This window comes from Saccharothrix mutabilis subsp. mutabilis, assembly GCF_039521145.1.
GTDB lineage: Bacteria > Actinomycetota > Actinomycetes > Mycobacteriales > Pseudonocardiaceae > Actinosynnema > Actinosynnema mutabilis.
On record NZ_BAAABU010000015.1, the window covers coordinates 115,343 to 173,013 of the forward strand.

44 protein-coding genes (1 of these 44 cut by a window edge) are annotated in these 57,671 nt (G+C 73.7%); 34 read left to right on the top strand and 10 right to left on the bottom strand.

Going from position 1 to position 57,671, the window contains the following annotated elements:
• A protein-coding gene (locus ABD126_RS26885; protein WP_343936725.1) for an amino acid adenylation domain-containing protein crosses the window boundary here: on the top strand, positions 1 to 6,837 show its 3' portion. The gene continues 3,876 nt to the left of window position 1, outside the view; only the last 6,837 of its 10,713 coding nucleotides appear in the window; the start codon falls outside the window, past its left edge; the stop codon is at positions 6,835 to 6,837.
• A 30-nt stretch (positions 6,838 to 6,867) separates the two neighbouring features.
• On the opposite strand, the gene ABD126_RS26890 is transcribed toward ABD126_RS26885, so the two are convergent.
• Both ABD126_RS26890 and ABD126_RS26895 read right to left on the bottom strand, forming a co-directional pair.
• Positions 6,868 to 7,260 carry a hypothetical protein gene (locus ABD126_RS26890; protein ID WP_343936726.1) on the bottom strand — a complete coding sequence of 131 codons (393 nt, stop codon included), beginning with the start codon at positions 7,258 to 7,260 and terminating at the stop codon, positions 6,868 to 6,870.
• A complete protein-coding gene (locus ABD126_RS26895) occupies positions 7,257 to 9,572 on the bottom strand; it encodes an ATP-binding cassette domain-containing protein (protein WP_343936727.1) in 2,316 nt (771 codons plus the stop codon). The genes ABD126_RS26890 and ABD126_RS26895 overlap by 4 nt, the downstream gene beginning before the upstream one ends.
• Positions 9,573 to 9,876: 304 nt before the next feature.
• On the opposite strand from ABD126_RS26895, the gene ABD126_RS26900 reads away from it, so the two are divergent.
• From ABD126_RS26900 to ABD126_RS26930, 7 genes are all read left to right on the top strand, one after another.
• Positions 9,877 to 10,098 (top strand): MbtH family protein, encoded by a 222-nt coding sequence (locus tag ABD126_RS26900; RefSeq protein ID WP_343936728.1) that lies wholly within the window; start codon positions 9,877 to 9,879, stop codon positions 10,096 to 10,098.
• A 102-nt stretch (positions 10,099 to 10,200) separates the two neighbouring features.
• Complete coding sequence (locus tag ABD126_RS26905) at positions 10,201 to 19,449, top strand: amino acid adenylation domain-containing protein (protein WP_343936729.1); 9,249 nt, start codon at positions 10,201 to 10,203, stop codon at positions 19,447 to 19,449.
• A 37-nt stretch (positions 19,450 to 19,486) separates the two neighbouring features.
• Positions 19,487 to 20,527 carry a class I SAM-dependent methyltransferase gene (locus ABD126_RS26910; RefSeq protein ID WP_343936730.1) on the top strand — a complete coding sequence of 347 codons (1,041 nt, stop codon included), beginning with the start codon at positions 19,487 to 19,489 and terminating at the stop codon, positions 20,525 to 20,527.
• Positions 20,528 to 20,546: 19 nt separating this feature from the next.
• Positions 20,547 to 21,740 carry a cytochrome P450 gene (locus ABD126_RS26915; protein WP_343936731.1) on the top strand — a complete coding sequence of 398 codons (1,194 nt, stop codon included), beginning with the start codon at positions 20,547 to 20,549 and terminating at the stop codon, positions 21,738 to 21,740.
• Entirely contained in the window at positions 21,737 to 22,816 is a 1,080-nt protein-coding gene (locus ABD126_RS26920) for a branched-chain amino acid aminotransferase (RefSeq protein WP_343936732.1), read from the top strand. The genes ABD126_RS26915 and ABD126_RS26920 overlap by 4 nt, the downstream gene beginning before the upstream one ends.
• Positions 22,817 to 22,923: 107 nt before the next feature.
• A complete protein-coding gene (locus ABD126_RS26925) occupies positions 22,924 to 24,108 on the top strand; it encodes a cytochrome P450 (protein WP_343936733.1) in 1,185 nt (394 codons plus the stop codon).
• Positions 24,109 to 24,119: 11 nt separating this feature from the next.
• Complete coding sequence (locus ABD126_RS26930) at positions 24,120 to 25,244, top strand: acyltransferase family protein (RefSeq protein ID WP_343936734.1); 1,125 nt, start codon at positions 24,120 to 24,122, stop codon at positions 25,242 to 25,244.
• Between the two features lie 64 nt (positions 25,245 to 25,308).
• Here ABD126_RS26930 and ABD126_RS26935 read toward each other — a convergent pair whose 3' ends face one another.
• Positions 25,309 to 25,623 (bottom strand): ArsR/SmtB family transcription factor, encoded by a 315-nt coding sequence (locus ABD126_RS26935; RefSeq protein WP_343936735.1) that lies wholly within the window; start codon positions 25,621 to 25,623, stop codon positions 25,309 to 25,311.
• A gap of 60 nt (positions 25,624 to 25,683) precedes the next feature.
• Here ABD126_RS26935 and ABD126_RS26940 point away from each other — a divergent pair, with 60 nt between their 5' ends.
• Positions 25,684 to 26,721, top strand: a complete 1,038-nt coding sequence (locus tag ABD126_RS26940) for a flavin-containing monooxygenase (protein ID WP_343936782.1) — start codon at positions 25,684 to 25,686, stop codon at positions 26,719 to 26,721.
• A gap of 60 nt (positions 26,722 to 26,781) precedes the next feature.
• Here the strand turns inward: ABD126_RS26940 and ABD126_RS26945 are convergent, their stop codons facing one another.
• Genes ABD126_RS26945 through ABD126_RS26955 form a run of 3 tightly spaced genes read right to left on the bottom strand, consistent with a single transcriptional unit; the run spans position 26,782 to position 28,594 of the window.
• Positions 26,782 to 27,192 (bottom strand): arsenate-mycothiol transferase ArsC, encoded by a 411-nt coding sequence (locus ABD126_RS26945; protein ID WP_343936736.1) that lies wholly within the window; start codon positions 27,190 to 27,192, stop codon positions 26,782 to 26,784.
• A complete protein-coding gene (locus tag ABD126_RS26950) occupies positions 27,189 to 27,905 on the bottom strand; it encodes an MIP/aquaporin family protein (RefSeq protein WP_343936737.1) in 717 nt (238 codons plus the stop codon). Before ABD126_RS26950 ends, ABD126_RS26945 begins: the two co-directional genes overlap by 4 nt.
• A complete protein-coding gene (locus tag ABD126_RS26955) occupies positions 27,905 to 28,594 on the bottom strand; it encodes an arsenate reductase/protein-tyrosine-phosphatase family protein (protein WP_343936738.1) in 690 nt (229 codons plus the stop codon). The genes ABD126_RS26950 and ABD126_RS26955 overlap by 1 nt, the downstream gene beginning before the upstream one ends.
• 86 nt (positions 28,595 to 28,680) lie before the next feature.
• Between ABD126_RS26955 and ABD126_RS26960 the strand changes: the two genes are divergently transcribed.
• The 15 genes from ABD126_RS26960 to ABD126_RS27030 all read left to right on the top strand — a co-directional run bounded on the left by ABD126_RS26960 (position 28,681) and on the right by ABD126_RS27030 (position 44,614).
• A complete protein-coding gene (locus tag ABD126_RS26960) occupies positions 28,681 to 28,857 on the top strand; it encodes a hypothetical protein (protein ID WP_343936739.1) in 177 nt (58 codons plus the stop codon).
• Between the two features lie 23 nt (positions 28,858 to 28,880).
• Complete coding sequence (locus tag ABD126_RS26965) at positions 28,881 to 29,552, top strand: enoyl-CoA hydratase-related protein (protein WP_343936740.1); 672 nt, start codon at positions 28,881 to 28,883, stop codon at positions 29,550 to 29,552.
• A gap of 107 nt (positions 29,553 to 29,659) precedes the next feature.
• Positions 29,660 to 30,076, top strand: coding sequence for a DUF6188 family protein (locus ABD126_RS26970; protein WP_343936741.1), 417 nt, complete (start codon positions 29,660 to 29,662; stop codon positions 30,074 to 30,076).
• Positions 30,077 to 30,425: 349 nt separating this feature from the next.
• The gene (locus tag ABD126_RS26975; protein ID WP_343936742.1) at positions 30,426 to 30,764 is read left to right on the top strand and encodes a hypothetical protein; all 339 of its coding nucleotides are present in this window, start codon (positions 30,426 to 30,428) and stop codon (positions 30,762 to 30,764) included.
• A 154-nt stretch (positions 30,765 to 30,918) separates the two neighbouring features.
• On the top strand, positions 30,919 to 31,929 hold the full coding sequence (pstC, locus tag ABD126_RS26980) for a phosphate ABC transporter permease subunit PstC (RefSeq protein WP_343936743.1): 1,011 nt from the start codon (positions 30,919 to 30,921) through the stop codon (positions 31,927 to 31,929).
• Between the two features lie 2 nt (positions 31,930 to 31,931).
• The gene (gene pstA / locus ABD126_RS26985; protein ID WP_343936744.1) at positions 31,932 to 33,056 is read left to right on the top strand and encodes a phosphate ABC transporter permease PstA; all 1,125 of its coding nucleotides are present in this window, start codon (positions 31,932 to 31,934) and stop codon (positions 33,054 to 33,056) included.
• On the top strand, positions 33,053 to 34,585 hold the full coding sequence (gene pstS / locus ABD126_RS26990) for a phosphate ABC transporter substrate-binding protein PstS (RefSeq protein ID WP_343936745.1): 1,533 nt from the start codon (positions 33,053 to 33,055) through the stop codon (positions 34,583 to 34,585). The genes pstA and pstS overlap by 4 nt, the downstream gene beginning before the upstream one ends.
• Positions 34,582 to 36,939 carry a hypothetical protein gene (locus ABD126_RS26995; protein WP_343936746.1) on the top strand — a complete coding sequence of 786 codons (2,358 nt, stop codon included), beginning with the start codon at positions 34,582 to 34,584 and terminating at the stop codon, positions 36,937 to 36,939. The genes pstS and ABD126_RS26995 overlap by 4 nt, the downstream gene beginning before the upstream one ends.
• Before the next feature lie 197 nt (positions 36,940 to 37,136).
• Entirely contained in the window at positions 37,137 to 38,123 is a 987-nt protein-coding gene (locus ABD126_RS27000; protein WP_343936747.1) for a substrate-binding domain-containing protein, read from the top strand.
• A gap of 71 nt (positions 38,124 to 38,194) precedes the next feature.
• Entirely contained in the window at positions 38,195 to 39,718 is a 1,524-nt protein-coding gene (locus ABD126_RS27005; RefSeq protein ID WP_343936748.1) for an Ig-like domain repeat protein, read from the top strand.
• Positions 39,719 to 39,778: 60 nt separating this feature from the next.
• Positions 39,779 to 40,927, top strand: coding sequence for a WxL protein peptidoglycan domain-containing protein (locus ABD126_RS27010; protein ID WP_343936749.1), 1,149 nt, complete (start codon positions 39,779 to 39,781; stop codon positions 40,925 to 40,927).
• On the top strand, positions 40,914 to 41,576 hold the full coding sequence (locus tag ABD126_RS27015; RefSeq protein ID WP_343936750.1) for a hypothetical protein: 663 nt from the start codon (positions 40,914 to 40,916) through the stop codon (positions 41,574 to 41,576). The genes ABD126_RS27010 and ABD126_RS27015 overlap by 14 nt, the downstream gene beginning before the upstream one ends.
• A gap of 26 nt (positions 41,577 to 41,602) precedes the next feature.
• Entirely contained in the window at positions 41,603 to 42,934 is a 1,332-nt protein-coding gene (locus tag ABD126_RS27020) for a hypothetical protein (protein ID WP_343936751.1), read from the top strand.
• Positions 42,935 to 42,937: 3 nt separating this feature from the next.
• Entirely contained in the window at positions 42,938 to 43,810 is an 873-nt protein-coding gene (locus tag ABD126_RS27025; protein ID WP_343936752.1) for a sortase, read from the top strand.
• A gap of 9 nt (positions 43,811 to 43,819) precedes the next feature.
• Complete coding sequence (locus ABD126_RS27030) at positions 43,820 to 44,614, top strand: phosphate ABC transporter ATP-binding protein (protein WP_343936753.1); 795 nt, start codon at positions 43,820 to 43,822, stop codon at positions 44,612 to 44,614.
• A gap of 4 nt (positions 44,615 to 44,618) precedes the next feature.
• Here ABD126_RS27030 and ABD126_RS27035 read toward each other — a convergent pair whose 3' ends face one another.
• Positions 44,619 to 46,622 (bottom strand): NACHT domain-containing protein, encoded by a 2,004-nt coding sequence (locus tag ABD126_RS27035; RefSeq protein WP_343936754.1) that lies wholly within the window; start codon positions 46,620 to 46,622, stop codon positions 44,619 to 44,621.
• 206 nt (positions 46,623 to 46,828) lie between these two features.
• Here ABD126_RS27035 and ABD126_RS27040 point away from each other — a divergent pair, with 206 nt between their 5' ends.
• From ABD126_RS27040 to ABD126_RS27065, 6 genes are all read left to right on the top strand, one after another.
• Positions 46,829 to 47,665 (top strand): alpha/beta fold hydrolase, encoded by an 837-nt coding sequence (locus ABD126_RS27040; RefSeq protein WP_343936755.1) that lies wholly within the window; start codon positions 46,829 to 46,831, stop codon positions 47,663 to 47,665.
• A gap of 96 nt (positions 47,666 to 47,761) precedes the next feature.
• Positions 47,762 to 47,896, top strand: a complete 135-nt coding sequence (locus tag ABD126_RS27045) for a hypothetical protein (protein WP_343936756.1) — start codon at positions 47,762 to 47,764, stop codon at positions 47,894 to 47,896.
• A gap of 160 nt (positions 47,897 to 48,056) precedes the next feature.
• Positions 48,057 to 48,530, top strand: coding sequence for a GyrI-like domain-containing protein (locus ABD126_RS27050; RefSeq protein WP_343936757.1), 474 nt, complete (start codon positions 48,057 to 48,059; stop codon positions 48,528 to 48,530).
• A 2-nt stretch (positions 48,531 to 48,532) separates the two neighbouring features.
• The gene (locus tag ABD126_RS27055; RefSeq protein ID WP_343936758.1) at positions 48,533 to 48,970 is read left to right on the top strand and encodes a hypothetical protein; all 438 of its coding nucleotides are present in this window, start codon (positions 48,533 to 48,535) and stop codon (positions 48,968 to 48,970) included.
• Positions 48,971 to 49,142: 172 nt separating this feature from the next.
• Positions 49,143 to 49,904: a slipin family protein gene (locus tag ABD126_RS27060; protein ID WP_343936759.1), complete on the top strand. Its 762-nt coding sequence runs from the start codon at positions 49,143 to 49,145 to the stop codon at positions 49,902 to 49,904.
• Positions 49,905 to 50,064: 160 nt separating this feature from the next.
• Positions 50,065 to 50,922 carry a polysaccharide deacetylase family protein gene (locus tag ABD126_RS27065; RefSeq protein ID WP_343936760.1) on the top strand — a complete coding sequence of 286 codons (858 nt, stop codon included), beginning with the start codon at positions 50,065 to 50,067 and terminating at the stop codon, positions 50,920 to 50,922.
• 17 nt (positions 50,923 to 50,939) lie between these two features.
• On the opposite strand, the gene ABD126_RS27070 is transcribed toward ABD126_RS27065, so the two are convergent.
• A complete protein-coding gene (locus tag ABD126_RS27070) occupies positions 50,940 to 51,737 on the bottom strand; it encodes an ABC transporter permease subunit (RefSeq protein WP_343936761.1) in 798 nt (265 codons plus the stop codon).
• Complete coding sequence (locus ABD126_RS27075; RefSeq protein ID WP_343936762.1) at positions 51,730 to 52,626, bottom strand: ABC transporter ATP-binding protein; 897 nt, start codon at positions 52,624 to 52,626, stop codon at positions 51,730 to 51,732. The genes ABD126_RS27070 and ABD126_RS27075 overlap by 8 nt, the downstream gene beginning before the upstream one ends.
• A 424-nt stretch (positions 52,627 to 53,050) precedes the next feature.
• Between ABD126_RS27075 and ABD126_RS27080 the strand changes: the two genes are divergently transcribed.
• Both ABD126_RS27080 and ppk2 read left to right on the top strand, forming a co-directional pair.
• A complete protein-coding gene (locus ABD126_RS27080; protein WP_343936763.1) occupies positions 53,051 to 53,659 on the top strand; it encodes an Rv1733c family protein in 609 nt (202 codons plus the stop codon).
• A gap of 70 nt (positions 53,660 to 53,729) precedes the next feature.
• Positions 53,730 to 54,527, top strand: a complete 798-nt coding sequence (ppk2, locus tag ABD126_RS27085; RefSeq protein WP_343936764.1) for a polyphosphate kinase 2 — start codon at positions 53,730 to 53,732, stop codon at positions 54,525 to 54,527.
• A 12-nt stretch (positions 54,528 to 54,539) separates the two neighbouring features.
• Here ppk2 and ABD126_RS27090 read toward each other — a convergent pair whose 3' ends face one another.
• Positions 54,540 to 55,916 (bottom strand): hypothetical protein, encoded by a 1,377-nt coding sequence (locus ABD126_RS27090; RefSeq protein ID WP_343936765.1) that lies wholly within the window; start codon positions 55,914 to 55,916, stop codon positions 54,540 to 54,542.
• A 406-nt stretch (positions 55,917 to 56,322) separates the two neighbouring features.
• Here ABD126_RS27090 and ABD126_RS27095 point away from each other — a divergent pair, with 406 nt between their 5' ends.
• Together ABD126_RS27095 and ABD126_RS27100 are read left to right on the top strand one after the other, a co-directional pair.
• The gene (locus tag ABD126_RS27095) at positions 56,323 to 57,102 is read left to right on the top strand and encodes a hypothetical protein (protein WP_343936766.1); all 780 of its coding nucleotides are present in this window, start codon (positions 56,323 to 56,325) and stop codon (positions 57,100 to 57,102) included.
• Between the two features lie 28 nt (positions 57,103 to 57,130).
• Positions 57,131 to 57,574, top strand: coding sequence for a roadblock/LC7 domain-containing protein (locus tag ABD126_RS27100; RefSeq protein ID WP_343936767.1), 444 nt, complete (start codon positions 57,131 to 57,133; stop codon positions 57,572 to 57,574).
• Positions 57,575 to 57,671 lie beyond the last annotated feature (97 nt).

Consider the following 57,671-nt stretch of genomic DNA (forward strand, 5'->3'; position numbering starts at 1 on the left):
GCCACGGTCGAGGACGGCCTGCTGGCCGCCCTCGTCGTCGCCGTCGCGCGGCTGCGGCGCGATCGCGGCGTCCGGCAGCGGGAGGTGTTGCTGCGCGTCGAGCGGCACGGCCGCGAGGAACACCTGCTGCCCGGCGCGGACCTGTCCCGCACGATCGGCTGGTTCACCGCCGTCCACCCCGTCCTGCTCGACCCGGGCGACACGGACCTGGCCGACGCGGCGGCCGGCGGCCCGGCGGCGGGCACGCTGCTGCGCCTGGTCAAGGAGCAGCTGCGCGCCTTCCCCGACCGGGGCACCGGCTACGGCCTGCTGCTCGACGACCCGGTGCTCGCCGCCCACCCCGCCGGCCAGATCCTGGTCAACTACCTCGGCCGCTTCGCACCCGACGACTACGGGACCCCGCCCGCCGACGACTGGACCCCGCCCGCCGACGGCGCCGGCCTGGTCGCCCTCCCGCCGCCGGAGATGCCCGCGCCCGCCGCCCTGACCCTGGACGCCCTGGTGGTGGACGTGGCGGGCGAACCCCGGCTGTCCGCCGCCTTCGCCCACCCGTCCGGCGTGGTCGCCGACGCCGACGTGCGCGTGCTCGCCGACCGGTGGCGGGCGGCGGTCGAGGGCCTGGCCGCGCACCTGGACTCCCCCGACGCGGGCGGGCCGACCCCGTCGGACCTCGACCTGGTCACCGCCGACCACGGCCAGGTGGCGGTCTGGGAGCGGCGCCACCCGGGCATGGTCGACGTGTGGCCGGCGACGCCGCTGCAAACCGGCCTGCTCTTCCACTCCGGCCTGGGCGAGGGGGCGGACGCCTACCAGCAGCAGTTGGTGGTGCACCTGACCGGCCGGATCGACCCGGCCCGGCTGCGCACCGCGGGTCAGGCGCTGCTGGACCGACACCCGAACCTGCGGGTCGCGTTCACCGCCGACGCGGCCGGCGTGCCCGTGCAGGTCGTCGTGCGGGACGTCGTGCTGCCCTGGCGGGAGGTCCGCGACGGCGACGCCGCCGCCGCCGACCGCGCGGCCCGCTTCGACCCGGCCACCCCGCCGCTGCTGCGGTTGACCCTGCACCACACCGGGCCCGACCGCGCCGACCTGGTGCTCACCTCCCACCACGCGCTGTTCGACGGCTGGTCCACCCCGCTGCTGCTGGCCGAACTCCTGCGCCTGCACGCCGGCGACGAACTCCCCGCGCCCCGCCCCTACCGGGACTTCATCGCCTGGCTGGCCCGCCAGGACCGCGCCCGTGCCGTGCGCGCCTTCCAGGACGCCCTGGCCGGCCTGCCCGGACCCACCCTGCTCGCACCGACCCTGCCCGCGCCCGACCCCGCGGTGGTCCCGCTCGACCACACCTCGCCAGGCCCCGACCCGTCCGCCGCGTCGACCGGTGTCGGCCACGTGGACGTGCCGCTGCCCGCCGACCTCGCCCGCCGCCTCACCGGCGCCGCCGCCGCGCTCGGCGTCACGGTCAACACGCTGGTGCAGGGCGCGTGGGCGATCCTGCTGGCCCGGCTCACCGGCGAGGACGACGTGGTGTTCGGCGCCACCGCCTCCGGCCGCCCGGCCGAGGTGCCCGGCGTGGACCGGATGATCGGGCTGTTCATCAACACCCTGCCGGTGCGCGTGCCGTGCCCGCCCGGCGCTCGGATCGCCGACCTGCTCACCGACCTCCAGCACCGGCAGGCCGACCTGATCGAGCACCACCACGCCCCGCTCGGCGAGGTCCAGCGGGCGGTCGGCCACGGCACCCTGTTCGACACCCTGGTGGTCTTCGAGTCCTACCCGGTGGACCGGGTGGGACTGGCCGAGGCGGCGGCGCGCGGCGGGATCACCGTGACGGGGATCAGCCCGATCACCGCCACCCACTACCCGCTCGCCCTGCTGGTCGCCGCGGACCCGCACCCCCGGATGACCCTGCAACACCGCCGCGACGCCGTCGACGCCGACACGGCGACCGTGCTCGCCGACCGGCTGGCCCGCGTGCTCGGGCAGTGCGCCGTCCCCGACCGCGCGCTGTCCGCAGTGGACATCCTCGTGCCGGGTGAGCGGCAGCGCGCGCTGGCCCTGCGCGACGACGCCGCCGGGCCGGAACCGGGCACCACCGTGCTGGACCTGTTCGACCGGCACGTCGCCGCCACCCCCGACGCGGTCGCCGTCGAGGCCGGCCCGGACACGCTGACCTACGGCGAGCTCGACGCCCGAGCCACCCGGCTGGCCGGCGTGCTGGCCGGGCACGGCGTCGGGCCCGACGTGGTGGTCGGCGTCGCCCTGCCGCGCACGGCGGCCGTCGTCGTCGCCGTGCTGGGGGTGCTCAAGGCGGGTGGCGCGTACCTGGCGATCGACCCGGGCTACCCGCCCGCGCGGGTGGCGGCCATCGTCACGGCCGCCCGCCCGGCGCTGGTGGTCACCGACGCGGCGACCGCCGCCGTCCTGCCCGCCGGCCAACGGCTGCTGCACTGGGACGCGGAGGGCGACGTCGCGCCGGTGCGCCGACCGCATCCGGACAACCTGTCCTACGTGATGAGCACATCCGGCACCACCGGTGTGCCCAAGAGCGTCGCGGCGACCCACCGCGGCCTGGTGACCGCGGTGCACGCGATGCCCGCGTGGCTGAAGGTCCCACCCGGCGCGCGGCTGCTCGCGGCCACCTCGATCAGCTTCGACATCTCGGTGTTCGAGCTGTTCTCGGTGCTGTGCGCGGGCGGGGTGCTGGAGGTCGTGCCGGACGCGCTCGCGCTGGGGGAGCGGGACTCCTGGACCGGTGACGTGATCAGCACCGTGCCGTCCGTGCTGGCCGAACTGGTCGGCCTGGTCCGCGGCCGGGTGCGGGCGCGGACCGTCGTGCTCGGCGGCGAGCCGGTGTCCGCCGGGCTGGTCCGCGCGGTCCGGGAGGCGATGCCCGGCGTGCGGGTCGTCAACACCTACGGGCCCAGCGAGACCTTCTACACCACCGCCGCCGGGCTCGACCCGGACGAGCCGTTCACCGGCGACCGGGGCCTGCCGATCGGCCTGCCGCTGCCCGGCATCGCCCTGTACGTGCTCGACGCGACCCTCGCGCCGGTGCCACCCGGGGTGGTGGGCGAGCTGTACGTGCACGGCGACACCACCGCCCGGGGCTACCTCGGCCGGCCCGGCCTGACCGCGTCCCGGTTCGTGGCCTGCCCGTTCGCCCCCGGCGGGCGGATGTACCGGACGGGCGACCTGGTGCGCGCGGGCGCGGGCGGGTTGGAGTTCGTCGGCCGGGTCGACTCGCAGGTCAAGGTCCGCGGGTTCCGGGTGGAGGCGGGCGAGGTGGAGTCGGTGCTGACCGGCCACCCCCGCGTCGAGCAGGCCGTGGTGGTCGCGGTCGGGGGACGGCTCGTCGGCTACACCGTGCTCTCCGAAGGGGACGTGTCGGGCCTGGCGGAGTTCGTCGCCGGGCGGCTGCCCGACTACATGGTGCCCTCCGTCTTCGTCGCGGTGGACCGGATCCCGTTGACGCCCAACGGGAAGCTCGACCGGGCCGCGCTGCCCGCACCCACCCGCGACGTCGGCGGCCGTGGACCGGGTTCGGTGCGGGAGGAGTTGCTGTGCGGGCTGTTCGCGGAGGTGTTGGACGTGCCGGAGGTCGGCGTGGACGACGACTTCTTCGCGCTGGGCGGGCACTCGCTCTCCGCGACCCGGCTGGTGAGCCGGATCCGGGCGGCGCTCGACGTCGAGGTGCCCATCCGGGCGGTGTTCCAGGCACCCACCCCGGCCCGGCTCGCGGCCCGGCTCGACAGCACCGCCCGCACCCGACCGGCGCTCACCCGGCGCACCCGCACCGGGCCGGTCCCGCTGTCGTTCGCCCAGCGCCGGCTGTGGTTCCTGCACCGGCTCGACGGCCCGTCGGCCGCCTACAACCTGCCCTACGCGGTGCGGCTGCGCGGCGCCCTCGACACCGCCGCGCTGCGCGCCGCCGTGCACGACGTCGTCGCCCGCCACGAGAGCCTGCGCACCGTCGTGGTCGAGGACGCGGACGGCACCGCCCACCAGCGCGTCCTGCCCCCCGAGGACACCGGCCTCGACGTGCCGCTGGTCCCGGTCGACGCCGAGTCCCGCGTGGCGGCGCTGCGCGCGGCGGCGGCCCGTCCGTTCGACCTCGCCGACGAGATCCCGGTCCGCGCCCGGCTGCTGCGCACCGCGCCCGACGACCACACGCTGGTCCTGGTCGTGCACCACATCGCGGGCGACGGCGCGTCCACCGCCCCGCTGGCCCGCGACCTCGCCACGGCCTACGCCGCCCGCCGGCGCGGCGGGCCGCCGCGCTGGGCCGACCTGCCCGTCCAGTACGCCGATTTCGCGGTCTGGCAGCGGGACCTGGTCGACGGCCCGGACGGTGTGGGAGCGCGGCAGGCCGAGTACTGGCGCGCCGAACTGGCCGGCGTGCCCCAGCCGTTGCCGCTGCCCCTGGACCGGCCGCGCCCGGCGGTGGCCGGGCACCGGGGCGGCGAGGTCCGGTTCGCGCTGCCGCCCGAGGTGGCGGCGGGCGCGCGGGCCCTGGCCCGCGACCGGGGCGCCACCCCGTCGATGCTGTTCCAGGCGGTGCTGGCGGTCGTGCTGCACCGCAGCGGCAGCGGCGATGACGTCGTGCTCGGCTCCCCGGTCGCGGGGCGGACCGACGAGGCGTCGGCCGGGCTGGTGGGGCTGTTCGCCAACACGTGGTTGCTGCGGGTGCGCCTGTCGGGTGACCCGGCGTTCGGCGAGGTGCTGGAGCAGGTGCGCGAGCGCGCGCTCGCCGCCTACGACCACCAGGACGTGCCGTTCGAGCGGCTGGTGGAGCTGCTCAACCCGGCCCGGTCCACCGCCCACCACCCGCTGTTCCAGGTCATGCTGGCCTGGCAGCAGGACCCGTGGCCGGACTTCGCGCTGCCCGGCGTCACCGCCGAGGTCGAGCCGGTGCCCACCGGCACGGCCAAGTTCGACCTGTTCGTCAACCTCTACCCGGACGGCGACGGGGTGCGCGGAGTGGTCGAGTACGCCGCCGACCTGTTCGACGCGGCCACGGTGACCGCGCTGACCGACCGGTTCGCCAGGGTGCTGGCCCAGGTCGTCGCCGAGCCCGGCACGCGGCTGTCCGACCTGGCCGCGGTCTCCGCCGCCGAACGGGCCGACCTCGTGCGGCGCGGCACCGGACCGGCTCCCGCCGGGCCGGGCCTGGACGTCGCGGCCCTGGTCCGGGAATGGGCCCGCGCCACGCCGGACGCGCCGGCCGTCGTGCACGACGGCCGGGAGTGGACCTACGCGGAACTGGACGCGGCGGCCGACCGGCTGGCCGGGTGGCTGGTCGCGCGCGGCGCCGGACCGGAACAACGGGTCGCGGTCGTGCTGGACCGGACACCGGAGCTGGTGGTGGCGCTGCTGGCGGTCCTGCGGACCGGTGCGGCCTACGTGCCGGTCGACCCGGAGCACCCCGCTGCCCGCGTCGAGGCGATCCTGCGGCTGAGCGACCCCGTGGTGGTCCTGCGCGACCTCCCGGACCTGACCGGTGCGCCCGCCGGCCCCGTGCCCGGTGAGCACCCGCCGCGGCGGGCCGCCTACGTCGTGTTCACGTCCGGCTCCACCGGCGTGCCCAAGGGCGTCGTGGTGGAGCACCGGGCGCTGGCGGGGTTCCTGCGGGCCATGGTCGACCGGTTCGCGCCGTCGCCGGCCGACCGGGTGCTCGCGGTGACCACGGTCGCGTTCGACATCGCGGTGCTGGAACTGTTCCTGCCGCTGGTGTGCGGCGCGCGGGTCGTGCTGGCGGACGGGGACCTGCGCACCGAACCCGGCCGGCTGCTCGACCTGTGCCGGCGCGCCGGGGTCACCCTCGTGCAGGCCACGCCGTCGCTGTGGCAGGTGCTGCTGGACCACGACCCGGACGCGGTGCGCGGCCTGCGCGTGCTGTCCGGCGGCGAGGCACTGCCCGCGGGCGTGGCCCGCGCGCTGGCCCGGTCCGCCGGGCTGACCAACCTCTACGGCCCCACCGAGACCACGGTCTGGTCCACCGCCGCCGACCTCTCCGACCCGGACGGCGCCCCGCCGATCGGCGAGCCGATCGCCGGCACCGCCGTGCACGTCCTCGACCGGCACCTGCGGCCCGTGCCCGCGGGCGTGGTGGGCGAGTTGTACATCGCGGGCGCGGGCCTGGCCCGGGGCTACCTCGGCCGGCCCGACCTGACGGCGTCGCGGTTCGTGGCCGACCCGTCGGGCGCCGGGGATCGGCTGTACCGGACGGGCGACCTGGTGCGGTGGGGGCCGAGAGGGCTCGAATTCGCCGGCCGGGCCGACGCGCAGGTGAAGGTGCGGGGCTTCCGCGTCGAGCCCGGTGAGGTCGAGGCGGCGCTGTGCGCCCACCCGCGCGTGCGGCACGCGGCGGTGGTCGCGGCGGACGGGCGGCTCGTCGGGTACGTGGTGGCGGAGGGGGGCGTGGACGGGCTCGGCGCGTTCCTGGCGGCCCGGTTGCCGGCTTACCTGGTGCCCTCGGTGTTCGTGGCGGTGGACCGGATCCCGTTGACGCCCAACGGGAAGCTCGACCGGGCCGCGCTGCCCGCGCCGACCGGCGGCGGGAGCGGGCGGCGGCCGGAATCGGAGCGGGAGAAGGCGCTGTGCGGGCTGTTCGCGGAGGTGTTGGACGTGCCGGAGGTCGGCGTGGACGACGATTTCTTCGCGCTGGGCGGGCACTCGCTCTCGGCGACCCGGCTGGTGAGCCGCGTCCGGGCCGTGCTGGGCGTGGAGATCCCGATGCGGTTGCTCTTCGAGGCCTCGACCGCCGCCGCGCTGGACGCCCGTTGGGCGGAGCTGAAGGGCACCACCCGGCCCGCGCTGCGGCGGGCCGGCCGGTGACCGCACACGCTGCACCACGAGTGGCGCCGCTCAGCCCGCGGCCGGCCGGGCGCGGTCGCGCACCTTGCCCGCCGCCAGCCGGACCGCCGAGATGTTGCGGGAGGCGTTGACCTGCATGGGCTTCGGGATCTCGGTCAGCCCGTGGTAGAGCACCACCAGCAGTTGGAGGTAGCTCATGAAGGCGGCCAGGTCGCCGGTGAACGGGTCCTGCTTGCCCCGCGCGTCCACCGCCAGCGGCTCGTCGACGGCGGCCACGGCGGCCAGCAGCGCCCGGTGCTGCTCGGCGAGGGTGGGCAGCACCGCGCCGATCGGGTACGGCTCGGTGCCGCGCACCGGGTGCTCGGACAGCTTGTCCGACACCGCCTCGGCGGCTTGGACGACGGCCGCGGCGAGCCGGCGGCGCGCGGTGTCCGGTGCGGTCATACCCGGCTCCCTTCGGGCTCGGCGATCGCGGCGCGCAGGTGCGCGGCGGTGGGCGAACCGGGCACGTCGAGCAGGCCGCGCGGCTCGCCCTGGTACAGCAGCCGGCCGCCCCGGCTGCCGCCCTCCGGCCCCAGTTCCACCACCCAGTCCGCGTGCGCCACCACGTCCATGTTGTGCTCGATCACCATCACAGTGGCCCCGTACCGGTCGACGAGGCGGTCCAGCACGTCGAGCAGCCGCCCCACATCCGCCATGTGCAGGCCGCTGGTCGGCTCGTCGAGCACGTAGGTGCGGTGCTTGCCGTGCAGGTGCTCGGCGAGCTTGATGCGCTGGCACTCGCCGCCGGACAGGCTGGTCAGCGGCTGGCCCAGGCGCAGGTAGTCCAAGCCCACGTCGGCCAGCGCGGTCAGCACCGGGCTGATCCTGCGGTTCTCGGCGAAGAACTCCCGGCCCTGCGCGACGGTCATCTCCAGCACGTCGCTGATGCTGCGCCCGCGCAGCGTGTAGCCCAGGACCTCGTCGGTGAAGCGGCGGCCGTCGCAGGTCTGGCACACCAACGAGACGCCGTCGAACGAGGCCAGCTCGGTGAACACCACGCCCAGTCCGCCGCAGGTCTCGCAGGCGCCGGTCGAGTTGGGGCTGAACAGCGCCGGGCTGACCGAGTTGGCCTTGGCGAACTCGGCGCGGATCTGGTCGGCCACCCCGGTGTAGGTGGTGGTGGTGGACCGCCGGTTGGCGTGCGGCGGCGCCTGGTCGATGATCACCGCGTCGGGGTGCTGGCGCTGGAACGCCCCGCCGACGAGGCTGGACTTGCCCGCGCCCGCCACGCCGCAGATCGCGGTGAGCACGCCGGCGGGGAAGTCCACGTCGAGGTTGCGCAGGTTGTGCGTCTTCGCGCCGACCACGGGCAGCACACCGGTCGGGGTGCGCAGCCGTCGCTTGAGCCGGGGCCGGTCGGTCAGCAGGCGACCGGTCGGCGTGTCGGCCTCGACGAGGTCGGCCACGGTGCCGGTGAACACCACGTGCCCGCCCGCGTCGCCCGCGCCGGGGCCGATGTCGACGACGTGGTCGGCCGCGGCGATGACGTCCCGGTCGTGCTCCACGACCAGCACGGTGTTCCCCTTGTCCCGCAACGCGTGGAGCAGGTCGGTCAGCCGGTGCACGTCCCGGGGGTGCAGGCCGGCGCTGGGCTCGTCGAACACGTAGAGCAGGTCGTTGAGGCTGCTCGACAGGTGCCGCACGATCTTGACCCGCTGCGACTCGCCGCCGGACAGCGTGGCCGTGCGCCGCTCCAGGCTCAGGTAGCCCAGCCCGATCTCCACCAGGTGACCGACCTGGGTGACCAGCGCGTCCACCACCGGCTTGACCTGCGGCAGGTCCAGCCCGCGCAGCACGGCCAGCAGGTCCTCGCTCTCCATCGCGGAGAACTGGGCGATGTCGTAGCCGTTGATCTTGCTGTCCCTGGCCAGCGGGGACAGCCGGGTGCCGCCGCACGCCGGGCATGGCTTGGACGTGGTGAACTCCTGCACCATCTGCTTGGTGCGCGCGCCCGCCTCGGCGTCCGCGGTCAGGTAGCGGCGGCGGAACTTGACCACCGCGCCCTCGTAGGACGCGTTGACCTCCTGGCCCGCGACCTCCAACCGCACCGTGCCCGTCGTCGAGTGGAGCAGGTCCTCCAACTCCCGCTCGGTGTAGGCGGAGACCGGTTTGGCCGGGTCGAGCCGGCCGGAGTGCGCGAGCAGGTACCAGTCCCGGGAACCGACCTTGAACACCGCCGGCCGCAGCGCGCCCCCCTCCAGCGACTTGTCGCGGTCCAGGAAGCGGTCCAGGTCGACGTCGACGACCTCGCCGAAGCCCTCGCACTCCGGGCACATGCCGGCGGGCATGTTGAACGAGAACGCGTCGGCGTACCCGACGAAGGGCTCGCCCGCGCGGGAGAACAGCAGCCGCAGCAGGGGGGCGATGTCGGTGATGGTGCCGACGGTGGAGCGCCGACCGCCGGTCAGCGGGCGCTGGTCCACCGCGATGGTGGCGGGCAGGTGCTCGATCAGGTCCACCGCGGGCCGCGCGGAGCCGGGCAGGAAGCTGCGCACGAACGCGGGCAGCGTGTCGTTGAGTTGGCGTTGTCCCTCCACCGCGATCGTGTCGAACACCAATGACGACTTGCCCGACCCGGACACCCCGGTCACGACGGTCAACCGCCGCTTGGGGATCTCGACGTCGATGTTCGCCAGGTTGTGCTCGCGGGCGCCGGTCACCCTTATCCACTCCGGCACCGGGGAGGCGGGTGCGCGGTGGCTGGAGAGTTTCACGAATTCCACTTTATCGTTGAACCATACGTTGGGACTTTGCGACGCTCGGCGAGCGCCTGAACACGTGGTCGCGGGCCGAAAGTCTCAAATCGGCATGTCCCCGCGGTGAGAGGTGGCCCCGGGCCGGCGCGCCCCTGTGCGCGCCCCGCGCCGTCCCGTCGACGGGACAGCGCCGGACGGGTGTCGGGCCGGCCGGTAAAGCGCTCGCCGCCGCGTTGACGCACCTCGCGGTTTTGTGGCAAGAATGAATGACCGCGTGACGCCGAGGGGCCGCGGAATTCACACCGCCGGTGAAAGGCGAATCATGACCACGAATCCTTTCGACGACGAGAGCGGTCGGTTCTGCGTTCTGGTGAACGACGAGGAGCAGCATTCGCTGTGGCCGGCGTTCCTCCAGGTGCCGGCCGGGTGGCGGGTCGTGTTCGGCGAGCAGAGCCGGGCCGCGTGCCTGGCCTACGTCGAGGAGAACTGGACCGACTTGCGGCCCAAGAGCCTGCGCGAGGCGATGGCCGAGGGCCGCGCCTGACCTTTCCGGTGTCCCGCCGACGGGACACGCCCGGGGCGCCTGGCCGTCCCCGGTGGCAGATGCCTGCGCGCACCACCCCGGACACCCGCAGGAGGGTTCACCGTGACCCGGCAGTCGAGTCCCCGACCGATCCCGACCCCGCTGTCGCCCGCGCAGGCCCGGTTGTGGTTCCTGCACCGCCTGGAGGGCGCGTCGGCGACCTACAACCTGCCGCTGGCGCTGCGGCTGCGCGGCCCGCTGGACGTGGCCGCGCTCGCCGGGGCGATCCGGGACGTCGTGGGCAGGCACGAGAGCCTGCGCACGGTGTACGGCGAGGACGACGGCGGCACCGCCGTGCAACGGGTGCTGCCGGTGGACGAGGTGCGCCTGCGGGTACCGGTCCTCGACGTCGACGCGACGGACGTGCCCGACGCCGTGCACGCCGCCGTCGTCGAGGGCTTCGACCTGTCCGGTGACATCCCGCTGCGCGCCTCGGTGCTGCGCATCGGGCCTGAGGAGCACGTGTTGGCGATGGTGGTGCACCACATCGCCGCGGACGGCGCGTCGATGGCCCCGCTGGCCCGCGACCTGGGCGCCGCCTACGCCGCCCGCCGAGCCGGCCGCGCCCCGGACTGGCCGCCACTGCCCGTCCAGTACCGGGACTACGCGCTGTGGCAGCGGGAACTGCTCGGCGACGAGGACGACCCGACGAGCCCGCTGTCGGTGCAGGGGCGCTACTGGCGCGACGAACTCGCCGGCGTGCCCCAGCCGCTGCCGCTGCCCCTGGACCGGCCGCGCCCGCCGGTGGCGGGCGACGCGGGCGACGTCGTCGAGCGCACCCTGCCCGCCGCCGTGCTCACCGCTGTCACCGACCTGGCCCGCGCGCACGGGGCCACCCCCGCGATGGTGTTCCAGGCGGTGGTGGCCGTGCTGCTGCACCGGCTGGGCGCGGGCGACGACGTGGTGATCGGGTCGCCGATCGCGGGCCGCACCGACGAGGCGCTGACCGACCTCGTCGGGTTCTTCGCCAACACGTGGGTGCTGCGCGTCGACCTGTCCGACGACCCGGACTTCGCCGAACTGCTGGGACGGGTGCGGCGCAAGGCGCTGGCCGCCTACGACCACCAGGACGTGCCGTTCGAGCGGCTGGTGGAGCTGCTGCGCCCGGACCGCAGCACCGCGCACCACCCGCTGTTCCAGGTGCTCACGGCGTGGCAGAACACCCCGCTGCCGGACCTGGCGCTGCCCGGGCTGACCGTGTCGGTGGAACCCGCTCCCACCCGCACCGCCAAGTTCGACCTGTTCTTCAACCTGCGGCCCGCGCTCGACGGCGACGGCCTGGTGGTGGGCGTCGAGTACGCGACCGACCTGTTCGACCGGGCCACGGCCGAGGCGATCGCCACCCGGTTCGAGCGCGTGCTGCGGGCCGTGCTCGACCGGCCGCGGCAGCGGGTCGGCGCGGTGGACGTGCTCGACGACCGGGAGCGCGACCTGTTGCGGCACGGCTTCAACCGCACCGCCGCGCCCGTGCCCGCCGAACCGCTGACCCGGTGGATCGCCCGCCGGGCCGCCACGCGACCGGACGCGCCGGCCGTGCGGTTCGACGGCGTCGACCTGGGCTACGCCGACCTGGAGTCGCGCGCGAACCGGTTGGCGCACCGGCTCCTGGCCGCCGGCGTCGGACCCGAGGCGCGGGTCGCGGTGGCCCTGCCGCGCTCGGCCGACCTGGTCGTGGCCCTGCTCGCGGTGCTCAAGGCGGGCGGCGCCTACGTGCCGCTGGACCCGGACCAGCCGCCGGCGCGGGCCGAACGGATCCTCGCCGACTGCCGACCGCTGCTGACCCTGCGCGACGCCGACGCGCCCGGCGACTGGCCGGACACCCCGCCGGAGGTCCCCCAACCGCCGGAGTCGGCGGCCTACGTCGTCTACACCTCCGGTTCCACCGGCGTGCCCAAGGGCGTGGTGGTCACCCGGCACGCGTTGCTGAACTTCCTGCACGCCATGGCGGAGCGGTTCGCGCTGACGCCGGCGGACCGGTTGCTCGCGGTCACCACGACGGCCTTCGACATCGCCGCGCTGGAGCTGTTCCTGCCGTTGACGGCGGGTGCGTGCGTGGTCGTCGCGCCGCGCGCGGTGGGCGCCCGCCCCGGCGACCTGCTCGACCTGCTCGACCGCGAGGCGATCACCGTCCTGCAGGGCACGCCGTCGCTGTGGCAGGCGCTGCTGGCCGAGGACCCGCGCGCGCTGCCGGTGCGGGCGCTGGTCGGCGGTGAGCCGCTGGGCGCGGCCCTGGCGGCGGAGCTGGCCACCCGGACGGCGGGCGCGACCAACCTCTACGGCCCCACCGAGACCACGGTCTGGTCCACCGCCGCCCCCGTGACCGGCGCGGGCGCACCGCCGATCGGCCGGCCGATCGCGAACACCCGGGTGCACGTGCTGGACCGGCGCCTCGCCCCCGTGCCGGTGGGCGTGACCGGCGAGCTGCACATCGCGGGCGACGGCTTGGCGCGCGGCTACCTCGGCCGGCCCGGACTGACCGCGACCCGGTTCGTGGCCGACCCGTTCGGGCCGCCCGGGTCGCGGTTGTACGCCACCGGTGACCTGGTCCGCTGGGACGCCGGGGGCCGGCTGCACCACCTGGGCCGGGTGGACGACCAGGTGAAGCTGCGCGGCTACCGGGTCGAGCCGGGCGAGGTGGAGCACGTGCTGGCGGGTCACCCCGGCGTGGCGCGGGCCGTGGTGACCGCGCGCGGCGCGGGCGAGGAGCGGCGGCTGGTCGCGCACGTGGTGCCGCGCCCGGACCGCACCGCCGACGCGGCCCTGGACCAGGTCCGGGCCTGGCGCGAGGTCTACGACCAGGCCTACGCCGAACCGGCCGCCGACGACCCGGCGGAGGACTTCGGCATCTGGAAGTCCGGCTACACCGGCGAGCCGATCCCGCGCACCGACATGCGGGCCTGGCGGGACGCGGCCGTGGAGCGGGTCACCTGCCACCGGCCGCGCCGGGTGCTGGAGGTCGGCGTGGGCACCGGGCTGGTGCTGCACGGCCTGCTCGACGCGGTCGGCGAGATCTGGGGCACCGACTTCTCCGCCACCGCCCTGGACCGGTTGCGCGCCGACCTGGTCCGCACCGGCCGTGCGGACCGCGTCCGGTTGCGCTGCCAGGCGGCCGACGACGTGACCGGCTTGCCTCCCGGACACTTCGACACCGTCGTGCTCAACTCCGTCGTCCAGTACTTCCCCAACGAGGACTACCTCGACGCCGTGCTCACCGGGCTGTGGCCGTTGCTCGCGCCGGGCGGGCGGCTGGTCGTCGGCGACGTGCGCCGGTACGCCTCCCTGCGCCTGCTGCACACCTCGATCCGACACGCCCGCGACCGGCGGGCCCGCCCGGCGGCGGTCGCGGCGGCGGTCGACCGGGCCGTGCTGCTGGAGAAGGAACTCCTGGTCGACCCCGGCTGGTTCACCGGTTGGGGCGACCGGCACGGCGCCGGCGCGGTCGACGTGCGGCTCAAGGCCGGGCCGGGCCACAACGAACTGACCGCCCACCGCTACGAGGTGGCGCTGCACCGGGAACCCGCGCCCGCCGCACCGGTGCACGACCTGCCCGTCCACCGCTGGACCGACGGCGTCGACGGAGTGGCCGCGATCCTCGCCGCGGCGCAGGCGGGCCCGGTGCGCGTCGAGGGCATCCCGGACGCCCGCCTGGCCCGCGACGCCGACGCGACCCGCGCCGTGTTCGGCACGCCCGTCCCCGGCCCGCGGGTGGACCCGCACGTGCTGCGCGCCGAGGCGGCCCGACACGGCCTGGACCTGGTGGCGGTGCCCGCGCCGGACCCGCTGCGGTTCGACGCCGTGCTGTTCCCCGGCCCGCCGCGGCCGGAACGGGTGGTCGCGGGCGCGGTCCGGACCCGACCCGGCCCGGTGGTGAACGACCCGGCCGCCGCGCGCGGCATCGAGGCGCTGGTGGCCGACCTGCGCCGGTACGCCCGCGAGCACCTGCCCGACTACATGGTGCCCGCCGCCGTGGTCGCGGTCGCCGCGCTGCCCACCACGCCCAACGGCAAGCTGGACCGGGCCGCCCTGCCCGAACCCGCCCTGCCCGCCGCGCCCGGCCGCAGGCCGCCCCGCGACCGGCACGAGGAACTGCTGTGCGACCTGTTCGCGAAGGTCCTGGGCCTGGACGGGCAGGCGGGTCCGGACGACGACTTCTTCGACATCGGCGGGCACTCGCTGCTGGCGGGCAAGCTGGTCACCAGGATCCAGGCCGAGACCGGCGTGTGGCTGCCGCTGCGCGCCGTGTTCGAGTCGCCCACGCCCGCCGGGCTGGCCGCCGCGCTGGGCACCGGCACCCGCCGCCCGCCGCTGCGCCCCCGGACGCGCCCGGACGACCTGGTGCCGGCCTCGGCCGCGCAGGCCCGGCTGTGGTTCCTGCACCGGCTGGAGGGCCCGTCGGCGACCTACAACTGGCCACTGGGGCTCCGGTTGACCGGCGAGGTCGACCCGGAGGCGCTGCGGGCCGCGCTGCACGACGTGGTCACCCGGCACGAGGCGCTGCGCACCGTGTTCGTCGAAGTGGACGGCGAGCCGCGGCAGCGGGTGCTGGACCCGGCGGGCTGCCGCGTCCCGTTCGAGGTGCGCCCGATGTCCGAGGCGCGGCTGCCGGCGGCGCTGCGGGAGGTGGCGCGCGGCCCGTTCGACCTGGCCCGGGACCTGCCGCTGCGGGCCGTGCTGTTCCGGCTGGACCCGCGCACCTGCGTGCTGCTGGTGGTGCTGCACCACATCGCGGGCGACGGCTGGTCGCTGGCACCCCTGGCCCGCGACCTGGTCACCGCCTACGAGGCGCGGCTCGGCGGCGCCGCGCCGGGCTGGTCGCCGCTGCCGGTCCAGTACGCGGACTACGCGATGTGGCAACGGGACCTGCTCGGCGACCCGGACGACGGGACCAGCGCCCACCGCACCCAGCTGGACTACTGGGCCCGGCAGCTGGACCGGCTGCCCGAGACCACCACCCTGCCCACCGACCGGCCGCGCCCGGCCGTGGCGTCCAACGCGGGGGAGCTGCTGGCGTTCGGGTTCGACGCCGACCTGGGCCGCCGCGTGGCGGCCCTGGCACAGGCGTGCGGCGCGACGGTGGCGATGGTGCTCCAGGCGTCGCTGGCGGCCCTGTTCACCCGGCTGGGCGCCGGCACCGACATCGCCATCGGGTCGCCGATCGCGGGCCGCACCGACGCGGCGCTCGACGACCTGGTGGGGTTCTTCGTCAACACCTGGGTGCTGCGCACCGACACCTCCGGCGACCCGGGCTTCACCGAGCTGGTGCGGCGGGTGCGCGAGGCGAGCCTGGCCGCCTACGACCACCAGGACCTGCCGTTCGACCGCTTGGTGGAGGAGCTGAACCCGGTCCGCTCCGGCTCGGCGAACCCGCTGTTCCAGGTGGCGCTGGCGGTGCAGAACAACGCCGAGCCCGATTTCGAGCTGCCCGGCCTGCGGGTGGCCTACGAACCGGTCGACCAGGGCACCTCCCGGTTCGACCTGTCGCTGAGCCTGTCCGAGCGGGCCGACGGTGGCATCCGGGGTTTCGCCGAGTACGCCACCGACCTGTTCGACCGTGCCACCATCACCGCCCACCTGGGCCACTGGCGGCGGCTGCTGGCCGCGTTCGTCGCCGACCCGGCCGCCCCGATCTCCGCGCCGGACCTGCTGACCGGCCCGGAACGGGACCGCGTGCTGGCGCTGGGCCGGCGCGGGCGCGGCGGGGACCCGCCCGCCACGACCGCCGTCGCCCTGTTCGCGAGCCACGTCCGGCGCGCGCCCGACGCCCCGGCCCTGATCACGGGCGAGCGCACCTGGAGCTACGCCGAACTGGACGCCGAGGCCAACCGGGTCGCCCACGACCTGATCGCCGCCGGCGCCGGACCCGAGCGGCGGGTCGGCGTCATGCTGGAGCGCTCGCCGGAGCTGGTGATCGCCACCCTCGGCGTGCTGAAGGCCGGCGCGGCGTACGTGCCGATCGACCCGGCCTACCCCCGGGAACGGATCGACTTCGTGCTCGCCGACGCCGCGCCGGTGATCCTGCTGGACGCGCGGTGGGCCGGGCGGGACCGCGGCCACCTGCCCGCGCACGACCCGGAGGTGCCGCTGGCACCGGACAACGCCGCCTACGTCATCTACACCTCCGGTTCCACCGGCTCGCCCAAGGGCGCGCTGGCCACCCACCGCAACATCGTCGACCTGGCCGTGGACGCCTGCCTGGGCGACGGCCACCGGCGGGTGCTGCTGCACTCGCCGCACACGTTCGACGCCTCCACCTGGGAGCTGTGGGTGCCGCTGCTGTCCGGCGGCGCGATCGTGCCGGTCCCGCCGGGACGGTTCGCCACCGGCGTGCTCGCCGACACCGTGGTGGCGGGCGGCGTCACCGGGATCTGCATGGCCACCGGCCTGTTCGCGCTGCTGGTCGAGGACCGGCCGGAGGCGCTGGCCGGGGTGGAGGAGCTGTGGGTGGGCGGTGAGGTGCTCCCGCCCGCCGCCGCCCGCCGCGCCCTGACCGCCTGCCCGAACCTGAAGCTGGTCAACGGCTACGGCCCGACGGAGAACACCGCGTTCGCCGCGCGGCACGTCGTGGGCCTGGCCGACCTGGACGGCCCGCCGGTGCCCATCGGCGTGCCCACGCGGGGCAGCGACCTGCTGGTGCTCGACCCCGCGCTGCGCCCGGTGCCGCCCGGGGTGGTGGGCGAGCTGTACACGGCGGGCGCGGGCGTGGTGCGCGGCTACGCCGACCGGCCCGGCCCCACCGCCGACCGGTTCATCGCCAACCCGTACGGCCGGCCGGGGGAGCGGATGTACCGCACCGGCGACCTGGCCCGGTGGGACGCGGCGGGCCGGCTGGAGTTCGTCGCCCGCGCCGACACCCAGGTGAAGGTGCGCGGGTTCCGGGTCGAGCCGGGCGAGGTGGAGGCGGCGCTGCGCCGCCGGCCCGGGGTGGCGCGGGCCGTCGTGCTGCCCTACGTGGACTCGCTGGACGAACGCCAGTTGGTCGCCTACGTGGTGCCCGACCGGCACGAGCCCGGCGCGGCCGACCCGGACCGCCAGCTCACCGAGTGGCAGGAGGTCTACGAGCACGTCTACGACCGGCCGGCCGACCCCGGCCCGCTGGTGGACGACTACACCGGCTGGAACAGCTCCTACACGGGCGCGCCGATCCCGCTGGAGGAGATGACCCGGTGGCGCCAGGCCGCGGTGGACCGCATCACGGCGTACGCGCCGCGCCGGGTGCTGGAGATCGGCGTCGGCTCCGGCCTGCTGCTGCGCCCGCTCGCGCCCGTCGTCGACACCTACTGGGCCACCGACTTCTCCGCCCACGCCGTCGACCGCCTGCGCGACCACATCGACCGCGACGAGGTGCTGCGCGACCGGGTCCGGGTGCGCCGGCAGGCCGCCGACGACCCGACGGGCCTGCCCGCCGGCCACTTCGACACGGTGATCCTGAACTCGGTGGTCATGTACTTCCCGGACACCGACTACCTGGAACGGGTGTTGGACGTCGCGTGGACCGCGCTCGCGCCCGGCGGCCGGCTGGTGGTCGGCGACGTGCGCAACTACGCGACCGTGCGGCGTTTCCACGCCGCCGTGCACCGCGCCCGGCATCCCGACGCCTCGGCCGCCGCCGTGCGCGCCGCCGTCGAGCAGGCCGTGCTGGGGGAGAAGGAACTGCTGCTCGACCCCGCGTTCTTCGACGCGTGGGCACGCGACCGGTCGGCCGCCGTCGACATCCGGCTCAAGCGCGGCGCCGAGCACAACGAGCTGACCCGCCACCGCTACGAGGTCGTGCTGCACCGCGCCCCCGTGGACGCCCGGTCGGTCGGCGACCTGCCGCACGCGGTGTGGGGTGTCGACCTGCGCGACCCGGCCGACCTCGGCCCGCTGCTGGACGCGGTGGGTCCGGTCCGGATCACCGGCCTGCCCAACGCCCGGCTGGCGAGCGAGGCGGGCGAGGCGGGCGCGGTGGACCCCGAGGAGCTGGTCCGACGCTGCACGGCCCTCGGCCGGACCGCGTACTGCACGTGGTCGCCCGACGCGCCCGACCGGTTCGAAGCCGTGGTGCTCGACCGACCCGCCACGGCCCTGGACGGCCTCTACCGGGTGGGCGAGCCGACCGGGCCGACGGCCAACGCGCCCGCCCTGTCCCGGCACGCCGCCGTGCTGCCCTCGGCGGTTCGCGACGGCTTGGCCCGCAGCCTGCCCGAGTTCATGGTGCCCGCCGCCGTCGTGGTGCTGGAGCGCCTGCCGTTGACCGCCAACGGCAAGGTCGACCGGGCCGCCCTGCCCGCGCCCGAGTTCGCGGGCAGCGCCTACCGACCGCCCGCCACCGACGACGAACGGGCCCTGTGCGGGCTGTTCGCGGAGGTGCTCGGCGTGGACCGGGTGGGTGTCGACGACGACTTCTTCGACCGGGGCGGCCACTCGCTGCGCGCGATCCGGCTGATCTACCGCATCCGGGAGCGGCTGGGCGTCGAGGTGCCGATCCGGACCGTGTTCGCCCACCCGACCGTCGCCGGGCTCGCCGGGCAGCTGCCCGCCGGGCACCGGCAACCGGAGTTCGCCGCCGAGGCCGCGATCTCGCTGCCCGCCGCGGTGGACCCGTTCGCCGTGGTGCTGCCGCTGCGCACCGAGGGCGACCGCCCGCCGCTGTGGTGGGTGCACTCCGGCGGCGGCCTGTGCTGGCCCTACCTCGGCTTCGTGCCGCACGTGCCCGCCGGACACCCGATGTACGGGTTGCAGGCCCGCGAGTTCCGCGCCGACGGGCCGCGGCCGGGCACCGTCGAGGAGATGGTCGCCGACTACGCCGATCAAGTGCTGGGCGTCCAGCCCGCCGGGCCGTTCCACGTCCTGGGCTGGTCGCTGGGCGGCACGCTGGCGCACGCGCTGGCCGTCGAGCTCCAGCGGCGCGGCCACGAGATCGGCCTGCTCGGCCTGATCGACTGCGTGCCCGGCGACGTGTTCGCCCGCTACGACGTGCCCGACGAGGCCGGGGTGCGCGCGTTCCTGGCCAACTACATGGGCCACCTCACCGACGTCGACGGCTACCCGCGGTTGCTGGAGACGGCCGCGTCGATCGTCGTCGACCACACGCTCCGGATGCGCCGCTACACGCAACCGGTGTACCGCGGCGACGCGGTGTTCTTCAACGCGCTGCTGGACCCGGAGACCCGCCGGGAGCGCGTGCTCGACGAGCAGTTCGCCGACCTGTGGCGACCGCTGGTGACCGGTGCTCTGCGCCGGTTCGACGTCGCCTGCACGCACCAGGAGATGTACTGGCCGCGCAACGCCGCCGTGATCGGCGCGGCGCTGGACGGTCTGCTCACACCGTGACCACCGCGGCGCCGGAAGCCGCACCAGGAGGAACCGGATGACCTTCGAGGAGACGAGGACCCACCCCACGGTCGACCACGACTTCACCGCCGAGTGCCGGGCGGGTGGCGACGCCCCGGCGCTCGCCGCCGCCGCCGCGCTGCTGGAGATGGGCGACCGGCTCGGCGTCGTCACCGTGATCCAGACCGGCGAACCGTTCACCGTCGCGCAGCTGGCGCAGGCGGCGGACCTGCGTGAAACCGGCGTCGCCGGGTACTGCGAGGCGCTGGAGTCGGCCGCGCTGATCGAACCCGTCGGCACCGACGGCAGCACGTTCCGCGCGGTGCCCGACTTCGACGTGATCCAGCACCAGGCCGGATTCCTGTCGTGGACGATGAACGCCAACCGGCCGTTCGTCGAGAACGCCCGCGACTTCCTCAACGACCCCGACCGGGGCACCGGCATCGACCTGCGCGACGGACGCGAGGTGGCGGTCAGCTCGCAGTGGATGGGCTCCAAGGCGTTCTACCCGGCCGCGTTGAGCGCCCTGGTCGAGGCGAAGCCCGCCGTGGCCGTCGACCTCGGCTCGGGCACCTGCCGGCTGCTGATCGAGATCCTGCTGGCGCTGCCCGACTCGCGCGCGGTCGGCCTGGACCTGGACCACGACTCGTGCGCCGCCGCCCGGCAGGCGGGCGACCGCGCCGGGGTGGGCGGTCGGCTCACCGTGGTCGAGCGACCCATCCAATCCATCGCGACCGACCCGTCGCCGCTGGACGGCGCGGACGTCATCCACGCGGGGTTCGTCTTCCACGACATGTTCCCCGAGGAGGAGGACACCGCGATGGAGGTGTTCACCCGCTGCCGGGAGGCGTTGCGCCCCGGCGGGGTCATGGCGCTCACCGAGGCCGTGCCCTACCTGCGCAACGCGCGGGAACGCCGGTTCAGCGCCGCCGTCACCTACTTCCACCACGAGTTCATGAAGCGCCGCCTCCAGACCGAGGAGGAGTGGCGGGCGCGGCTGCGCGACGCGGGTTTCTCCGCCGTGGAGTCCGTCGAACTGGCCTTCCCGACCGGCCGGCTGTTCCTCGCCCGCAAGTGACACCCCAGGGAGGACCGTGATGACCGACTTCCCCGAGCGATGGGAATTCCACCCGGAGCACTTCTGGCTGCGCGGCCGGCACGCCGAGCAGGTGGTGCGGTTCGACGAGACGGTGGGGCTGTGGAACGTCTACGGCTTCCCCGAGGCGGTGGAGATCTTCACCGACACGAAGCGCTTCTCCTCCGACACCACCCGGCTGGTCCAGGTCGAGGTCGAGGACAACCCGTTCAGCGACGGCAACCTGATGCAGATGGACCCGCCGGCGCACAGCGCCCAGCGCCGCCTGGTCAACAGCGCGTTCAGCCTCAAGACGGTGGCGGCGCTGGAGGACCGCGTCGAGCGGCTGGCGCACGAGCTGCTCGACGCCGTGGAGGGCGACGAACTGGAACTGGTCGCCGACCTGGCCTACCCGCTGCCGGTCATCGTGATCGCCGAACTGCTCGGCGTGCCGGCCGGTGACCGCGACCTGTTCAAGGGCTGGGTCGACAAGATGCTGGAGAGCACCGGCCAGATCTCCCTGGTCGACCGGCAGGAGGAGCAGGGCCGGGAGTTCCAGGAGCAGATCGACCACATCCGACCGCTCTACGAGTACCTGCGCGCGCACACCGTGGAACGCCGCCGCAAGCCGCGCGAGGACCTGCTGTCGCAGCTGGTGCTGGCCGAGATCGACGGCGTGCGGCTCGACGACGCCCAGATCGTCAACTTCGCCAACATCCTGCTGTTCGCCGGCCACCTGACCAGCACCATGCTGTTGGGCAACACGGTGCTGTGCCTGGACACCGTGCCCGGCCTGCGGGACCTGGTGCGCGAGGACCGCGACCGGCTGGTCCCCGCCATCGAGGAGTCGCTGCGGTTCTTCAGCCCGTTCGCGCTGGCCTACCGGGCCACCACCGAGGAGGTCGAGGTCGGCGGGCAGACCATCGGCAAAGACCAGATGGTGCGGGTGTGGATCGCGGCGGCCAACCGCGACGCGCGGCAGTTCCCCGACCCGGACACGTTCGACCTGTCCCGCAACCCCGGCGCGCACATGGCGTTCGGGCGGGGGGTGCACTTCTGCGTCGGCGCGCCGCTGGCCCGGCTGGAGGGCAAGGTGACGCTCAACGTGCTGCTGGACCGCTTCCCGAAGCTGACCATCGCGGAGGACCGGGTGCCGACGTTCTCCCGGTCGGCCGAGATCTGCGGCGTCGACCGGCTGCCGCTGCGCGTGCGGTGACCGCCACGACGAGCTGGGCGCACCTGCCCGGACCGGACCCGCTGCCCGACGCGCGGGTGCGGGAGCGGTCCGCGAACGCCCCTTTCGGCACGGTGTTCACCGAGCACGCGGTGACGCTGAGGTGGACGCCCGAACGGGGCTGGCACGACGGCGCCGTGCGCCCGCACGCGTCGATGACGGTGCCGGCGGCGCTGTCCGGCCTGCACTACGGCCAGGTGGTGTTCGAGGGCTTGAAGGTCTACCGGCAACCCGACGGCGTCCCCGCCGGGTTCCGGGTGGCCGACCACGCCCGCCGGTTCGCCGCTTCGGCGCGCCGGTTGGCGATCCCGGAGCTGCCGGCGGAGTTGTTCGAGTCGGCGATCCGCGCGTTGCTGGCCGTCGACGGCCGCTGGGTTCCCGAGGGCGAGGGCCGCGCGCTGTACCTGCGGCCCACGCTCTACGGCGCGGAGTCGACGCTGGCCCTGCGCCCGGCCCGGGAATACGCGTTCCAGCTGCTGGCGTTCCCCACCGAGGCGTTCTTCGGCCACGCCGTGGAGCCGATCGCGGTGTGGGCTCCCACGCGCTACTCCCGAGCCGCGCCCGGCGGCACCGGCGAGGCCAAGTGCGCGGGCAACTACGCCGCGGGCTTCGCCGCCCAGCGCGAGGCCGTCGAACACGGCTGCCGCCAGGTGCTGTGGCTCGACGCCGCCGAGCACCGCTTCGTCGAGGAGCTGGGCGGCATGAACGTCTTCTGGGTGACCGAGGACGGCACGCTCGGCACCCCGCCGCTGAGCGGGACCCTGCTGCCCGGCATCACCCGCGACTCGATCCTCACCCTCGCCGCCCGCGCGGGCCTGCGGACCGAGCAGCGCGCGATCACCCTGGACGAGCTGTGTTCGCAGGCGACGACCGAGGTGTTCGCCTGCGGCACCGCCGCCGTGGCCACCCCGGTGGGCGCTGTCGTCGGCGCCCACGGCCGGTGGGAGGTCGGCGACGGGCGGGCGGGACCCGTCACGACCGGCCTGCGGGAGGCGTTGACCGCCATCCACCACGGCCGAGCCCCAGACCCCGACAACTGGCTGCTGCGCCTGGCCTGACCGCTGTCCCGTCGCCGGGACACGTCGGGCCCGCCGGTTCACCCCGCGACCCGCGGGTCCGCGTGATCGGCGCAGCGGCCCGCCCCTTCGACCCGAGGAGGATCCGCGTGGCCGAGTTGACGCAGTGGAACCCCGACCCGAGGCACTTCTGGCTCACCGGCAGGCAGCCGGCGGAGCTCGTGGACCGCAACCCCGACACCGGCGTCTGGCGGGTGTACGGGTACCCGGAGTCGGTGAAGGTGCTGGCCGATCCGAAGACGTTCTCCTCCAACACCGGCCGCATGGCCGACATGGAGGTGAAGTTCCTGGAGGGCAACCTCCTGGAGATGGACCCGCCCGACCACGGCAAGCTGCGCAAGGTCGTCAACCACGCCTTCGGGCCCAAGGTGGTCGCCGACCTGGAACCGAGGGTCGTGGCCCTGACGCACGAGTTGCTCGACGCCGTGGCGGGCGAGGACAAGGTCGAGCTGATCCGCGACCTGGCCTACCCGCTGCCGGTGATCGTCATCGCCGAACTGCTGGGGATACCGGCGAGCGACCGCCACCTGTTCAAGCAGTGGGTCGACGAGATGACCGAGCAGGCGCACGAGTTCTCCCACATCGAGTCCGACGAGGAGCAGCAACGGATCCTGAAACACGCCATGGAGCAGATGCAGCACTTCGTCGACTACATGAGCGAGCACGCCGCCCACCGCCGCCGCAAGCCGTCCGACGACCTGTTGGGCACCCTGGTCGAGGCGGAGGTCGACGGTCGGCGGCTCACCGACACCGAGGTGGCCAACTTCGCCAACGTGCTGCTGGTCAACGGCCACATCACCACCACGATGGTGCTCGGCAACGCCGTGCTGTGCCTGGAGGCGCACCCGGACGCGCGCGAGGAGGTCCGCGCCGACCGCACCAAGGTCCCGGCCGCGATCGAGGAATCCATGCGCTACCTGACCCCGTTCCCCGAGATGGGCCGGGTGACCAACGTGGAGGCCACGGTCGCCGGCAAGGTGATCCCCGCCGACCAGATGGTCGCGGTGTGCCTCGGCGCGGCCAACCGCGACCCCCGCCAGTTCCCCCGTCCGGACGTCTTCGACATCGCCCGGGACCCCAACCCGCACCTCACCTTCGGCCGGGGCATCCACTTCTGCGTGGGCGCGCCGCTGGCCCGCCTGGAGAGCCGGGTGGTGCTCAACGTGCTGCTGGACCGCTTCCCGGACCTGCGCGTCGACCCCGACGACCCGCCCGCGTTCCAGGCCGGCCCGTACGTGACCGCGCTGGAGAAGCTCCCCATGACGACGATCTGAGAGGAGGTCCCGTGACCGCCGCCCCGAGTGTCGTCCACCGCCTGCCGTCGTTGACGGGTCTGCGTTTCGCGGCGGCGTTCTTCGTGCTGCTGGGCCACGTGGACGTGTGGGCGCCGTTCCTGCCGACCGCGATGGTGTCGGTGTCGTTCTTCTTCGTGCTCAGCGGTTTCGTGCTGATGTGGTCGGCTCGGCCGACGGACACCACGCGGGCGTTCTGGCGCAGGAGGGCCTGGAAGATCCTGCCCAACCACGTCGTCACCTGGGCGGTGATGTACGCGGTGTTCCTGGTCACCGGCATCTCGGCGGTGCCCGGCGGCCCGCCGCCGGGCGACGGCTGGACCACCAGCCCGGTGATCAGCCTGCTCCTGCTGCACCCGTGGGCGCCGCTGCCCGAGTTCCTGTACAGCGTCAACCCGGTGAGCTGGTCGTTGAGCAGCGAGGTCCTGTTCTACCTGCTGTTCCCGTTCACCATCCCGCTGGTGCGCAGGATCCCGGCGCGCCTGCTGACCTCGGCGGCCCTGGCCATGGTCGCGCTCGTCTTCGCGGTGCCGGTCGTCGCCGGCACGCTCGACGGCCCCGCGCTGCAACCGGGCGTCGTGGAGATGCCGTTGGCGCAGTACTGGTTCACCTACTTCTTCCCGCCCAGCAGGCTCCCCGAGTTCGTGCTGGGCATGGTCCTGGCCAGGTTGGTGCGCAACGGCTTCACCCCGAGGCTGGGCGTGACGATCCCCGCGGTGGCGGCGGTGGTCTGCTTCAACGCCGCCTTCTTCTTGCTGCCACCGCTGTTCGTCTTCGTGGCGGCGAGCATCGTCCCGGTGGCGCTGGTCGTCGTGGCGGCGGCGTCGATGGACCTGCGGGGCGCGCGTTCGGTGTGGCGCACCCCCCTGATGGTCTTCCTGGGCGAGATCTCCTTCGCCCTCTACCTCGTCCACCCGCTGGTCGTCGAGTTGTTCAACGCCTGGGCCGGCTCGGCGATCCGACCGGTGATCGGGACGATCGCCACCGTCGTCCTGGAGATCGTGTTGTGCGTCCTGGCCGCCTGGCTCCTCCACCGCACAGTGGAACGCCCGCTCATGCGCCGCTTCGGCAGCACGCCCAGGATCCGCGATCGAGCCACCGACGACCGCCCCGGGTGACGCACCGCCCGCTGGTCTCGCACCTGGTTGGTGTCGAGGAACGCGCGCTCGTACTCGCGTCCCTTTACGGCGTGGGCGGGGTGGTGGTTGGTGGGCAGCAGGTGAGCAGGTGGGTTTGCAGTTCGGTCAGGGCTTGGGCGATGCCGGTGCCGTCGGCGCGGTAGTAGACGGTCTTGCCGTCGCGGCGGGAGGTGAGCAGGCCGCCCTCGCGGAGTAGGGCCAGCTGCTCTGACGCGGTGGAGTGGGCGATGCCCGCGCGTTCGGCGGCTTGGCCGACGGTCAGTTCGCCGCCGCCGGCGAACTGGAGCATGAGCTGTTGCCGGGTCTCGCCGGCCAGGGCTTTGAGGAAGCGGCGGGAGGCTTCGCCGAGTTCGGCCACGGCTCCCAGTGTGGCACATGTCGTCATTTCGGGAGGTTCCGATATTATCGACGTATGTCTATGGGTGATGTGCTGGTCGTCGGTGGTGGGCAGTCGGGGTTGGCTGCGGCGTGGGCGGTGCAGGCGGCGGGTGGTGTGCCGGTGGTGTTGGAGGCGGGTGAGCGGCCGGTGGGGTCGTGGGGGTCGTACTACGACAGCCTCACGCTGTTCTCGCCGGCGAGGTTCAGTTCGTTGCCGGGGTTGGGGTTCGGTGGTGATCCGGACCGGTATCCGCGTCGTGACGAGGTGGTGGACTACCTGGCGCGGTACGCGGAGTGGTTGGACGTGGATGTCCGCACGGGGCACCGGGTGGTGAAGGTGGGTGGCGGCTCGGGTGGGTTCGAGGTGGTGTTGGAGGACGGGCGGCGGTTGGCCGCGCCGGTGGTGATCGCGGCCAACGGCGGGTTCGGGCGGCCCTACCGGCCTGCGTTGCCGGGGCTTGAGCGGTTCGCCGGGTCGATCGTGCACGCCGCGCAGTACCGGAACCCGCAGGGCTACGCGGGGCAGCGGGTGGTCGTGGTGGGGGCGGGCAACTCGGCCGTTCAGATCGCGCACGAGTTGGCCGGGGTCGCGTCGGTGTCGTTGGCCTCGCGGGCACCGGTGAGGTTCGTGCCGCAGCGGCCGTGGGGGCGGGACGTGCACTGGTGGTGGCGGGTGACCGGGGTGGACGCCGTGCCGGTCGGGCGGTGGTTGCCCGCGCACTTCTCCACGCCCGTGCTGGACGCGGGGGTCTACCGGGCCGCGTTGGAGGTGGGGCGGCCGGACCGGCGGCCGATGTTCACCGATCTGGACGGCACGACCGTGACCTGGTCGGACGGGCGGCGTGAGCAGGTGGACGCGATCGTGCTGGCCACCGGGTACCGGCCGGATTTCGGTTACCTGGAGCCGTTGGGGGCGTTGGACGCCGAGGGACGGCCGCGCCACCGGGAGGGCCTGTCGACCACGCACCCGGGGTTGGGGTTCGTGGGGTTGGAGTGGCAGCGGACGCTGGCGTCGGCGACGTTGCGGGGGGTCGGGCGGGACGCCCGGTTCGTGGTCTCACGGTTGCGGCGGCGGTAGGGCCGCGCCGGGGTCGAGGTGTGCTGCCGACGACGGGCCGGCAGCACACCTCCGACGTGGTCAGTCCTCGGTGTCGAGCAGTTCGGAGAGCAGGGCGCGGACGCGGCGGTCGATGTCGTCGCGGATCGGGCGCACGGCGTCGAGGCCCTGGCCGGCCGGGTCCTCCAGCTCCCAGTCGAGGTAGCGCTTGCCGGGGAAGACCGGGCAGGTGTCGCCGCAGCCCATCGTGATCACCACGTCGGAGGCTTCCACGTCCTCGGTGGTGAGTTTGGACGGGACCTCGGCGGTGATGTCCAGGCCCAGTTCGGCCAGTGCCCGCGCCGCGGCGGGGTTGACCTGGTCGGCCGGGGCGGAGCCGGCGGAGCGGACGTTGACCCGGCCCAGCGCGTAGTGCTGGAGCAGGGCGGCGGCCATCTGGGAGCGGCCGGCGTTGTGGACGCAGACGAAGAGGACTTCGGGCTTGGTGCTCAACGGGGCTGTCCTTCGGTGTCGAGTTGATCGGTGACGGTCGCCCCGCTCGTGGTCGGAGCCGGGTGGAGCACCCGCACCAGGAGGACCGCCAACGGGACGGCGATCAGCTGTGCGAGCACGTACGCGGGGACCGACGAGGGTGCGATGCCGGCGAAGGTGTCGCTGAACACGCGGCCGATCGTGATGGCGGGGTTGGCGAAGCTGGTGGAGCTGGTGAAGAAGTACGCCGCGCCGATGTAGGCGCCCACGGCGGCCGGGGCGAGCGTGGCGCGGCCGGTGCGGACCAGGGAGAAGATCACCAGCAGCAGGCCGGCGGTGGCGACCACTTCGGACAGGCCGTGCGGGAGGGTGGCGCGGTCGGTGGTGGAGATGCTGACGGGCGCGAGGTCGAAGATGGTGTTGGCCAGGACCGCGCCGCTGACGCACCCGGTGATCTGGGCGGCGGCGTAGGCGGGGACGTCGCGCCACGCCAGGCCGCCGAGCGCGGCGTCGGCGAGGCTGACGGCGGGGTTGAAGTGCGCGCCGCTGACCGGGCCGAAGATCAGGATGATCGCGTAGAGGCCGACGGCGGTGGCGGCGGCGTTCTCCAGCAGTTGGAGGCCGATGTCGTGGGGGGACAGGGATCGCGCGGCGATGCCGGAGCCGATGACCAGCGCGGCGAGCAGGAGGCTGCCGAGGTATTCGGCGAGCAGCCGGTGGGACAGGGGGCGCATCAGGGCTCCTGGGGCGTGCGCGTGGCGGGGACCAGGCGGTCGACGCGGTCGGCGAGGTCGAGGTAAGCCTGTCGGAAGGCGTCGGGCGTGCCCACGGCCGCCGGGTCGGGGACCGACCAGTGCAGGCGTGCGGTCGGGTCGCCGCCGAGTTCCTCGTGGGCGCTGTCGCACACCGCCACGACCAGGTCGTCGGGCTGGAGCACGTCGTCGAGGTGGTGCGTGCGGGCGCGGGTGAGCGACAGGCCGTGGGCGCGGGCGGTCTCGACCGCGAGGGGGTGGACGCGCTCGGCGGGGCGGGTGCCGGCGCTGGCCACGGGGATGCGGCTGCGGCGCTTCCACAGCGCGGCGGCCAGCTGCGAGCGCGCGGAGTTGCGGCTGCACACGAACACCACCCGGGGGGCCTCCCGCTGCCCGGTGGGGGTGAGGTCGGCCAGCACGCCGGGCAGCAGCCGCAGGTAGGTGCGGCGGTGGTCGCCTTCGGAGCGGAACTTCTCCACCACGCCGGCCTGTTCGAGCAGCTTCACGTGGTGCGCGAGCAGGTTGCTGGGCAGGCCGAGGGCGCGGCCGATCTCGCCGGGGGAGGCGTCGCCCAGCAGCAGGTGTTCGACCACGGCCAGCCGCGCGGGCTCGCCGAGCGCCGCGTGCACGCGGGCCCGGGCCACCAGGTCGGGGTGCCAGTCAGTAGTCATTGACTCAATGATGCTTGAGTGGTGGGTGTGGAGTCAACCGCTCGGTGGGGTTGACCCCGGTGCTCCGCTCAACGACCATTGACTCAATGAGTGCTGACTGTGGCTCGGTGTACCACCACTTCCCGGGCGGCCGGGCGCAGTTGATCGACGAGGCGGTGGCGCTGGCCGGGGACTTCGTCGCGGGTCTGATCGAGACCGCCGCCGAGGAGATCCACGACCCGCTCGCCCGCGCGCTGCGCGATCGACCCGAGCCGCAGCAGTGACCGTTCAGCACGAAGGAGCCGCCATGCCCACGCTCGACCGCCAGGACGAGGTGTTCGTCCTCGACCTCGGGGACACCGAGAACCGCTTCCACCCCGACTGGATCGCCTCGGTGAACGCCGCGCTGGACGAGGTGGAGCGGGCCGAGGGGCCGCGCGCCCTGGTCACCACCGCCACCGGCAAGTTCTTCTCCAACGGCCTGGACCTCGAATGGCTCATGGCGAACGGCGAGCAGTACCTGGGGTACGTCGTGTCCGTGCACGACCTCTTCGCGCGGGTGCTGTCGCTGCCGGTGATCACGGTGGCCGCGTTGCAGGGGCACACCTTCGCCGCCGGGGCGATGCTGTCGCTGGCCCACGACTTCCGGGTGATGCGCGCCGACCGCGGTTTCTGGTGCCTGCCCGAAGCCGAGATCAACATCCCCTTCACGCCCGGCATGTCCGCCCTCATCCAGGCGCGCCTGAACCCGCAGACCGCGCACGAGGCCATGACCACCGCCCGCCGCTACGGCGGGCACGACGCCCTCGCCGCCGCCGTGGTCGACCACGCCGTGGACGAGGACGCCGTGCGCGCGACCGCGATCGGGATCGCGGTGGCCCAGGTCGGCAAGGCCGGCCCCACGCTGGGCACCATCAAGTCGCGCATGTACGCACATGCCCTGGAGGCGCTGCGCGACAAGGACACCCCGCTCGGCTGACACCCGGACGACCGGGCCGGCCCATCGGGACCGGCCCGCCCCTTCTTCTGAAACGTCGTCACAGGCGAGGGGCCACGGCCGACACGAGGCATCGATGAGGAGTGCGAGTGGTGGCCCGATTGAATTTCCGCAGGAGTTCCGAAGGGGGCGTGCACCTCGAATGCGCGGGATTCGACGTCCTCCAGCTTCGGATCGACTGGGCGGTCACATTTGTGATGGGGGACCAGGAGCGGAGCCTTGAGGTTCGCGTCGAGGGGCCGTTTGAGTTGAGGACGGCCGGGGCTGTGACGCGGATTCGTCCGGAGGGAGATGCGGTCGACCTCGCACCGGTCCTCGGCTTGGTGCGGCAGTCGGTCGAAAACGTGGATGTCTTCCGCGAAGGGCTCCTGGTCATCGGCTTCGGCTGTGGTGCGACTCTGTCCGTCCTCGCGGGTGACGGGTTCGAGGCCTGGCAGATATCCGGCCAGTCCGGCGTGATGTTCACGGGCGATGCGGATGGCGGGTTCGTCACCTGGGGGACCTGAGGAGTCCGGCGATTCACCCGCTCTGGACGGGGTAACCGGTGGCGGTGCACAGCACCGGGGTCGTCGGAGGGGGTGCCTGGCCGGATGAGTCCGCAGCCGAGCGTCGCCGCGTCCAGCCGTGAGGTGGACGAGGACGGTGTGCGCCAGCCCTCCGGCGAGCTGCACGCCTGGCTGCCGGCATCGGGGTTTCGGTGTGGCTCCGCGTGGCCGATTGGTTGTCGTGCGTGACGCTGTTCGCTGTGAGGATGATGGACACGCGCCGGCCATCGGTTCTTTTTCTCGCGTCCACCCTCGAAACTGAGCATTCGCGTGACGTCGGGGGGCGGGCCAGTGATGGGAGAAACCCCCGATGGCGGTCGCGCGTTTTCAGATCTACCGTTCCGCCCCGGCCGGGGTGACGTGGCGCTTCCTGTCGGCCAACAACCGCAGCCTCGGGCAGGCGGTCGGCTCGTTCCCGAGCGTCGACGCCTGCGCGCTCGCGGTGGCCCGGCTGCGGGAGTCGCTGGCAGGCAGCACGCCGGCCGTGGCCAGGGACACCCAGCTGTGGTCGTGGCGGCTCCGGCTCGGGGCCGCGGACGTGGCCGTGTCCAGCCGCAAGTACCACCGGAGGGTGCAGGCGCAGCACGCCTGCCGCAGTTTCCTCGAACTGGTCGTCGAAGCGCCCGTCGCGACCGCGGAGCATTTCTGATGCGGAACGCCGACCATTGTTCGCGGCGCTGTTCGGCGTACCGGGCACCAATTCGCGTCGGGCGTTCGTCCGTTGTTCACGAACCGATCCGGGTCCGGCCAACTGGGCGGGTTCTGCTTGCGCCCGAACCGATCGGAACTCGGAGCCGCCGAAGATGACGCTTCTCATGGACGCGCCGCCCGTCGCGCCACCGGACGAGCCGCGCCGCAGGGTGACCGCGCCCGGCGGCGTGGACCGGGTGTTCCGGCTGCTGCTGCGGTGCGCCGGACTGGCCGTGCTCGCCGTCATGGCGACCGTGGGGCTGTTCCTGCTGACCCAGGGCGCGGAGGCGTTCTCGGCGGCGGGCTTCGACTTCCTCACCACGCAGGCGTGGGAACCGGACTCGCTGAACTTCGGCATCGCCGCCGTCCTGGTGGGCACCTTGCTCATCGCGTCCGTCGCGCTGGTGGTGGCGTTCCCGCTGGCGCTGGGCGTGGCCCTCTACATCTCCGAGTACGCGCCGCGCCGGCTCAAGCGGGCGCTGACCAGCATGGTCGACCTGATGGCCGCGGTGCCCAGCGTCGTCTACGGCCTGTTCGGCTCGGTCTACCTCCAGTGGCAGGGCGTCGACGTGCCGCGCTGGCTGTCGCTCCAGTTCGGCTGGGTGCCGTTCCTGCACGTGGACGGCGTCGACCCGACCGACCCGCTGGCCACCGACGCGGCGTACGTGACCTCGACGTTCTGGGCCGGGCTCATCGTCGGGTTCATGGTCATGCCGTTCATCTGCTCGGTGATGCGCGAGTCGTTCACCCAAGCACCGCAGGGAGAACGCGAAGGCGCCTACGCGCTGGGCGCGACCCGCTGGGGCATGGTCCGCAGCGTCGTGTTGCCGTTCGGGCGCGGCGGCATGATCGGCGGCACCATGCTGGGCCTGGGCCGCGCGCTGGGCGAGACCATCGCCGTGGCCATGATCATCGCGCCGGTGTTCGCCATCCAGACCCAGATCCTGGGCAGCGGCGGCAACTCCGTGTCGGCGCTCATCGCCCAGCGCTGGGGCGCGGCCAGCCCGTTCGGCCTGTCGGCGTTGATGGCCGCCGGCCTGGCGCTGTTCGTGCTCACGCTCGTCGTGAACTTCGCGGCGTCGGCGGTCATCGCGCGCAGCCGCTCCGGGCAGGGGAGCGACTGACGATGACCGAACTCCGCCGCGTGACGCGCACCCGCCGGGGCGCGGACGTCGCCGCCGTGCTGGGCGCCCTGGCGTCGGCCGCCGCCCTCACCGGCCTGCTGTTCGACCAGATCGCGCCGTTCTCCGGCGTGGTCGCGTTCATCGCCATCGCGTACCCGATCTTCCTCGGGCTGTACGCACTCCTGGTGTCGTTGGACGACAACGCCTTGGCGGTGCGCGACAAGCTGGCCAGTGCCGTCGTGCACAGCCTGGCGTTCCTCGCGCTGGCCGCGCTGCTCACCATCGTGGCCTACCCGATCATCATGGGCTTCGACGCCTTGGGGCACCTCAACTTCTTCACCGAGGACATGGCGGACGCCGGCACGCTGGACCCGCTCGACCTCGGCGGCGTCCTGCACGCGGCGGTCGGCACCCTGGAGCAGATCAGCATCGCGTTGGTCATCACCGTGCCGATGGGCCTGACGTGCGCGGTGTTCCTCAACGAGACCCGGGGCTGGTTCACCCGCCTGGTCCGCACGGTCGTCGAGGCCATGACGGCCCTGCCGTCCATCGTGGCCGGCCTGTTCGTCTACGCCTCCCTCATCCTGGTGGTGGGCTTCGAACGGTCCGGTTTCGCGGCGGGCTGCGCGATCAGCGTCATGATGCTGCCGATCATGATCCGGGCGGCGGACGTCGTGCTGCGCCTGGTCCCCAGCTCCCTCAAGGAAGCCTCGTTCGCGCTGGGCGTGGGCCAGTGGCGCACGGCGTGGCACGTCACGCTGCCCACCGCCCGGTCCGGCCTGACCACCAGCGTGCTGCTGGCCACCGCGCGCGGCATCGGCGAGACCTCGCCGGTGCTCATCACGGCAGGCTTCACGCCCTTCCTGAACTGGAACCCGTTCGCCGGCTCGCAGGTGTCGCTGCCGCTGGCCACCTACCAGCTCGTCACCTCGTCCGAACCGACCATGAAGGAACGCGGGTTCGGCGCGGCGGCCGTGCTGATGGGCCTGGTGCTGGTGCTGTTCGTGCTGGCCCGGGTGGTCGGCGGGCGCGGCCCCGGCGAGCAGTCCGCGCGCCGGGCCCGCCGCCGGGAGCGCCAGTCGCAGTCGCACCTCCGCCGCATCCAAGCCGTCCAAGGAGTGTCATGACCAGGACCACCCTGGCGGTCCTCGCGGTGCTCGGCGTGCTGCTGGGCACGACGCCGTCGGCCGCCGCCCAGAGCTACACGCCCATCAGCGGCGCGGGCTCGACGTGGAGCTACAACGCGCTGGACCAGTGGCGCAAGAACGTCGTGCAGTACGGCATGCGGATCAGCTTCGCCGGCACCGGGTCCAGCGACGGCCGCAACCAGTTCCGCGCGGGCCAGGTGGACTTCGCGGTCTCCGAGATCCCCTACGGCCTGGAGGACAACGGGAAGAAGGAAGCCTCGCCGCCGGCGGGCTCCTTCGCCTACATGCCGATCGTGGCCGGCGGCACGTCGCTGATGTACAACCTCAAGATCGGCGGCAAGCGGGTCACCAACCTGCGGCTGTCCGGCGAGGTCGTCACCAAGATCTTCACCGGCGCCATCACCTCGTGGGCCGACCCGGCGATCGCCCGCGACAACCCCGGCCTCAAGCTGCCCAACCGCAAGGTCGTGCCGGTCGTGCGGTCGGACGGTTCGGGCACCAGCGCCCAGTTCACCGCGTGGATGGCCGCCCAACACCCCGCCGTGTGGGACGACTTCTGCCGCCGCGCCCAACGCGCCACCCCGTGCGGGTTCACCTCCAACTACCCGCTCATCGCGCCCGTGGTCGGCCAGAACGGCTCGCTCGGCGTGGCCAACTACGTGCGCCAGGAGGGCAGCGAGGGCTCGATCACCTACGTCGAGTACTCCTACGCCCGCAACGCGAACTTCCCGGTGGCCAAGCTGCTCAACGCGGCCGGCTACTACGTCGAGCCGAAGGCGACGGCCGTGGCGGTCGCGCTGCTCAAGGCCGGCATCCGCGAGGACCTCACCCAGGAGCTCGGCCAGGTCTACGCCAACCCCGACCCGCGCAGCTACCCGATGTCCAGCTACAGCTACATGATCCTGCCCGTCGTCGAAGGCGGGAAGTTCACCAAGGACAAGGGCCGGACGCTGTCCGACTTCGCCTACTACTTCCTGTGCGAGGGCCAGCAGCAGGCCGACCGGCTCGGCTTCTCGCCGCTGCCGATCAACCTGGTCCGCGCGGGCCTGGACCAGGTGGCCCGCGTGCCCGGGACGACCCGGCAGAACAAGGACATCGGCAAGTGCAACAACCCGACCTTCTCCGCCGACGGGTCCAACACGCTGGCCAAGAACGCCCCCATGCCGCCGGACTGCGACAAGCAGGGCGCCGCGCAGTGCACGGAGGGCACCGGCGGCGCGGCGGAGGAGACCGACACCGGCGGCGGGTCGGACACCCCGCGGGCCGACGCCGCGCAGCAGACCGACGCGCCCGCCGCCGCCGAGACCCCCGGTGAGCAGGCAGCGGTGGACGACCCGAAGACCGCGCGCCGGTCGGTGCAGGGCGCTTCGGCGGTGCCGGTGTCGGTGGACGTCCGCGACGACGACACCACGTTGCCGGTCGTGATCGCCGCCGTGCTGCTGGCCGCGCTGGTCGTGGGTCCGCCGCTGGTCGCCAGGCACCTGCGCAGACGGGACGGGAACGGATGAGACGCCTGCTGCTGGCCGCGCTCCTGGTCCTCACCGGCGTCGCCGTGTGGCCGCCGGCCGCGACCGCCCGAAATGATCCGCCCCAGACCGACTCGGCGCAGACCGTGTCCGGGTCGGGGGAGTTCGCGGACCTGAAGATCACCGTGTCCCAGACCCGGGGCCTGATCAACCAGACCGTCCGCGTCAGCTGGACCGGCGGCACGGAGACCGGGCCGGTGGGCCGGTTCGCCACCCACTACCTCCAGGTCATGCAGTGCTGGGGCGACGACCCGGCCGGACCGACCCGCGAGCAGTGCCAGTTCGGCGGGCTGGACGCGCAGAGCGGCCTGGGCCTGGGCGACTACACCAAGAGCCGCCAGATCCGGTACCACAACCCCAGGGACCCGGCCGAGACCGGGGAACCGCCGGCCGACGGCGCCGCCTACGCCCCGTTCCGGCCGGTCACGGGCGAGCCGACGACCAGCTTCGGCAAGTACTTCGACGGCGGCACCACCAACGAGGTGCCCTTCGCCAAGACCCGCCGCGACGGCACCGGCGACCTCGACTTCGAGGTGCAGACCGCGCTGGAGGCCTACGGGCTGGGCTGCGGGGCGGTCCGCGCGGACGGCCCGGACCAGGGCAAGCCCCGGCACTGCTGGCTGGTCGTCGTCCCGCGCGGGGACACCGAGGTCAACGGCCGCAAGCCCGGCGTGGACCACACCTCCAGCAACCTCGACTCCTCGCCGCTGAGCGCCACCAACTGGAAGAACAGGATCCAGGTCAGGCTGGAGTTCCAGCCGGTGGGCCGGGCGTGCCCGATCGGCGTGGAGGAGCGGTCGCTGACCGGGCACGAGTTCGTCGCCGACGCGGTGGCGCGCTGGCAGCCCGCGCTGTGCGCCGGCGGCGGGACGGTGTTCGGGTTCACCCAGGTGCCCGACGGCATCGCCCGCGACCAACTCGCGGGAGCCGACCCCGGCATGGTCCTGCTCAGCGAGCCGCAGTCGCCCGACCAGGCCACCCGGCCCGTGGTGTACGCGCCGGTCGCGGTGTCCGGGTTCGCCGTCGCGTTCGTGCTGGAACGCCAGTCCCGCGGCCCCGAGGTCGAGCCGGACCCGGCGGTGTGGGGCCGGGACGGGCAGCTGATGACCGAGCTGAAGCTGACCCCGCGGCTGGTCGCGAAGCTGCTCACCCAGTCCTACCGGGACGTCGTGCCCGGCGGCCCGGACCACCTCAAGGGCAACCCGCGGCGGCTCAACGAGGACCCGGAGTTCCTCGACCTCAACCCCGAGTACCGCGCGTACGGGGTGCTCATGAACGCGCTGGACATCCTGTCGCCCTCGACCGACCTCGACGCCGTGACCGCGCTGTGGACGTGGATCGACGCCGACCCGGACGCCCGCGCGTTCCTCAACGGCGCCCCGGACCCGCACGGCATGGTGGTCAACAGGAACTACCGGGGCCTCGCGCTGCCCGTGCCCAACTTCCCCAAGCAGGACCTGACCTGCGTGGACCTGCCCAAGATCGGCCCGGAGTGCGCGTTGCTGCTGCGCCCGCTGGCCGCCGACCTGCACGAGGCCGGCCGCGCGATCAGCCGCGGCGACACCCTGGGCAAGACCCCCAACGGCCTGCCCGACCCGGCGGACCCGGCCAAGCCCGGCTACTCGCGGGTGCCGCGCCAGCCCATCGGCGAGCGCAGCCTGCTGGCCGTGGTGGACACCGCGACCGCCGCCCGCTACGGCCTGCCCACGGCCAAGCTGCGCAACGCGGCGGGCAACTTCGTGGCCCCCGACGACGCCGGGCTGGCCGCCGCGCTGAACGAGCTGACCCCGACCGCGGTGCCGGGCGTGCGACGGGCCAACCCCAAGGCGACCGGGTCCGGCGCGTACCCGTTGCCCAACGTCACCTACGCCGCCATCGCACCCTCCACAGTGGACAAGAAGCGGGGTGCGGAGTACGCAGAGTTCCTGCGCTACGCCACCGGTCCGGGCCAGACCCGGGGCGAGGCGGCGGGTCGGTTGCCGCTGGGCTACCTGCCGCTGCCGGACCCGATGCGCAAGCAGGCCGCCGACGCCGCGACCGTCGTCGAGCGCGACGCGGGCAAGCCGCTGCCCACCGAGGCGGCGGAAGCCGTCGCGCGCCCGACCACCGCGACCACCCGACCCACCCAGGCCCCGGCGTCCGCGCCACCACCGCCACCGGCCGCGCCGGCGCCCACCCCGACGTCGGCCACCCCGGTCGCGGAGGTCCGGGCCACGCCGGCGCTGCCGGTCACCTGGGCGCTGCGGTACCTGCTGGCCGGCCTGCTGGTGGCGGGCGGCGTGGCGACCGCGGCCGGACCGGTGCTGCTGCGCCTGGGCGGCCGACCACCCGGATGACGTCCGCCGACCTGTCCGCCCGGCGACCCGGCGCGCGACACACGTGAGGAGAACACGAGGGGGAGGTGAGGCACCCGCCCGACCCGCGGGAGTTGCCGCTCCAGCGGGACGGACAAGCACCGAGCCGGTGCGCCAACACCGGCACCCGTGTGCGGACACCAGTCCGCGCACACTTCGCGGAGAAAAGGATACATGCAGTGAGCAGGAAGCGTTTGCTCTGCGCGGCCTTCGCCGCCCTGGCGACGGCGGCCCTGGTGGCCTCCCCGGCCCAAGCCGACCCGACCGGCACGCCCACCTACCGCGACATCGCCGTCGTCGGCTCGGACACCACCCAGACCGTCATGAACGGCCTGGCCGACGCCATCACGGTGGACGGCGTCAAGCGCCTGGGCTCCTACGACGCCCGCGGCAGCGAGACCATCAAGACCAAGGAGACCGGCTGCGTCATCACGCGCCCGGCGTCCTCGGGCGCCGGCGTCACGGCCCTGGTCGCGTCGCAGGAGGCCGGTGACGGCTGCGTGCAGGCCGCGCGCACCTCGTCGAACAACTCGGCGAACTACGCGGGCAAGAACCTGACCTACGTGCCGTTCGCGGTCGACGCCATGACCTACGCCGTGCGCAGCGACAGCACCCTGAGCAAGAAGCTCACCACGGCGCAGCTCAAGTCGATCTACAACTGCACCGCGCCCGGTTCCGGCACCAACTTCAAGCCGCTGCTGCCGCAGTTCGGCTCGGGCAGCCGGGACTTCTTCCTCAAGCAGCTCGGCCTGTCCAACACGGCGAACTTCACCACCCAGTTCCCGTGCGTCAGCGACGTGGACGTCAACGGCGAGCCGATCCAGGAGCACGTCGGCACCTACCTGACCGACACCAAGCACATCCTGCCGTACTCGATCGCCGTCTACCTGTCCCAGGTCTACGGCACCGCGCCGGCCGCGCAGGGCAAGGCCGTGCTGGCCACGTTCAACGGCATCGCGCCGTCGCAGCTCAACACCGCTTCGACGTTCAAGCGGGACGTCTACAACGTCATCCCGTCCGCGAAGGTCACCGACCCGCAGTACGCCCAGATCTTCGTCGGCTCGTCGTCGCTGATCTGCGCCAACCAGAACGTGATCAAGCAGTACGGCTTCGGCATCAGCGAGAACTGCGGCTCCACGCAGCTCGTCACCCCGCCCGCTCCCTGATCCTCTTCTCCTCGAAAGGCACGATCGTGCGCGCTAACACCGCAATCCGTCGCCTGCTCGGTGGCGCCGCAGTGCTCGCAGCCGCGGCTGCGACGACCCTGGGCGCCGCGGGCGCCGCGCTGGCCGCCCCGCCCGCCGGCAACCTGGGCACCCTGTCGATCAGCAAGACCAGCGGCACCGACGTGGAGGCCCCGTCCTACACCACCTCCGCCGGCTGCGCCGCCGACTCCGACGGCTACAACCTGTTCGTCTACGGTCCGGGCGGCTTCGAGAACGGCCTCATCGGCACCACGCCGACCGACGTCGGCTTCTCCACCTCCGGCCCGATCACCGTCGTGCAGGGCCTGTCCTTCAAGGACATCGCCGTGGACAACAGCACCACCGTCCAGCCCGGCGTCTACACCATCGCCGTGAACTGCGTGGACCTGTTCTCGGGCGAGGTGAAGGGCACCTTCACCCGGACCGTGACGTTTACCAGCGCCACCCAGTGGACCGCCGTGGACGCCGTCTCGACCTCGACCGCGCTCGCCGTGTCGCCGAACGCCCCGGTCACCGAGGGCACCCCGGTCACGCTGACCGCGACCGTCACCCCGGCCTCGGCCACCGGCACCGTGCAGTTCAAGGACGGCGCGGGCAACCTGGGCGCGCCGGTCGCCGTGTCCGGTGGCGCGGCCACCTTCACCACCACGCTGCCGCAGGGCGCCCGCGCGTTGAGCGCGGTGTTCACCGGTTCGGCCGCGCACATCCAGGGCTCCACCTCGCCGGTGGTGTCCTACCAGGTCAACGCCCCGGCGGCGATCACCACCACGACCGCGCTGGCGGTCACCCCGAGCGGTTCGGCCGCGCAGTACAGCCCGGTCACCCTCAGCGCCACCGTGGCCCCGGCCGGCGCCGCCGGTTCGGTGCAGTTCCTCGACGGTGCCGCGAACCTGGGCAACCCGGTCCCGCTGTCCGGCGGCAACGCCACGCTGAGCACCTCCACCCTCGGGGTGGGCGCGCACAGCTTCTCGGCGCGCTTCGTCCCGGCGAACGCGGGTGCGTACGAGCCGTCGCAGTCCGCGGCCGTGGCGCTGGAGGTCACGCCGTTCGCCGGTGTCACCGCCTCGGAGACCATCACCACCGAGGTGCTCGCCGGTGAACTGCTGATCAGCGTCGCCAACCAGAACGTGGTGCTGCCCTCGCCGGTCATGGCCGCCGACGGCTCGCTGCTGACCACGTCCGGTTCGCTCAACCCGATCACCGTCACCGACACGCGTGCCGGCAACCCGGGCTGGAACGTCTCCGGCCAGGTGACCGACTTCGCCAGCGGCACCAACGCGATCAACGGCGCCAACCTCGGCTGGAGCCCGAAGGTCGTCGACAAGTCGCCGGTGCAGAACATCACCGCCGGCCCGGTCGTCGAGCCCGCCAACGCCCTCGTGCCCGGTGCCGCGGCGCCGGCCGGTCAGGGCCTGGCGTCCTCGCGCACGCTCGCCACGGCGGCGGCACTGGGCGGCAACGGCACCGCGAACCTCGGGGCCGACCTGGCGCTGAAGGTGCCGACGTCGACCCTCGCGGGCACCTACACCGCGATCCTGACGCTCACCGCCATCTGATCCACCGGCCGGGGCGGGCGTGGGTGCCCGCCCCGGCCACCCTCCAGTGAGGACAGTGCTATGAAGCGGATCCGGCTTCGGGCGGCGGCATACGGCCTGCTCGCGGTTGCGGCGCTCGGCCTGGGGCAGCCGCTGCCCGCGGTGGCGGCAGGCGCGGCGGGCGGCTCGGCGCTTGGCCCGGCGGGCGGCGTGGCGCTTGGTTCGGTGGGCGGCGTGGCGCTTGGTTCGGTGGGCGGCTCGGCGCTTGGTTCGGTGGGCGGCTCGGCGCTTGGCTCGGCGGGGGCGGGCGGCTCGGCGGGGGTGGGTGGTCCGGCGACGTTCGGTGTGCGCCCTGCGACCGCGGAAGCGCCGGACACCCGCAACAACTTCAGCTACAGCGCCACCCCCGGCGCGGTGGTGCGCGACCACGTGGCCGTGTCGAACGTGTCCCACGACCCGGTCACCCTGCGCGTCTACGCCTCCGACGCCTTCAACACCCCCGACGGCGGCTTCGACCTGCTGGCGGCGGGCAAGGACCCGGTGGACGTCGGCCGCTGGTCGGTCCTGGACACCACCCAGGTCCACCTCGCCCCGCGCAGCACGGTGATCGTGCCCTTCACGCTGAGCGTGCCCACCAACGCGTCCCCCGGCGACCACACCGGCGGCATCGTCGCCTCCCTGACCACCGAGGCCGCCGGCGCGGACGGTCAGCGCGTGGCCGTCGAGCAGCGCGTGGGAGCCCGCGTCTACCTGCGGGTCTCCGGCGACCTCGACCCGGCGCTGAGCATCGAGGACCTGAGCGCGTCCTACGACGGCTCGTTCTTCGGCCGCGGTGACACGACCGTGAGCTACGTCGTGCGCAACTCCGGCAACGTGCGGCTCGGCGGCAAGCAGAGCGTTCGCGTGGAGACGCCGTGGGGCACCTCCGTCGACGCCCCGAACCCGGGCGATCTCCCCGAGTTGTTGCCCGGCAACACGTTCCGGGTGACGACCGTCGTGCCGGGCGTGCTGCCCGCCGGGTGGCTGACCGCTCGCGTGCACGTCGAGCCCGTCGCACCCGCCGGCACCGAGCCGCCCGCGTCCGTGGACGCGAGCGCCGGCACCGCTGCCGTGCCGTGGCTGCTGGTCGTGGTGCTGCTGCTGGTGCTGGGTTTCGTGCTGTACCGGCGGTTGCGCCGTCCCCGTGCTCCCGTCGCGCCCGAGCCGGAGGCCGAGCATGTGGCTGCGTAGTGCGGTCCTCGGACTGCTGTTGTTGCTGCCTGGCACTGGCCTCGCGCAGGCCGCGCCGCTGGGCGGGCTCGTGGTGACGCCGGGCGAGTCCAAGGACGCCGCTCCCGTGCGCCTGGGCACCACCGCCGGCTGTCCGGCGCAGTCCGCCGGGTACTACGCGACCATGCGTGGTGCCGGGCTGCCCGCCGAGGGGCTCGTGATCGTGCCGAACGGTGACGTCGGGCTGTCCCACAACGGGCCGTTCGAGGTGCCGATGGCGTTGACGTTCAAGGACTTCGCGGCCGACAACAACGTCACCTTCAGCGGGCGCTACGACATCGTCCTGCACTGCATCGATCCGTTCACGCAGGAGAGTCACGGCGAGTTCACCGGCACGCTGGACTTCGTCGAACCCGCCCGGTACGTGGCGGTCGGCACGGCCAAGGGTCCGCAGCGGCCCAGCACACCCCTGATCGTGCCCGCCGATCCGCCCGTCGGCCAGCCGTCCGACACCCCGCCTCCCGCGCCCGAGTCCACGCCCGCCGCTGCCGCTCCGGCGGAAACCGGTGGCGGACAACCGTTCCTGCACATCGCGACCGGGGTCGTCGGCGGGGTCGCGGCGATCGCGGCCGGGTCCGCCCTGCGCCGCCGCCGTTCGCCGACCGACTGAAGCCCCTGAACACGGAGGAAGATCCCATGCGCAAGCGCCAACTGGTGGCGGCCACGGCGGCGGTACTGGCCGCGGTCGGCACCGCGGTGGTCCTCGCGGCGGCACCCGGCCAGGCCGAACCCCCGGTGGCGACGCTGGGTTCGCTGGCCGCCACCCCGGCCACCGGCCGTGACGTGCAGGCCCCGACCTACCAGACCTCCGCCGCGTGCTCGGCCGACTCGGACGGCTACAACCTGTTCGTGCACGGCCCGGGCGGGTTCTCCAACGGCCTGCTCGCCGCCGGGTCGACGGACGTGGGCTTCTCCAGCACGTCCCCGTTCACGGCCGTGCAGCAGTGGTCGTTCAAGGACATCGCGCTGGACAACAGCACCACCATCACGCCCGGCAAGTTCACCGTGGTGCTGAACTGCGTGGACACCTTCACCACGGAGGTCAAGGGCACCTTCACCACGGACCTGTGGTTCACCGACGCCACGCACTACCAGGCAACCGACCCCACCGCCACGACCACCACAACAACAACGACAACGACCACCACGACAACGGATCCGACAACCACCACCGAGCCCACGACCACGACGACCGAACCGACCACGACCACGACCACGACCGAACCGACCACCACGACGACCGAACCGACCACCACGACGACCGAGCCGACGACCACAACCACGACTCAACCGACGACGACCACCACCGAGCCGACGACCTCCACCACGACCACGACCACCACCACGACGTCGAACCCGAGCCAGTACGCGCTCACCGTGGACCGCCAGAGCGGCAAGGACCTCGACGCCCCCACCTACACGACCTCCACCGGGTGCACCACCGACTCGGCCGGCGTCTACCTCGACATCGTCGGCCCCGGCGCCTTCGCGAACGGCCTCGTCGGCAGCGCCACCACGGACGTCGGCTTCTCCACCACGAACCCGATCCCGGTGGTGCAGGGCCTGACCTTCAAGGACATCGCCGACGACGCGCAAACGACGATCCAGCCCGGCGACTACACCGTCCGGGTCCACTGCGTCGACGCGTTCGGCGTGACGGTCCTGCGGACCTTCAGCGTGGGACTCAAGTTCACCAGCCCCACCGAATGGGCCGTCGTCGGCCCCGTCCAGACCACCACCACGACCCCGGCGACCAGCGGCTCCACCACCACGACCACAACCACCACCCCGTACGCCGAGCCGACCACCGACCCGACCCAGACCGCGGTCGACACCGACCAGACCGGTGCCACCCAGGCCGGCGGCCTCGCGGACACGGGTGTGGACGTCGGGTTCGCGGTGCTGCTGGGAGTGCTGCTGGTGGCCGCCGGCGGTCTCGCCTTCGTCACCGCGCGCAGGAAGGCCTGACCCGTGACCCAGGCGGTGCAACGACCCGCACGGCGGCCCGGCTTGCGGCTGGCCGGGCAGATGGCGGCGATCCTCGGTGCCCTGCTGCTGTGTTTCGTCGCCCAGTTCGCCGCCCTGGGCACGCTCGAACACGACCGCGACCAGGCTCGGGCCCACGACGAGCTGCGGACCCTGCTGGCCAACGCCACCGCCCCCGTCGCCGCTCTGGACGACGAAGGCCGGCTGCTCGCCACCGGCACCCCGGTCGCGATCCTGGAGATCCCGCGCCTGGGCGTCCGGGAGGTCGTGGGGGAGGGCACGTCCGCGCGTGCCCTCAAGTCCGGTCCCGGCCACCTGCGCGACACGCCGCTGCCCGGACAGGAGGGCTCCAGCGTCCTCCTCGGCCGGCGCGCCGGCTACGGCGGTCCTTTCGCGCAGCTCGACCAGCTCAAGCCCGGCGACCAGCTCACCGTCACCACGGGCCAGGGCGTGCACCGGTACGTCGTGCAGGGGGTGCGGCGCGCCGGCGACCCGGACCGGAACGTCCCGCAGGCCGGCCGGGGCCGGTTGACCCTGGTCACCGCCGACGGCCCGTACTTCCTGCCCACGGACGCGTTGTGGGTCGACGCCCGGCTGACCACGCCCGTGCAGCCGAGTTCCGGCGCGGTGCCCGCGTTCGCGGTGCCGGACAACGAGCGCGTGCTGGCCGGCGACGCCGACGCCCTCGTGCCGGTGGCGCTGTGGACGGTGGTGCTCGCGGTGGCCGCGCTCGCCGTCGTCGCGCTGCACCAGCGGGTCGGGCGGTGGCACGCGTGGGTCGTCGGCGTTCCGCTGCTGGGCGCGCTCGGGCTCACGCTCGCCGACCACGCCGCCCCCCTCCTGCCCAACCTGATCTGAGGAAGTCCCATGACGCTCACGATGACCGCCGTCGCCGCCCTGGACGCGAGATCCGTCTCCGCCTGGTTCGGCGACCGCAAGGTGCTGGACCGGGTGTCCCTGGCGATGCCCGCCGGTTCGGTCACCGCGCTGATCGGGCCGTCGGGCTGCGGCAAGTCCACGTTCCTGCGCATCCTCAACCGGATGCACGAACTGGTGCCCTCGGCGTCGCTGGCGGGCGAGGTGCTGCTGTTCGGCAGCGACATCTACGACGCCGGCCGCAAGCTGACCGAGGCGCGCCGCGAGATCGGCATGGTGTTCCAGAAGCCCAACCCGTTCCCCGCGATGTCCATCTACGACAACGTGCTGGCCGGCCTGAAGCTCACCGGCACGCGGGCGCGGCGGTCGGAGAAGGACGCGCTGGTCGAGGAGTGCCTGACCAAGGCGGGCCTGTGGAACGAGGTCCGCGACCGGCTGCGCCAACCCGGCGGCGCGTTGTCGGGCGGCCAGCAGCAGCGGCTGTGCATCGCGCGGTCCCTGGCCGTGCGCCCCAAGGTGCTGCTGATGGACGAACCGTGCTCCGCCTTGGACCCCACGTCGACGCGGCGGATCGAGCAGACCATCGCCGAACTGGCCCACGAGGTCACCATCGTGATCGTCACGCACAACATGCAGCAGGCGGCGAGGGTGTCCCACCAGTGCGCGTTCTTCCTGGCCGAACAGGGAACCCCCGGCGTGATCGTGGAAGCCGGCCCCACCAAGACGATCTTCGACGCGCCATCCGACCAACGCACGGCGGACTACGTCCACGGCCGCTTCGGCTGAACCGTCAGGTGCTCAGTCGCTGTTGCAGCTCCAGGTGTCGGAACTGGTACACCATGCCGAACTGCCGCAGCACTTCCAGGCGGTGCGCGTCGGACAGGAACGCGTTCAGGCGCCAGGGCAGCTTTCCCCTCAGGGACAGCCAAAGACGTGTCGGGAGGTAGGTCATCCACGCGGTGAACGTGCTGCACGCCATCGGCCCTCCGGTCACAGCGCCGCCGGCGCCGGCCCAGAGGGCGGACCGCGGGTCGCCGGTCGCGATCCACACCGCTCCGGCCACCACCAAGCCCAGGATGACCCCGAACATCGAGCTCAGCGCTACGCTCGCCGTGCGGTCTCGCCGAAGCGTTCCCGCGGGTGTCCGGGCGCGCGCCGGTGCGACTGTGCGGTCCACGCCCTCGAACGTCCGCAGCCACGCGCCGGCGACGGTGCCCACCAGCAGGCCGGCCAGGGTCGAAGCCGAGACTCCGGCGACCACGCCCACGAGCGGTTGACGGACCGGCATCGAGATGGCGGTCGGGGCGAGGAGCAGCGCCACCGCCCACGCCGTCAGGACCATGAGACCACCTCGGCGAAGGCGGCTCGCCAGCTTCGACCAGTCGGGGAGGGGGCGGAACACCGCGCCGTCCGCGCCACCCGGGTACTGCCGGATGCGCATCGCGGTGTAGCCGGCGCAGAACGCCGGCCCGAACAGCACTCCGGCGATCAGACCGAGGCCGATTCCGCCGGCCCGTTCGCCCGGGAGCGCCGCGACGGCGGTCCACGCCAGCCCCACCAGCAGTCCCAAGCCCGTTTCCAGAGCGCCGCGGGGCAGGGCGTGGTGGAGTTCCCACCAGGCGAAGTTCGGCGTTGAGCGGTGTTGCAGGTGGGTGGCCAGGAAGGTCAGCCAACGTCTGGGCGCGGGGCCTCGGTGGCGGGGTCGCCGGGGCGAGCCGGCCGGTCGGGGGCGGTCGGCGTAGACGTCGGCCACGAACGCGTCCAGCAGGTACGCGCGTACCGCCGGCTCGTCCGGCAGGTCGGACAGCGCGGCGGGGTCGGGCACCGCACGCGCGAGGGCCAGCATCAGCGGAGAGGTCAGGGCCGTGGCCACGGCCGGGTTCGCCATCACCGGCTGCCAGCGCGGATCCAGGTGTTCGACAACGGTCGACGGTGCGACGCCGGCCGCCCGCACCGCGTCCATGCCGACCAGGGCGTCCAGCGCGGGGTCCGGACGGCTGGTCAGCACCAGCGGTGCCGTCGGACCCCACTGGGCGTTGAGCGCCTCGACCGCCAGTCGCCGCTGCGGAGCGGCCAACTCGTCCAGACCGTCCAGGACCGGCAGAACGGCGCCGGACGCCACCAGGAGCGCGCTGCCCGCGGCACCGTAGTCGGAGGCCAGGCGCTCAGCGAGCCAGTCGCGGAAGCGGCGGCGTTCCGGGTCCCAGCGGGCCAGGGACAGCGGAACGGGGACGGGATCGTCGCCTCGTCGGTGGTCGAGCACGTCGAGGGTCAGCCTCACCGCCAGCACCGTCTTGCCGGAACCGCCCGGACCGACCACGGCCAGCCGCCGTGACGACGAGAGGAACGCCGTGACGACCTCCTCCACGCTCGACTGTCCGTCCACTGTGGACCATGCCACCGGCAGGGCGTGCAGCAGGTGCCGTTCGACCCATTCCTCGTACCACTGCTCGCGGACCGAACCGGCCAGCCGCACCCGCGCGTCGTCAAGATCCACTGGAGAGCCCCTGCCCGCCGCACGCCGGACCGCCACGACGACGAGCACCACCAGGCCGACCGCCACGGCGACGAAGACCGCGCTCACCAGCCCCCCGGTCACCCCGAACCCCGAGGCCCGGTACACCGACAGCCACACCGCCGACCCGCAGACCAACGCCAACACACCGGCCGTGACACCGATCCACCGCCCGTCGATCCGCACACCCTCGATGTGGACCGCGTCGATCCGCCCCGCCTGCACCACAGGCCCGGAAACCGGCGCGGTGACCTCGTTGAGCACCTCGTCGCCACTCACCCAGGCTGTGGTGCGCCACGGTCGCGCAACGCCCCACCCCCTCCCGACACGCGAGACGGCACTCTCCGGGTCCACGACCACTTCCTGCGCAAGGGAGGCCAAAATATTGCACTCGGCGGCCTCGCGGTCCGTACAAGTGCGGCCACCCGACGCGCCGACGTCCCCGACCCCGCCCACCCCCACGGACTCGCCCTCGGAGGCACCCCATGACCGAATTCCCCGCGGCCCGAGCCCGGGTGGAAGCCGGCCCCGCCGCCGTGCCACCCCGCACCGCGACCCTGGTGGTCGACGACGGCACCGTGATCGCCCACCACCACTGGGACCCCGACCCCGGCACCGACCCGAACCCGGTCCCGGTCGTGCTGCACCACGGCTTCGCCGCCGACACCCTGGTCGACTGGGCCGGTCGCGGCACCGTCGCCGCGCTCACCGCCGCCGGGCGCACCGTCGTCGGCGTCGACGCCCGCGGCCACGGCATGTCCCGCAAGTCGCCCGACCCGGCGCGCTACGGCGAGCCGCGCATGGCCCGCGACCTGCGGGCCGTCATCGCCGCCCTCGACGTGCCCGCCGTGGACCTCGTCGGCTACTCCATGGGCGCCATCGTCGCCTTGCTGACCGCCGCGGAGGAGCCGGCCGTGCGTCGGCTGGTCGTCGGTGGCGTCGGCGCGGGCGTGGTCGAGGTCGGCGGTGTGGACACCCGCGTCCTGCCCAACGACCTCCTGGCCGCGGCGTTGCCGGCCGAGGACCCCGGCGCCCTGCCGCCCGGGGTCGCGGGGATGCGTGCGTTCGCGGAGGCGCTGGGAGCCGACCTGCCCTCCCTGGCCGCGCAGGCCCGGGTCGTGCACCAGGGCGGGATCGACCTCGCCGCCATCACCGCCCCGACGCTGGTCGTCGCGGGCGACGACGACCCGCTCGCCGCACGCCCCCACGTCCTCGCCGACGCCATCCCCGGCGCCCGGCTCCACGTGGTGCCCGGCGACCACGGCACCGCGGGCGGCGATCCCGCTTTCCAGGCCGCCATCGTGGACTTCCTGCGGGGATGACGCCTCCGCTGCCCGGCGACCGTGGATCGGTGTTGTGGTCGAGACCCGACGACCCGCCACCGGAGGAGCAGGACGCTGAACGTCATCGTCATCGGGGTGGCCAGGCGGGCCTCGCCGCCGGCTACCACCTGCGTCGCGGCCCCGGGCGACATCGTCGCCGTCCCGCCCGTCCCCGCCAAAGCCGCCGTGGCGCACCCCGCGCACGAGTTCGGCGTGCCCGTCCGGCGCTGAACCGGGGCCCGGCGACTCCATCACGTGGTGTGCGGGGTGTCGGTCTCACCCGAGGCCCGACCAGGGCCGGAGGTCCCGGGTCCCGGGCGTCGGACGGCCCTGTCCGGGGCGGACCGGCGGACACACCCTGGGAGTAAGGCACCCTGGTTGGAGTCCCGTGATGCGAACCCATGAGATCCGCACCCGCACCCGGACCGAACAGCCCACCGCGGTCGCCACGGCGACGCTGTCCGTGCCGGAGATCGGCCCGTGGCTGGGGCGGACCTACGCCGCCGTCGCCGCCGCCCTCAACGCCCAGGGCCTCCGCCCGGTGGGACCGCCGTTCGCCCGCTACCACGTGCTGGGCGGCGGTCGCCACGAGGTGGAAGCGGGGTTCCCCACCTCGGCCCCGGTCGCGCCGGCGGGGGAGGTGCGGCCGTCCGCGCTGCCCGGCGGCGAGGCCGCCGAAACGGTCCACACCGGTCCCTACGACGAGATGGAACCCGCCTACGCGGCGCTTGCCGCGTGGGTGCGGGACCAGGGCGGTGAACTCGCCGGGGACGCTTGGGAGGTCTACCTCAGCGACCCGAACACCCAGCCGGACCCGGCGACGTGGCGCACCGGGATCGTCCAGCCCTACCGACCGGCGGTCTGAACATGCCGTTCGCCAGGGGTGATCGGGACTGCCGCGACCCGGCCGACGACGGCGGCGCTCCCGGAAGGGCGCGGGTCGCCACGACGCTCGGCGCACCACCGCCCGCCGACCCGTCGCGCCGAGCCGGCCGCGCGGGTTCGCTGCCGGAACCCGCGCCACCGCCCGCCGACCCGTCGCGCCGAGCGGGACGCGCGGGTTCGCCGCCGGAACGGCGGACCCCGGCCGCGGTGCCGCCGGAGTTCCGCCTGCGCTACATCGCGATGCGGGCCGCGGAGTTCACCGCGATCCTCGACGACCTCCACCGCCGGTACGCGGAGCTGGAGACCGACACCGCGCTCGGCCTGCGCGCGGTGGTGGAGCAGGCCGCCGCGGCGGCGCACGACCTGGCGGTCAGCGCCCACCGGGCCGCGGACGCGCTGTCCGGGGGCGGCGGCCCCTGAGCCACCACCAACGGCGGCCCGCCCGACGACACCCGCCGACCGCGCCGGTGGTCACCGCGACCCGGACGGCGATGGCGTTCGGCCCGTCCCGACGGGGACCTCGGGCTCTGCGCCGGGGAGCCGGGCGCGCGCACCGTGGAGGTGGACGGCCATCCGATGACGGGAGACGGCGATGAGCAACCTCGGAATGGCGATCGTGCGCCAGTACGAGCGGGGAGTGGTGTTCCGGCTGGGCAGGCTGCGCGGCGTGCGCGAGCCCGGCTGGCGGTTCATGATCCCGCTGGCGGACAGGATGCGGAAGGTCAGCCTGCGGACCGTCACGATGCCCATCCAGTCCCAGCAGGTGATCACCAAGGACAACGTGTCCATCGGCGTGGCCGCGGTCGCGTACTTCCGCCGCGTGGACCCGGTCCGGTCGATCGTCGAGATCGAGAACGTCGAGGCCGCGATCAGCCAGATCGCGCAGACCACCGTGCGCAACGTCGTCGGCCGGTCGCCCCTGGACCACGTGCTGGCCGAAACCGAAACGCTGAACGAGACCATCAAGAAGATCCTCGACGTGACCACGGAGCGGTGGGGCGTGCTCGTCGAACTGGTGGAGCTGAAGGACATCGAGCTGCCGCAGTCGATGCAGCGCGCGATGGCGCGCGAGGCGGAAGCCGAGCGGGAGAAGCGCGGCAAGATCATCGCCGCCGAGGGCGAGGCGCTGTCCGCGGGCAAGCTCGCCGAGGCCGCGGACGTGATCGCGCGCCACCCCATCGCCCTGCAACTGCGCAACCTCCAGGTGCTCGGCGAGATCGCGATCGAGCGGAACTCGACCATCGTGTTCCCGGCCCAGTTCCTCGACAGCGTGCGGGCGGTGTCGGGCTTCCTCGAACGCGAGGGCGTGAACGGTCACGTGGCCGAGGTGCCCTCCGTCCGGGTGGCGCCGTAGCGACCGCCCGACCCCCGCCCCGCCGACCCCCGCCCCGCCGACCTCCGCCCCGCGGAACCGGCGACGCAAGTCCCTGTCCACTCGGGACGTTGGATCGCTGCGCCGCCCCGGCCCGCCGGGTTTTCCTGAAGGCGTGAAGCGGCCCGGGAAACGAACAGTGGTGATCATCGCGGTGGCGGCGGCGCTCGTGCTCGCGGGCGTGGTCGTGTTCCTGACGGCCGACCGGCCGCCGCCCACGAGCGCCCCACCGGGGCCGACGAGCGCCTCCGCGAGCACGACGAGCCCGGCGGGCGCCCCGACCACGACCACCGCGGCCGAGACGTCCGCCGCGACCACCGGGCGCACGACCACCACCACCACAACCACGGCGGGACCGCCGTTCCCGCCGTCGCTGCGCGGCCAGGACCTCACCGCCGTGCCCGGCGCCGGCCGGCAGGTCGCGCTCACCTTCGACGCGGGCGCCAACAGCGCGGGCCTGCCCTCGATCCTGGCGACGCTGGCCGACCGCGGCGTGCCGGCGACCTTCTTCCTCACCGGCACGTGGGCGCGGGCCAACCCGTCCGGTGTGGCGGCCATCCGCGCGGGCGGGCACCGCGTCGGCAACCACTCCATGACCCACCCGGACTTCCGCACCCTCGACGACGGAGCCGTCCGGGACCAGGTGAGCCGCGCCGAGCAGGCCATCCGGGCGGCCGGCGCCGACCCGCGCCCGCTGTTCCGCTTCCCGCTCGGCGCGCGCGACGCGCGGACCATCGCCGCGGTCAACGACGCCGGCTACGTCGCCGTGCGGTGGACCGTGGACACGTTGGGCTGGAAGGGGACCAGTGGCGGGATCACCGCCGCGCAGGTGGCCGACCGGGCGTTGGGCGCGCTGGGACCGGGCGAGATCGTGCTCATGCACGTCGGCTCCAACCCCGACGACGGCACCACCCTGGACGCCGACGCGCTGCCCGGGATGATCGACCGGATGCGCGCGGCGGGCTACGGCTTCGTCACCCTGGACGCCCTGCTGGCCTGACCGTGCTGCTCGCCGGATCACGACTTGATGTCGTGCCGCTGGAACACCGCGATCGCCGCGGTGACCAGGACACCGGTGAGGACCAGCAGCACCGCGAACCCGGCCCAGTCCGGCCGGCCTGCCAGCGCGTCGCCGACGGCCGCGTGGCGGAACGGCGACAGCACCCGCCACGGCTCCAGCGCGGAGGCCAGCGGCGAGAGCGCCTCGACGAGGAACGTCAGGACCGCCACCCCCACGGGTACCGCGACCGCCGCGCCGGGTCGTCCGGTGGCCGCGCCGACCAGCAGGGCCGACGCCCCGAACGGCAGCGCGAGCAGCGCGACCGCCACGCACGCCCACAGCAGCGACCCGACCGGCACGCCGAGGTCCACCGCGGCGCCGCCCACCACGAGCACCAACGCCAGCGCGGCCGTCACCACGGCGACGTTCACGACCACCGCGAGCGCCTTGCGCGCCAGCAGTCCGGCGCGGGAGATCGGGTTGGCCAGCAGCAGGTCCAGCGTTCCGGCGTGCTCCTCGGCGGCGGTCGCCTTGGCCGCCTGCCCGATCGCCACGCCCAGCAGCACCAGCGGGGCCAGGAACCCGAACGCCTCGGCCTTGAGGAAGCCGACCCCGCTGGTGAACGCCTCCTCGACGCCGAACAGGGCCTTGAACGCCTCGGGGTAGGAGTCGAGCAACTGCTGGATGTCGCCGCCCGCCCGGTGCACCGAGGGGAACACCGCCAACTGGAGCGCCACGCTCGCCACCAGCACCGCACCCCAGCCCAGGGTGCTGCCGCGGTTGTCCCGCACCGACTTCGCCACCAGTTCAGTCATCGCCGTCACCCACCACGTAGTCGAGGAAGATCTCCTGGAGGTCCGGCTCCTGGCTGGTCACGTTGACCAGGGGCAGGTCGGCCGCGACCCGCACCAGCTCGCCGACGGGGCCCGCCACCCGGCAGCGCACCACCGCGCCGTCGGCACGGACCTCGCGCACGCCGGCGACGCGCTCGAACGCCGCCGCGTCGACCGGGGCGGCGAAGGTGAACGTCAGCTCCCGCAACGCCTTGGCCTTCAACGCCGAGATCCGCGCGTCCGCCACGAGGCGTCCGGACAACAGGATCCCCACCCGGTCGGCCACCTGCTCGACCTCGGAGAGCACGTGCGAGGAGAACAACGCGCAGCCGCCCGCCGCCGCGTACTCGCGCAGGTAGGAGTGGAATTCCAGCTGCGCCAACGGGTCCAGGCCGCTGGCCGGCTCGTCGAGGACGACCAGGTCGGGGCGGTGCTGGAAGGCCAGCACCACGCCGAGCTTCTGCCGGTTGCCCTTGGACAGCTCGCGCGCGCGCCGGTCCAGGTCGAGGTCCAGCCGCTTGGCCAGCGCGCGCGCCTCGCCCAGGTCCGGGTGGTCGCGCAGCGCGGCGAACAGCCGCAGGTGGTCCTCGCCGGTGAGCCGGTCGTAGAGCACGAGGTCGCCCGGCACGTGCCCCATCCGCCGCCGCGCCCGCACCGAGTCGGTCGCCAGGTCTTCGCCGAACAGCACGATCCGCCCGCGGGTGGGCCGGATGAGGTCCATCAGCAGCCGGATGGTGGTGGTCTTCCCCGCGCCGTTGGGGCCGAGCAGGCCGTAGACCTCCCCGGCCCGCACGTCGAGGTCCAGCTCGCGCAGGGCGGCGTGCCGGCCGTAGTCCTTGGTCAGGTGGCGGGTGTGCAGGACGACGCTCATCGTGACTCCTGGGCGGGTGCCGGCGTGCTCCGACGCCGGGGTGGCCGGTCGGGCGCCTGGACCGGGAGGTGGTGGGGGGCGGTGCGCGCCGGCGCACCCCGGCCGGCCACGCGCGGCACAGGGCCACCGGGCCGCGGGTCGTCGCCGTGACCGACGACCGGGGACCGGCTGCGGTCGCCCTCGTTCCTCATGGCTCCACCATCGCCCGGTCGGGTGGGCGCCGGCAGGGTCGCCCGAGGCGTCCGGGGCGGGACCAAAGACCCGGGCACGTCGAACCTCCGGTCGGGCGGGGACCCGCGACCGGCCCCGGCCACGGGTCGGAGGTCCCGAACCACAAGGGACCCGCACGCCGACCAACGACTCTGTGTGCCGCTCCCCGGCCGGAGGAGTGTTTCCGGTGCCGGACCACCGGAGGAGGTCGACCATGAACACCCGGTCAAGCGCACGCGCCGGACGGCGGCTGATGCGCCCCGTGCTCCACTGGCGCAACCCGCTCGCCGGACTCGGCGACCGGCTCGAAGGAGCCGTGCTCGTCGTCGCCGTCGTCACCACGATGCTCGGCCTGCCGGTCGCCGCGGCGCTCGGGTCGGAGACCTACACCGCGCAGGCCGCGCTCTCCCGCGCGCAGCAGGCGACCCGCCACCGGACCGACGCCGTGCTGCTGGCCGACGCGCCGAGCACGGCTGTCGAGACCGGTCCCGGCACGGGCGTCGGGAAGTCGCCGGTCCCCGCGCAGTGGACGCTGCCCGACGGCCGTGTCCGCCGCGGCGAGGTCGAGGTGGACAACGACCTGGTCACCGGCACCACGGTGCGCATCTGGGTCGACGCCGGCGGAGCACCCGTCGCGGAGCCGCTGACCGCCGAGGCCGCCCTGATCAGCGCGGTCGTCGTCGCCGTCGCCTCGTGGTTGGCGCTGGGCGGCGGGATGGCCCTGCTGGTCGTGCTGTTCCGCTCGGCGCACCAGCGGGTGCGCCTGCGCCGGTGGGGGCGCGACTGGGCCGAGGTCGAACCGACGTGGCGGAGGCAGGCGTGACCACCTGTCCCGTGCGCGTGCCGGATCACGGCCGCGGCGTCGCCCGGTCCCTCGTCGCGGCGGTGCCGTCGTGAGCGCCGACCGGCTGCGCCGTCCGGTGTACGAGGCGGAGTTGCTGCGCCTGCAAACCGAGTTGGTGAAGCTCCAGGAGTGGGTGCGCGCCGAACGCGCCCGGCTCGTGGTGGTCTTCGAGGGCCGCGACGCGGCGGGCAAGGGCAGCACCATCAAGCGGATCACCGAGTACCTCAACCCGCGCGTCGCGCGGATCGTCGCGCTGCCCAAGCCGACCGACCGCGAGCGCACCCAGTGGTACTTCCAGCGCTACGTCGCCCACCTGCCCGCCGCCGGGGAGATCGTGCTGCTGGACCGCAGCTGGTACAACCGGGCCGGCGTCGAACGCGTCATGGGCTTCTGCACGCCGGAGGAGCACCGCCGCTTCCTCCAGCAGTGCCCGGTGTTCGAGCGGATGCTCGTCGACGACGGCATCCTGCTGCGCAAGTACTGGTTCTCCGTCAGCGACGCCGAACAGGAACGCCGCTTCCACCGCCGCCTCGACGACCCCCTGCGGCGGTGGAAGCTCTCGCCCGTGGACGTCGACTCCCTGTCCCGCTGGGAGGACTTCTCCCGCGCCAAGGACGAGATGTTCGTGCACACCGACACCGCGGAGTGCCCCTGGCACGTCGTGGACAGCGACGACAAGCGCCGCGCCCGGATCAACATGATCGCCCACCTGCTCGGCAGCCTGCCCTACCACGAGGTCCCGCCCACCATCCCGGAACTGCCGCCGCGCCCCGCGTCGACCGGCTACCGGCGCACCGACCGCGCCCTGCTGCGCTACGTGCCCGACCACGCCGCGTCGCTGCGGTGAGCCCGAAGCGGCTCAGGGGTGTCCCGCGGCTCCGGCCGGGTCGAGCGGGTGCGGGGTGAAGACCGCGGGGACCTGGCCGCCGCGGGCCACGTTGAGCACGGGGTTGTGGCTCAGCCGTGAGCCGTAGCCGATGACCCGTCCGTCCAACACCGGGACCACCAGGTCGCGGAAGCACGGGCCGTGCGGGGTGTCCAGGCGGAACGGTTCGACGCGTTCCTGGACCAGCCAGCCCCGGTGGCCCGGGTCGCGCACCAGGAACGACCAGTGCTCGGCCGGGGTGTCCGCGCCGATGACCACCGACTCGCCGCGATGGCTGTAGGGCTGCTTCAGGACCAGGCGACCGCGTTGCGCGACGGCCTCGGCCGGGCTCATCCCGTCGCCCAGTTTGCGGCTCCGCGGCACCAGCGCGTCCAGTGCCGCCTGCTCGGCCGGGGTGAACAGGTCCCGGAACCTCGGGTCGGACAGCACGGCCAGGCACAGCTTGTTCTCCGCGATCCACCGCTCGGCCAGGGCGTTGGGCACCACCAGGTCACCACTGGTCATCCGGGCGCAGAAATCGTCCCAACCCTTCACCTCGGCGGGCTCGATCGGGATGTACTTGAGGTAGCCCAGGCGCATTTCGCGGCTGCGCGCCACGTCGGACGGTTGCAATTCCACCGGCTCGCGACCCCGGGCACGCAGCTGCGCGCAGATTTGCGCGAATTCGTGCTTCGAACTCTGCAGAGCGTGGAACAGCCCGACGGGGCGGGTGTCGTCTTCGGGCACGCCGTGCCGGCGGCCGTGGTCCAGCAACCAGTCGGCGAACCAGCCCCGGTGCTCGAACGGCGCCGGCGGCAGCCGCCAGCTCCCCAGGACCTCCGCCAACGCGGACTCGCGCCACAACCGGTTGACCACGCCCGACAGGACCACCCCGCCGGGGCTGCTGGCGTTGAACTCCAGCACCCGCGCGGTGCCCAGGCTGTTGCCCAGGACGTCCAACCGGCAGTAGTCGACGGTCAGCGACCGGGGGTCGGGGTGGCGCACGATCCACCGGCGCAGCACTTCGGGCACGGCCAGGAACTCCTGCAACCGCGGGTCGCCCGCGTAACGGCGCACCACCCGTCGCAGGCACCGCACGACCACGTGCACCCGCCGGCGCAACTCCGCTTCCGCGTCCGGGTGCAGCACCGTGACCGCCGGCCCCACCGGGAAGAGCATGTCGTCGCGATCGACCGTGTCGGAACCGCCGATGGTCAACCTCCGCCGCGCGACGGCGGCCTCGACGTCCCGGAACGCCCGCGCCACCAGCCCGTCGCCCGACCCCCGCGCGCCCGGCACGACCACGAGATCGCGGTCGGGGTCGACGAGCGGGACGTCGGCCACCACACCCGACGCCCGTGCCGGAGACACCGAGGCATGTCGACGCACGGGCCTTCCACCTCCCCATGACGGCGCGCAAGCGCGAAGACGACCTGCGCCCAGGGTGGCCGAGAGCGGCCCGGTGACACCGCCGCGCACCAGGATCACCCGATGGAGACCTCCGGGCCAGAAGTCCGGGCGACGGACTTGTTTTCGTTACAGAAGAATAGGGTCTTCACTCGATCGAGTGACACTCGACGTGGTTGTGCGGAGGAACCGGTAAGAAGTACCGCGGGCGGTCGGCATTGGGCGGGGAGTGGTTCCGATCGGCCGGCCCGGGAAATCCGCTCTGCAAACCCGAATTCACTCGGAGTGACTTCTGAGACGCGACCACCGCGCTGCGTTCGACGTCCTCGCGTGCGCCTTGACGCAGTGCCACAAGGACCGAATCACCGGAATGGTGCACGTCGTCGGCAACGCGGGTGGGACGTTCCACCTGCGCGACGGCCTGGTGATCGCGGTGGACAGCCCCGGCTCGCCCGGAGTCGAGGCGTTGCTCCTGGGGTCGGGCAGGGTCGGTGCGGAGGACTGGAACGCGGCTCTGGCGGACAGCGTCGAGACGCGGTCCCTCCACGCGGCGCTGGTCGGTCGTGGCGTCGTCGGGGCCACCGAGATCCAGGTCCTCACCTCGGCCGTCGTCCGGGACGGGGCGTTCGCCGTCGCCACCGGCGGCATCGAGCGGTGCGTCGTCGGCGACACCGTCGACGCGCCCCTCCTGACCGCGGCCGACGGTGTCGCCCCGGAGTCCCTGCTGGCGGACACGGCCCGCCGGCTGGACGCGGTCGCGTCGCTCCCGTTCCCCGTGTCGCCGCTTCGGGACCGAGTGGTGCCGGCGGGCGGCGTGGACCTGGCCGGGTTGACCCCGGACCAGCGGGAAATCGTCGTCCACGCGACCGGCCGGCGCACCGCGCGGGACATCGCCTTCGTGGTGGGCCGCGGTTTGTACGCGGTGACCGTCGCCATTTCCCGGATGCTCGGGAGGCAACTGCTGGAGATCGCCCCGCCCGAGACGTCGTTCAGTCCCACGCGATGGGACCTGACCTCCCTGCGCCCACGAACGGGACCGGGGCGGGCCGCCGGTCGTGGCGACGACCGGACGGGTCCGCTGCCCACCCGTCGCCCGGGGCGGTCCATGTGGGACCCCTTGCGGCCAACAGGGGCCGACCACTCGTCATGAGCCGCGCAAACGCAAGAAAGGAAACGTGGTGGACTACGACGCCCTGGCCGCCGAGTTGCGGACGCTCCGGGAGAACGTCCCCGGGATCACCGACACGGTGATAGCCGCGTCGGACGGGATACCGATCATCGCCGACGTGGCGAGGCCGGTCGACCCCGCGCACATCTCCGCGCTCGCGGCGGCCGACCACGGCATCGCGCGCCAGGCGGCGGAGGTGATCGGGCTGGGCGCGCTGAGCCAGACCGTGGTGTTCGGGAGCGAGGGTTACATGGCCGTCTACGCGATCAGCCGGATGGCGCTGATGGTCGTGCTCGGGGACCGGGGGTTGAACCTCGGCCGCCTCCTCTACGAGTCCCGGCCCGTGATCGAACGGGTCGGCGCGATCCTCACCCCGCCCGCGGGCCGTGCGCCGAACGACGGCAGGGGCCGCGTGGCCGCGATGGTCGAAACCAGCCTCGCCGGAAGCCCTTGACGGGGACCGGGCACCCGTCATCCCGAGAGGGCGCCGGTCACCGCACATGTTCACGCTTGGTGCATTGCTCTCACCAATGGCGTCCGCGTGGCGACGC

Coding starts and splice junctions, on each gene's coding strand:
- ABD126_RS26890 (WP_343936726.1), bottom strand. CDS start 7,260: ATGACCGCACCGGACACCGCGCGCCGCCGGCTCGCCGCGGCCGTCGTC.
- pstA (WP_343936744.1), top strand. CDS start 31,932: ATGACCGAACTCCGCCGCGTGACGCGCACCCGCCGGGGCGCGGACGTC.
- ABD126_RS27075 (WP_343936762.1), bottom strand. CDS start 52,626: ATGAGCGTCGTCCTGCACACCCGCCACCTGACCAAGGACTACGGCCGG.
- ABD126_RS27095 (WP_343936766.1), top strand. CDS start 56,323: ATGGTGCACGTCGTCGGCAACGCGGGTGGGACGTTCCACCTGCGCGAC.
- pstS (WP_343936745.1), top strand. CDS start 33,053: ATGACCAGGACCACCCTGGCGGTCCTCGCGGTGCTCGGCGTGCTGCTG.
- ABD126_RS27015 (WP_343936750.1), top strand. CDS start 40,914: ATGTGGCTGCGTAGTGCGGTCCTCGGACTGCTGTTGTTGCTGCCTGGC.
- ABD126_RS26900 (WP_343936728.1), top strand. CDS start 9,877: ATGACCACGAATCCTTTCGACGACGAGAGCGGTCGGTTCTGCGTTCTG.
- ABD126_RS26940 (WP_343936782.1), top strand. CDS start 25,684: ATGGGTGATGTGCTGGTCGTCGGTGGTGGGCAGTCGGGGTTGGCTGCG.
- ABD126_RS26975 (WP_343936742.1), top strand. CDS start 30,426: ATGGCGGTCGCGCGTTTTCAGATCTACCGTTCCGCCCCGGCCGGGGTG.
- ABD126_RS27080 (WP_343936763.1), top strand. CDS start 53,051: ATGAACACCCGGTCAAGCGCACGCGCCGGACGGCGGCTGATGCGCCCC.
- ABD126_RS26965 (WP_343936740.1), top strand. CDS start 28,881: ATGCCCACGCTCGACCGCCAGGACGAGGTGTTCGTCCTCGACCTCGGG.
- ABD126_RS27070 (WP_343936761.1), bottom strand. CDS start 51,737: ATGACTGAACTGGTGGCGAAGTCGGTGCGGGACAACCGCGGCAGCACC.
- ABD126_RS26910 (WP_343936730.1), top strand. CDS start 19,487: ATGACCTTCGAGGAGACGAGGACCCACCCCACGGTCGACCACGACTTC.
- ABD126_RS27030 (WP_343936753.1), top strand. CDS start 43,820: ATGACGCTCACGATGACCGCCGTCGCCGCCCTGGACGCGAGATCCGTC.
- ABD126_RS27055 (WP_343936758.1), top strand. CDS start 48,533: ATGCCGTTCGCCAGGGGTGATCGGGACTGCCGCGACCCGGCCGACGAC.
- ABD126_RS26950 (WP_343936737.1), bottom strand. CDS start 27,905: ATGCGCCCCCTGTCCCACCGGCTGCTCGCCGAATACCTCGGCAGCCTC.
- ABD126_RS27020 (WP_343936751.1), top strand. CDS start 41,603: ATGCGCAAGCGCCAACTGGTGGCGGCCACGGCGGCGGTACTGGCCGCG.
- ABD126_RS27010 (WP_343936749.1), top strand. CDS start 39,779: ATGAAGCGGATCCGGCTTCGGGCGGCGGCATACGGCCTGCTCGCGGTT.
- ABD126_RS26960 (WP_343936739.1), top strand. CDS start 28,681: ATGAGTGCTGACTGTGGCTCGGTGTACCACCACTTCCCGGGCGGCCGG.
- ABD126_RS26995 (WP_343936746.1), top strand. CDS start 34,582: ATGAGACGCCTGCTGCTGGCCGCGCTCCTGGTCCTCACCGGCGTCGCC.
- ABD126_RS27040 (WP_343936755.1), top strand. CDS start 46,829: ATGACCGAATTCCCCGCGGCCCGAGCCCGGGTGGAAGCCGGCCCCGCC.
- ABD126_RS26915 (WP_343936731.1), top strand. CDS start 20,547: ATGACCGACTTCCCCGAGCGATGGGAATTCCACCCGGAGCACTTCTGG.
- ABD126_RS26955 (WP_343936738.1), bottom strand. CDS start 28,594: ATGACTACTGACTGGCACCCCGACCTGGTGGCCCGGGCCCGCGTGCAC.
- ABD126_RS27050 (WP_343936757.1), top strand. CDS start 48,057: ATGCGAACCCATGAGATCCGCACCCGCACCCGGACCGAACAGCCCACC.
- pstC (WP_343936743.1), top strand. CDS start 30,919: ATGACGCTTCTCATGGACGCGCCGCCCGTCGCGCCACCGGACGAGCCG.
- ABD126_RS27060 (WP_343936759.1), top strand. CDS start 49,143: ATGAGCAACCTCGGAATGGCGATCGTGCGCCAGTACGAGCGGGGAGTG.